This is a genomic window from Acinetobacter sp. NRRL B-65365 (assembly GCF_001605865.1).
GTDB classification, from domain to species: Bacteria; Pseudomonadota; Gammaproteobacteria; order Pseudomonadales; family Moraxellaceae; genus Acinetobacter; species Acinetobacter vivianii.
Genome location: NZ_LRPD01000004.1, coordinates 1 through 57,671, shown reverse-complemented (window position 1 = coordinate 57,671; position 57,671 = coordinate 1). Strand labels below are relative to the sequence as shown.

Genomic DNA, 57,671 nt, shown 5'->3' with positions numbered 1-57,671 from the left:
ACAGATATTTGATACCGAAGAGGAAGCGATTGAGCTGGCAAATGACAATCAATATGGATTAGCTGCATCGGTCTGGAGTCGAGATGTCAATTTGCCATTGCGAGTGGCGGCTGAACTTGAAGCTGGAACCGTTTGGATTAACGACTGGGCTGTTGTTTATGACGAGTTTGAAGAAGGTGGTTTTAAAAATTCGGGCTTAGGACGAATGAATGGAATGGCTGCGATGGATGATTTTATTGAGTACAAACATATCACCATTTCAACAGGCATCACTGGATCTGAATAAAGTTCGAAGTGGCGGGCTAGCGTCTGCCTGATGCGCTTTATTTATGATGAGAACAGCTTAAAACAAACTTGTCTTAGCCATTGGTTACTTGGTGTCTGATGTACACGCGAGTGCCAATGCTGCTTTACACTGAACTGAGGAAATTGATAAGGAGGATCAAAACTTTTGAATCCTCCTTGTGACATTAATACCTGAGCCAGATAATTTGGGATTGTCGCAATCGCATCTGTATCTCTGACGATAAGCCCCACGCCAAGATAGCTGGGTAAACGCACCAGAATATTTCGATTCACACCATGTTTTTGTAGTTCATGCTCAACCACAAAATGGCCTCCAGTTGCCAGAATGTCAACATGTAACTCCTGACAAAAATCCTCGGATGAAAGGTGTGTACCTGTAAGTCTTGGATGTTGTTGACTGGCAATACAAGTGTAATGTTGCTGAAAAAAGGTCTGCTGATAAAAACCCGCTTCGAGCTGTGGTAGGAAACCAATGGCGAGGTCAATATCTCCATTCGACATCATGAGTGCGGTCTGGCTATCAATGGGTAAGATTTCCAGACGAATTGAAGGCGCATGCTGACGTAAGTAATTAATCAGACGAGGTAAAAATACCAGATGACTGATATCAGTCATGCTAATGCGAAATTGATAGGCTGAGGTCTGCGGGTCAAAATCAATATTGTAATTTTCTACCAGTTTTAAGCGGTTCAAGATTTCTACGATCATTGGGTAGAGTTGTTGAGCCAATTCGGTGGGCTGCATTTTATTTCCAATGCGTACAAACAATGGATCATGAAAATGTGCTCTCAGTTTATTCAGGGCAATGCTTAAAGTCGGCTGCCCAATTTCAAGTTGTTCAGCCGCTTTGGAAATACTTTTGTATTGATAGATTTCAAAGAAAATTTTGAGCAGTCGTGTATCCAGATCAAACATATCAATGAATCACCGTATTGATTTTATCAATACAGCCTATTGTTTTTTGTGCATAGATTCAACACATCCTGATTGTTACATTGATCCAATACCAGATTTTGATGAAATTATGGGCATTGGGATTGCGCTTAATGCAACAGGAAAGGAATGACAGATGGAACAGTTAGGCACATTAGAAGAACTACCTGAACGTTATCGTGAACAACTTGAGGCATCTAATCTGGTGCCATTATGGCCTAATTTAAGAAACTTTATCCCCCCTCATGCTCCACAGCCCCATACTCTCGCAACTGCTTGGTATTTCCACCAGATTAAACCTTTGTTGTTACAGGCGGGTGAGCTAACCCCGATTGAAAAGGCCGAGCGCCGAGTTTTGGCTCTCGCAAATCCGGGGCATGGTTTGGACAATATGAAAGTCAGTCCTGCCATGTATTTGGGGATGCAATTGTTACTTCCTAAGGAATGGGCACCAGCACATAGACATACACCGAATGCGGTGAGATTAATTATTGAAGGTGAGGGGGCTTACACCACGGTTGAAGGGCAAAAATGCCTCATGGAGCATGGTGATATGATCCTGACGCCTTCCGGGCTGTGGCATGAACATGGGCATGACGGGGATCAGCCAGTCATCTGGATGGATATTCTGGATCTCCCTCTGATTTATTACATGGAGGCTTCTTTTGTAGAAGAAGGACGCCGTCAAGAAGTTGATCGGATTAATCAGGGAAGCACCCATAATTATGCGGCAGGGATTGCCCCAACCCCTCATTTCATTCGTGAAGACGCTGTTTATCCAATGTTGCGTTATGCATGGAAGGATACCAAAAAAGTGCTGGACGCTTTAGCTACAGGCACAACGCGGCAAGAGGTGATACAGGTCGCATATGTTAATCCTGAAACAGGCCGCGATTGTCAAAATATTTTGGGCTACTCCGCTTTATTGTTACGTGCCAAAGAGACGGTATCTTTACCTTTGCGTTCTACTGCACAGGTCTTTCATGTCATTGAAGGCGAGCTAAAGGTCAATATAGATCAGCAACATTTTAGTTTGACCAAAGCGGATACCGCATGTGCCCCTTGTTTTGCTGCTATTGATTTAATCAATACATCTGAGCAGCCATGTTATGTCTTTATTGCAGATGAAGCCCCTTTGCAACGTAAGTTAGGACTTTATTCAGTACGTGAGCGTCAGTTGAGCCATGAACGCTTTACAAAGATTGCGGTTGAGGAGGCTGGAATATGAAACTTTATAGTTTTTTCCGCAGCGGGACATCGCATCGTACCCGTATCATCCTGAATCTAAAAGGATTGAATTATGAGATGGAATATATCTCTCTGGCCAAAAATGAACATCATCAATCGGAATTTAAAACGCTGAATCCACAAGGTTTTGTGCCAGTACTGGATACAGGATCCGAGAGATTATTACAAAGTCCCGCGATCATTGAATGGCTTGAGGAGCAATACCCTGAGCCGGCCTTGTTGCCTAAAGATGCGCTTGCTAAAGAAAAGGTACGTGCTATTGCGGCCTTGATAGGCTGCGATATTCATCCTCTAAACAATAAGCGTGTACTAGAACATCTACGCCAACTTGGTCTGGATGAGAGTCAGGTAAATGCGTGGTGTACCAGATGGATTCAGGATGGATTTGCTGCTTTAGAGCATATTTTGGAACAAGACCAGAATCGCGGAAAGTTCTGCTATGGCAAGCAACCGACCATTGCAGATGCCTATTTAGTTCCACAAGTTGTATCTGCTCAGCGTTTCAACCTCAACCTTTCAGCCTATCCACTGATTCATGAAGTTTATCAGCATTGTATGACGCTTGAGGCGTTTCAAAAAGCGGCACCTGAACAGCAGGCAGATGCTTTTTAAGTCTCATGTGTGAATCTATTATCAAAAAGGAACAAGCCATGTCATTTATTTTCCAGCCAATGACACCAGCGGGCCTATTTATTCATGGCTCAGAACTGCAATTTCCCGTACGTCGTGTTTACTGTGTGGGCCGTAATTATGCAGCACATGCGCGTGAAATGGGCTTTGATCATCGTGATCCTCCCTTCTTTTTCTGTAAGCCAAATGATCTGGAATCCATTGTACCTGTTCAACAGGAAGCGGTAGATATTCCATATCCAACTGAAACGTCTAACTATCACTATGAAATTGAGCTTGTGGTTGCGATTGGACAAGATGCCAAGAATGTCTCGGTAGAGGATGCAGCACAATATATTTATGGCTACGCAGTAGGCTTGGACATGACGCGCCGTGATTTGCAAATGAATATGCGTGAACAGGGACGACCATGGGAAGTTGGAAAGGCTTTTGATTTTTCTGCACCGATTGGCCCAATTCATCCAATTTCGGAAGTCGGTGAACTCAATCAGGCGGATATTCATTTAACCGTCAACGGTAAAACTGAACAGCGTAGTGATATTAGTCATTTGATTTGGTCTGTTTCTGAAACCATTGCCAACCTGTCAACTTTATTTGAACTTAAAGCAGGTGATTTGATTTTTACAGGGACACCTGAAGGCGTAGGTGCTGTGGTGCGTGGTGATGTGATGCGTGCCGAAATTACAGGACTGACGGGGATCACGGTAAACGTCAAGTAATCGCCCCAGTTTGAGGAGATAACCAGATGTTCAGATTAAAGAATAAATAAAACTGGACATCTTCGCTAAGGATTGCAAGTGCCATGGTATTGGCAAAAGGAGTAAATATGTCTAGGCAAAGCATGGATGTACAACATTTTATTGATGAAATGCCGTTATCAACCCTACAGGAACTCATTACCTGTTTATGCTTTCTCATTGTTGCAATTGATGGTTTTGATACCGCAGCAGTAGGTTTTATTGCGCCGGCATTAAAGGCAGAGTGGGGATTGCAAACCACTGAACTCGCGCCGTTATTTGGCGCAGGTTTATTTGGACTGATGGCGGGGGCACTTATTTTTGGCCCTTTATCTGACAAATTAGGACGTAAACCGATTTTGATTGGTTCGGTGATCATGTTTGGTTGTGCCAGTATTTTTGCAGCCTTTTCATCTGACCTTCAAACGCTGATTATTTGGCGATTTGTGACTGGATTAGGCCTAGGGGGAGCGCTGCCGAATGCGATTACCTTAACCTCAGAATATGCGCCTACTTCTCGCCGTTCTAATTTGGTCACCATGATGTTTTGTGGATTTACGATTGGTTCAGCACTGGGCGGGATTTTTTCTGCTCAACTTTTACCGCAGATGGGTTGGCAGGGCATTTTATTGATCGGGGGCTTTGCGCCGTTATGTATGGTTCCATTTTTGTATTTTCTATTACCTGAATCGCTTCGCTTTTTAGTTTTGAAAAAGAAAAGTATAAAGAAAATTGAAAGTATCATGCACCGTATTGCGCCGCACGCCAGCAACCTTCCAGCTCTAGTAGCCCCTGTAAATGAAGTAGAAAAGTCGAGTTTAAAAGACTTGTTCGGTAAAGGTCTGGCTTTGGGCACTTTTCTGATTTGGTTCACCTTTTTTATGAGCTTGCTGATTATTTATATGATCTCAAGTTGGATGCCAACTTTACTGACCAATGCAGGTTTTAATTTGTCTCATGCATCGTGGCTCACTTCTATCTTTCAGGTGGGTGGAACCATAGGAGCCATCGTATTGGGCTTACTCATGGATAAGTCTGATGCTACCAGAATCCTCAGCAGTGCTTATGTTTTAGGCGGGATGTTCCTCATCTGTTTAGGTTTTGGGATTGAACATGCGAATACCTTGTTATTGATGCTTGCCATGTTTGGGGTGGGCGTAGGGATTAGTGGTTCACAAGTGGGTGCGAATGCTTTTTCATCTGGTTTTTATCCAACCCATTGCCGTGCTACAGGGGTAAGTTGGGCCAATGCGGCTGGACGGGCAGGCTCTGTCGTCGGATCAATCATGGGGGGCTGGTTAATGTCATTGGATCTATCCAGTTTTACGATTTTGAGCCTTCTTGCGATCCCTGCATTTTGTGCCGCTATCTCAATGCTATTGATTAAACGCCTTAAAAAAGACCAGCCTAAGACTGTAGCGGCTTTAGGCTAAGGTCAAATAATCACCCTAAAAATAAATTGCTGTCTCAAAGGATGATACAGCGTCTTTGCTATGGATGACCTATCTTATGTACACGTTAAAAAGACATACGCTAACGTTTGGTTTATGCACATTGATTTCTGGTGTAAGCCCGACATTGTGGGCTTTTGATCCAAATCAGCCTATTCAGGATGAATGGAAATTTACTTTAAAGAATGCGCTGATCAATCGAGATTATCAGAATCCAGAGGTCAAAGATTTTGGAAGCTGGTCACAAGGAGCTTCATTGTTTTATACCTCAAATTTGCGCGATACCCCTTTACATATTTTAGATCAGCCGATTCGGATTGGTGCTGATGCTTCGGTTCAATATGCTGTCCGTTTAAGTGCTGATAAGCATGTCTCTGATACGGTTTTACCTTTTGATAGACAAACCCAGTCGCAGGCAAGTGACTATCTAAAATATGGAGCGACTTTAAAACTTGCTTATGACAAAACGCTGCTGAGTGTGGGTGAATTATGGCTAGATTTGCCCGTAACCACTTCAGATGCTAGCCGTCAGTTAATTACGTCTTACTGGGGAACAAATTTAAAGTCGCAGCTTTCTGATCAGTTGTATGCTGAAATTGGACGGGTAGAAAAAGTTTCTCCACGTAATGAAGAGGACTTTCGCCGCTTCTCCTTTACCTCGAATGGTCAAACTGAATACTCTGATGGCTTGAATTATCTTGATCTGCGTTATCAGTTCACACCTAGCCTAAAAGGGGAGTACTATTTTGGAAATCTGGAAGATTTATATAACAAACACTATGTTGGTCTAGAGCATATATGGAAACAGCCAAGTTTTTCGCTTAATTCCAAGCTTAAATATTTTAATGCCAAAAATGATGGCAATCACTTCAAGATTGATGCCCAAAATCTTGGGTTGCTGGAAATGCTAAAAGTGAATAACCAGAGCTTTGGTGTGGGTTACCAGCAAATTATTGGTGAATCAGCTTATCCTTTGCCTGATGGTTTTTTGCCTGAACTGTATTTTATCAACTGGAATACTACTGGATTCTTTAAAAAGGATGAAAAATCATATCATGTGATGTACGGTTATGATTTTAAAGATTATGTTCCGGGTCTGAATGCTTTAGTGAAGTTTGTGTATGGACATGACTTTAAAACTGCCAATGGTGAAAAAAACCATGAAACTGAATCAAATGTTATTTTAAATTATGCATTTCAACAGCCCTCTTTAAAAGGCTTTGCACTTCAGTACTTACGTATTGATTATGATGTAAAACATGGAAATGACTTTAGTGAAAATCGTTTTTTTGTGAACTATACAAAGCGGTTTTAATCGATATGTATGGTGTTAAAAGAGTGCTTATGCACTCTTTTTTATGACTTAACTTTTCTAAATCTCTATTTTTGAAATAAATAATTTAATATCAAAATCTTATGATATTTATTAATATACAGAAATTAAGCAATATGAGAAAAATAAAGATTAAACATAGATCCGATCTTCACGACAGCGAACGTGATCTCCAAGAGAGAGAACATCACTGTCTTCTATCTATTGATTACAAAAGTTAATATTTTCTATGTCTTTGATTAAAATATCTGTATCTTCGATTTGAAAATTTTGTGCAAAATTAGTGGCTATCCCATTGGAATCTACGAAAAAAATAGCATCTTTAAATATGATTTTTGCTCTAGGATCCCCACGATAAATATGTGTAGTTGGATGAATTAACTTTATAAACTGATTTTTTTTGATCGTCCCTTTGCAAAATGCATAGTCTTCAAAATTTCCTTCTGGCCTATTGGTCGAAAAACGCATATAAAAAGGAATGTAGTAAATAATTCCTGATTCTTGTTCAGATATTTGATTTGAATGTGTTTTTGTTGAAATGAAAATATCTCCCATAGCAAGAGTAGATATATGATATAAGCAAATAAAAATAAAAGTTTTTTTGAGCATAAAATATATTCTAAAGATTGGGTAGAGTATTCATAAAAATATTCTACCCTATTTCAATTAATGTACTAATTCAGGCGTATGGATTGGTGCTTGTCGAATATGCGCGTATTGTTGCCAAGCATAAGCTATTTTAAACAATACTGGCTCATTAAATTCTCTCCCTAAGATTTCCATTCCGACTGGAAGTTTGATATTGGAATCACTTTGATTAACCATTGCAGCAGGTAAATTCATCGCTGGAAATCCAGAAAAAGGGCTGAGGCGGTTATTTGTGCCTGCATTAGGCGTACCACCCACTACGGATGGTAAACCTTGCATGGTTGGATATAGCAAAACATCGTATCCTTGCCCTTTAGCCGTGCCATCGGTGCTTAAATTATTCAATGCATTATTCAAACGAGTTCTTACATAATTAGGTCGCTCGTAAGCATTTAATTGATATGCTGCTTGCATCGCTGATGACGTTAAGTCGATGTTGTAAATACCAAAATTACTACGTGCCTCACCGCTAGCTAAAATTTCATCATAGCTGAGATAATGATGATCTTTAGCATTTGACCAAGACTGTAAGTATGTCGTTAAACTGGACTTGAATTGAAATGCAGACATACTGGTGTATTTGGTTAAAATAGTTGATAAATCATCGATAGTTACATCTTCAACGATGGCACCCGCAGCTTTTAATTGAGAAATGGCACTTTCCATTGCCTGATTTACTATTTTTGCTTCATCTGTATCTGCGGAGCTAAAAAGTGCTCTTACCACCCCAATTCTTGCTCCTCTCAGTCCATTTGTATCCAAGCTAACCTTATAGTCATTTGGAACATTGGTCATGAATTGATAAGCCGTGGCATTTCCAATATTTATCGCATCAATATCGATACTGGTACGTTGATTCGAAGATCCATATGCATCATAACCGACCATACTATTCATCAAGAGTGCACAATCTTCGACATTACGACACATTGGGCCAGCCGTATCCTGAAATGGAGATAATGGAATGATGCCACTTTGGCTAATCAACCTCAGGCTTGGTCTTAAGCCATATAATGCCTCTACAGAGGAAGGGATACGAATAGATCCTCCTGTATCAGTACCAATGCCCACCATGGCTAAGCTTGCTGCAATTGCTGCACCTGTTCCAGAAGATGAGCCACCAGGACCTTTTGCTAAATCATATGCATTTTTAACTTGACCACCATTCGGATGAGTTCCATCTCCTTGATAACTAAATGCAAATTCATCTAAATTAGCCTTACCAATAATAATTGCTCCGGCTTGCTTAATATTGTTGATGATAAATGCATTTTGCTCAGGTTGGCTGTTCATCAATGCCTTAGAGCCTGCACTTGTAGGCATATCCGACGTATCAATATTATCTTTAGGTAAGACGGTTACACAGTGTAATGGCCCTATTAATTTTTTATTTATTTTAAAATATTCATCTAATTTATCAGCTTCAGCTAAAGCCTGCGCATTTATTGTGATGATGCTATTTAAAGTAGGTCCTTGTTTATCATATGCATTTATACGATCTAAATAACCTTGTACAACCTGATGACAAGTTGTTCCACCGTCTAAAATTGCAGTTTGCATTTGAGCAATTGTTCCCTCAACAAAGTTAAATTTCGTTATGGTTGGGGTGGGAGTACTTGTATCTTGATGGTCAGAATCGTCATCGCACCCAGTTAATAAGCTGATACTAACTAAAAGTGTGGCTAGATATTTTGATTTAAAATCATTCATTTGAGTGCCTTTGAAACCTAACTTTACATTGGTTACAATTAGCAATGTTTATGCCAATTGCTTCTAATCAAAAATAGTTGCTCGGTTTCTATGCAAAACAAGTTGATTGTTTTGTTGATAGTTCGTGCCAGTAAAAAGAGTGCTTATGCACTCTTTTTTATGACTTAATTTTTCTAAATCTCTATTTTTAAAATAAATAACTCATTCAATATCAGAATCTTAAAATTTAAAGATATATCTTAACTTGTTTTAAGATAAATTAAGATATATCTTAATATTTATAATTTGAGCAATACGAGAAAAATAAAGATGAAACAGGCATCCGATCATCACGAAGGCGAACGTGATCTCCAGCATAGAGAACATCACCGTTCTGGTCGTCGTGGGCGTCTATTTGAATCTGGCAGAATGAAACTGTTGGTGCTGCATCTCATTCAGCAAAGCCCAAAGCATGGTTATGAAATTATTAAAGAAATTAGTGATCTGGTCGGTGATGGCTATTCACCCAGTGCAGGCACGATTTATCCAACCTTGACTGCATTGGAAGAAATGAATTGCATCTCATTACTCGATGCTGAACGTAAGCAATATCAAGTCACCGAATATGGCGAAACTTATCTAAAAGAACAGCAAGAGATGCTGCTGGCGCTCCTGCAAAAATTACACTTGAGACGTGAAATTCATAATAATGATCAACTGATTGATATCCATCGTGCTATGGAGAACCTTAAAACCGCATTGCGTTTAAAGCTGAATGTTGCGGATTTAAAGCCTGAACAGATTCATCAAATTGCAGAACACATTGATCAGGCCGCGATTGCCATTGGGCGGTTATAAGGCGGGAGCGAAAGCTGTTAGCGCGTCAGCAGAAAATCAAAAGGGCGCAATTGCTGTATTCATTAGAAATTGTATTTAACCAAGATCAAGTTGACCTGATGCAGGTCGGAATTAAAGAGAGTGCTTAAGCATTCTGGAGCATAGCGATGAAACAACATCAATATCATGTGACAGTCCAACACTTAAAAGATAATAAAGGGCAAGCCTCAACCTATACCGAACGTCTGGAATTCTATACAGGCAATCATGATGACATTTTCGAGATTGTTGAGCGTTTAAAGAAGGGCGAGTTCTTTGATGATCAAACCACTAAGTCATTTGCAGTTGGCTTAAAACTGTTTAGTGAAGTCATGCTGGAACATCGGGATCATCCACTATTTGAAGATTTCTGGCCGCACTTTGGTCAATTTATGAAGAACCTAAAACAGCAAGTGAAAAATTCAGCATGAATATTTCCAGCTTTGAATTGAGTCTGATCTATTGAAAACGTCCAAACCATTCATCCGTAAATTACCTGCTCAATATGCGGCATGGATTATCCCGCTCATCTTGTCTTGCCTGATGAGTGGCACTTTATCTTTTGCAAATCTGTTGATGAACCTCGGTTTTTCAACAGCATTGATCAATCAATGGCTGAGCACATGGATGGTTTCATGGGTGATTGCCTATCCGCTGGTTTTGATTTTCTTGCCTTTGGTGAGACGATTGACCAGGCTGATTGTGGAAATGCCCCCTCATTAATACTTGAATGAAAGGGCGGTGGGATTGTCTCATGGATGGCACTCTGCGTATTACCAAAAGACTATATTGAATGAGGTGGGTGTTGTTAAGATCAATAAAACAACTCATTGCAATAGCATAGGTAAAAGAGAGCAAAATCATGAGCAATAATAATGACTACGATATTTCTGACTCAAAAGACTGCGAAACGTATATCAATCAATTTATTCAGGAATTTACCATTCGCTCAGCGGAAATTGGCAAAGGAACTGTCATCAAACGTGCGTTACCCAGCCGTCATAAGCGCCTAGTTGGCGCATGGTGTTTCCTTGATCATGCAGGGCCTGTCAGCTTTCCTGCTGGCGATGGGCTTGATGTTGGGCCACATCCACATATTGGTTTACAGACCTTTACCTGGATGATTGAAGGCACCATGATGCATACTGATAGTCTGGGTTCAAAACAGTTGATCCGTCCAAAACAAGTCAACTTGATGACTGCGGGTCGAGGTATTTCGCATACTGAAGTGGCACCTGATAGTGAAACTAAAATGCATGCGGCACAGCTCTGGATTGCCTTGCCAGATGATAAGCTCAATATTGACCCTAAGTTTGAGCATTATCCAGAATTACCTGTGGTCAGCAAAGATCAGGTTGAATTTACGGTATTGGTCGGCGATTTCTTGGAAACAACATCACCTGTTCAAGTGCATACACCGTTGGTCGGTGTTGATTTAACGGCACAAGCCGATACCAAAACCCGTATTCCATTGAATCCAAAGTTTGAATATGCCTTTATGGCTTTGGAAGGTACAGCGCGTGTAAATGGGCATGAACTTACAGCCGATAACATGGTGGTGCTTGAAACTGGATTGACTGAAATTGAGGTTGAGTTAACTCAAGGTCATCGTTTGCTGTTAATTGGCGGTGAACCATTTGAGTCCCCAATCTTGCTGTGGTGGAATTTTGTGGGACGTACCATGCAAGACTTGCAGCAGGCACGCGAAGACTGGATTAATCATGATGCGCGTTTTGGTGAAATTCCGGATTATCAAGGCAAGCGCTTAGAAGCTCCGGTATTACCAGACCAGATGAGGGCTTCAAAATGAGCATCATTGCCAGCAGCAAAGTCCTGACCTTAGCTGAACCTTGGAAAGGTGAGGTGAGTAGCGGTACACATCAGTTCCTCACTGATAAGCCTGAGCAGTTTGGAGGACATGATACAGGTCCTGCGCCGTATGATTTCCTGACTGCGAGTCTGGCCTCATGTACCATGATCACCTTGCGTATGTATGCGCAGCATAAGGAAATCGATCTGGGTGAATTTACTGTCGAGGTTGATTTTCATAGCAATCGCGAGCAGCAGGAGCGTATAGAACGTAGAGTTGTGTTCAAGCAAACTGTTGCACAAGACTTGCAAGAAAAACTTCTCAATGTCTGTAGCAAAACACCAGTAACTAAAACTTTGTTACGTAGTTTAGACATTCATACCATGATTCTTTAAGACTAAAGTGCTATTGTGCTGGGGCAAAACATAATTCTAAGTGCAATTGTGAGAGGGACCTAAAATCGCAATTGCACAGCAAAAAAAGCAGGCACAAAAATGATTACCTTACATTATCTACAATGCTCACGTTCGTTCCGCATCCTGTGGGCATTAGAAGAACTTGGGATTGATTATCAGGTTGAGTATTATCAAAGGTTGCCGAGTTATGGCGCACCTGAGAGCCTCAAGAATATTCATCCTTTAGGTAAAGCCCCGATTTTGGTAGATGATGAAGAGGTGATTGTTGAGTCTGCTGTGATCTTGGATTATTTGCAGCAAGAATATGATTCACAACAGCAATTCAAACCACAATCAGCCAAAGAACAGCGACAATATGCTTACTGGATGCACTATGCAGAAGGCTCTTTAATGCCTTTATTGGTCATGACTTTGGTGATGAATAGTGTCAGCAAACATGTACCTTGGGTGATTCGTCCGATTGCCGAAAAAATTACAGGTGGTGTAAAAGCAGGTTTTGTTCGTCCACGGGTGAAAGAACATATTCTGTACCTTGAGCAATATTTATCAGAACATGATTATTTTGCGGGAGATTTTTCCTTCGCAGATATTCAAATGGCATTTCCATTAATTGCGATTCAAAACCGTTTGCATGGCAAATATCCGAATATTCAGGCCTTCGTACAACGTGTACAGCAACGTTCCGCATTTCAAAAGGCAGAGCAGAAAAGCTTGCATTCGCAGTGTGCCTAAATCTGAACAATAAAAAAGGGAGCAACTCGCTCCCTTTTTTATTAGATATCCAGTTAGTGTTTGATTACGATTGAATCAATGCCACTATGTTGTAATGTTTGTTGAGCTGCAAGCGCCGACTCTTGGCTATCATAAGGGCCAGAGAAAACGCGATACCATGTCTGACCATTTTCAACACTTTTTACCACATCCGCAGACAAGCCATTCAAGATGATTTCTGCACGACGTGCATCGGCACTATCAGGATCAGGATAGCTGCGTACTTGTAAAATGTAGGTTGCGCGTGCTGGTGCAACAGGTTCACTTGGGGTGAGGCCCGCTGGATCTTCTGCTGTGGTGGTTTCAGGTTTTGGTGACTCAATAATCACAACATTACTTTGTTGCTTGGTCTCTGGCACCGCCTGTTCAGGGATTGGTGTGACTTGCTGCTGAGGGAGCAAATCATAGAAACGGTAGTCTTTATTGGTATTTTCTTCTTGGTAATGCTCGGAAGTAACCTGATTTTTGGTTGGGACAGGTTGCCAAGGCTGCCAAAGCATCAGCATGACAGCTGCACATAGGATCGCAAGAATAGCGACAAGCATTCCTAACCACTTCGGAATGAGCGGTTTTTTAGGCTTGTTTGGTCGTTCAGATACACCACGTTGCGTTTTTCCAAACACCGGAAATTCCTCTTGATCCTATTCGTTTATTTGTAACTTGAATTTACTTAAAAACAAAGCATTATGTTTAAAAATAATGCTTTGTTTACCATATTGTTTAACAATGATGGCTTAAGTTTACATGGCTTTAAGCTTTGCTGATTAAGGTTCACCTCAGGTATAGCCTGGCCATGTTTGAAGCTTCGCTTCACTTTATTACATGGCTTCAGGAGCGGATACACCGAGCAATTCTAAGCCATTGCGTAACACTTGCTGTACGTTGATTGAAAGTAATAAACGCGCTTGTGTCAGTGCAACATCATCGCCCAATACTTTATGTTCATTGTACCAAGCATGGAACAGGGCAGCTAACTCTTTGAGGTAGTTACCAATCTGATGCGGTTCATAGGCATTGGCTGCACGTACCAGAATATCTGGATAAGCGGCAAGTTTAGACAAGATCTCGGTTTCAGCATCGAGTTCTAAACGGTTGGCATGTTCGCGTGCTGCTGTTAGGTCTAAATTAAGACCCGTTGTCGCTGCTTTTTCTAACATACGGCAAATACGTGCATGCGCATATTGGATGTAATACACCGCATTGTCTTTGCTTTGAGAAACTGCAAGATCAAGGTCAAAGTCGATGTGCTGTTCAGACTTACGCATCACATAGTAGAAACGGGCAGCATCGTTACCCACTTCCTTACGCAAGTCACGTAAAGTCACGAACTGACCTGAACGAGATGACATTTGCACCATCTCACCGCCACGCCATAGGCTCACGAACTGAACCAAAAGTACAGTTAGTTTCTTCGAGTCATAACCCATTGCATCAATGGCAGCTTTTACACGTGAAATATAACCGTGGTGGTCTGAGCCCCAGATATCAATCAGGTCAGTATAGCCACGTTGTAACTTATTCAGATGGTAAGCAATGTCAGATGCGAAGTAAGTGGTTTGACCATTACGACGTTTTACAACACGGTCTTTTTCATCACCAAATTCAGTTGATTTAAACCAGATGTTGCCATCTTTTTCGTAGAGGTAACCACGTTGATCTAGCGTTTCAAGTGCTTCATCAATCTTGTCAGTTAATGAATCTTCGCTGAACCATTTGTCGAAGGTTACACCAAAATCAGCAAGGTCATCTTTAATATCATCCAGAATGGCATGTAAAGCTGCCTGATGGAACACGCGATAAGCTGCGCCCAAGTGTTGTTGCGAGTTCGCAATCAAACCATCAATGTGCTTTTCTTTATCGCCTGAAAGCACAACTTTATTGCCTTCAGCATCAAGCTCTTCAGCATATTGCACATCTTCTGGTACATCTTTATAGATGTCAGCAACAGCACGAACGTGCGCATCGCCATCTTTATCAATAATTTCTTGTGCGATTTCTTTAACGTAGTCGCCTTGATAAGCATTTTTAGGGAAAACCAGTGTTTGCCCAGTCAATTCTAAATAACGTAAATAAGTTGAAGTCGCCAAGATATCCATCTGACGGCCAGCATCGTTGACATAGTATTCACGATCAACTTTTGCACCTGTTGCTTCGAGTAAGTTCGCAACGGTCATGCCATACGCTGCACCACGGCCATGACCGACATGCAGGCTAGAAGTTGGGTTTGCAGAAACGAATTCGACCTGAATTTTTTTAGTCGCATTGGCTTGGCTGCGACCATATTCATTTTTTTGTGCCTGAATCTGGTCGAGCACTGCATAACGTTGGTCTGCATTTAAAAAGAAGTTAATAAAACCAGGACCTGCAATTTCTGCTTTGGTAATGTCAGCGACTTCTGGAAGTGCTGCCAGAATTTTTTCAGCAAGATCACGTGGTTTCATGCCTGCGGCTTTAGAACCAATCATGGCAATATTTGAAGCAAAGTCTCCGTGACTTCGGTCTTTGGTACGGGTTAAATGGCTCGTGTTGGTCCAATCTGAAGGGAGTACACCTTGCTGTTGCAGGGTTTGTACCGCATGATCAAGAGCTGCTTGTATTGCCGTATTCATAGTTACCGAAAATAAATGTCGCGGAAAAACGTCAAATATAGCAAACTTTGCAGGCTTAAGGGGAGAGTGATTTAGCTGGAATTCACATATTCCAGTAAATCTTTTGTCAGTTCTTGTTTTTGTAGTTGCAGAGTGGATGCTATGTCATTGAATAACATAGCATCTTTCGATTTTTTAATCTTCTAAAACCTGTTCCAGCAATTCATCGCTTGGCGCAAAATAATAAGCGCCGTCGATTGCAGTGGTAAAATGCAATAAGCGGTCATGGATGCCATCTCCAGCTGTTCCAAACATGCGCTTAAGCATTTCATCAATGATGCTTAAATTGTTGGTATAAGCCACAAAGAAAAGTCCTTGTTCGCCTTTACCATCTCCATAAGGTAGGCTGTGGCGCAAGATTTCCATTTCTTCGCCTTCATCATCTTCAACGACTGTACGCGCGACATGTGAGTTTTCTGGTTTTACATCATCATCGAGTTCAATCGATTCAAGTTTGGTACGACCAAATACATGTTCTTGCGCATCCACTTTGAGCTGGCGCCATTTGACTAGGTCATGCGTATAGCGCTGAGCAAAGATAAAACTGCCATCTGCAAAAGCACCTGTTTCTTCAGGAAGTAAGGCTGCCTCAGCACGATCATCAGGGAATTGTGGGTTCTCTGTTCCATCAATAAAGCCTGTCATGTCGCGACCGTCGAAGAAACGGAAGCAGGCACGCTCATCCAGTACTTCAACTTTATCCTGAATGCCAGTAAAGAAGGCCTGACTCATGGCAAAGCAGATATCTGCACGCGCACTGGCAATATGGATAAAGACATCAGCTGGCACCACTGGCATGTTAAATGCGCCACTTTGAGGGTCAAGTTGCTTAAACCCTTCAGGTGTTTGTGCATAAAGTTTTGCCCAAAGTTCAGGACCGAAGGCGATTGCTGTTTTGATCTGGTCATTGGGATGTTGAGTGATTAAACGATCGCGCGTTGAAAGTAGAGCTTCAATCTGTTGTTTTAATTCGGCAATGCTTAGGTCTTTTAAACGTAACACAATAAAGCGTGCATGATCAGAAGGTAATGGAAGAATGACAGATTGCGCAGTCATTAAAATCTCCTTAGTGTTTAAGGGATAAAAAAAGAATTATTGTGCCTGATGTTAGGAGAGCTGAGTAGCTTATTTATGCAATTTTGTTGCCTAAAAAAGCATCGTAACTTGCCAATAAAACAGTATAATTCACCTTTTCGTTTTTGATGCTGTGGTTATGTCTTTGCAGGTTTGGTTTGCTTTTATGTTGGCGTGTTGGGTGATTAGCATCTCGCCGGGCGCAGGCGCAATTGCATCTATGTCGAGTGGTCTCAATTATGGTTTTCGGCATGGCTACTGGAATGTGATTGGCTTACAGATCGCATTGATGATTCAATTCTTGATCGTGGCCGCAGGGGTAGGGGTACTGTTTGCGACAACACCGTGGGCTTTTCAGGCGGTGAAATGGTTTGGTGTCGCTTATCTGATCTATCTGGCCTATAAGCAGTGGACAGCACCCATTCAAACGATTGAGATTCAGCAGGAACAATATCAATCGGCTTTCGCCTTAATCTTGAAAGGCTTTGTGGTGAATATGAGTAATCCGAAAGCAATTGTCTTTTTGCTCGCTGTTTTGCCTCAGTTCCTAGATCTGAACCGACCACAGTGGCTGCAATACCTGATTATGGCGATCACGATGGTGAGCATCGATCTGATTGTGATGGCGGGATATACAGGACTGGCATCGAAAGTACTCAGGCTGTTGCGCTCACCCTCACAGCAAAAGTATTTAAATCGTGGTTTTGCTGTGATGTTTAGTGGCGCGGCACTGTTATTAAGTGCGATTCAACAGTCAAGCTAATGGCTGATTAGGCAGATTGAGCTTGGCTTTTTAATTTTTGTACCAGGAAAATAGTGGCAAAGCAGAGTGCCATACATAAAACAATGCTTAAGCCCGTCGAAATATTGAGCGCCGCACTCGACCAGAGACCGACCGTCACACCGAATTGAGCCAGTACAAAGGCCCAGATCACCATTTGTTTTGGAGAATGGGCCAGTAGGCGAGCGCTCAGCGCTGGAATCACCAGCAAAGCACCCATCAATAATGAACCCACCGCACGTAATGCCAGTACCGTAAATAATGCCAGTAGCAACATAAAGATTAAACGTTGCCAGTTGGCGCTGACGCCTTCACTCATGGCAATATCTGGATCAATGGCAATTTGAATCTGCGCTGACCATGAACGATAGAGTACGATCAATGCTGCCGCAATGACGACCGCAAACATAGGTAAATCAGTCCATTCAATGCTGAGCAGATCACCAAACAAATAGCTAAGCAACTCTGGACGCAAGCTTGGTACCTGTTGAATCAACAGTAGGCCAGAACAGAGCAGGGTGGCAGAGCTTAAAGCCAGCAATGCATCATTCGGCAAGCGCGAGTCGTGTAATACCCAGAGAATCGCCACCAATAATAATGCCAGACAGGCGACACCTAACCAGAACGGTAAATTGAGAATTCCAGCAATTGCGACGCCGAGCAGGGTGCCATGTGCCATGGTATCGGCAAAGAAAGACATTCTGCGCCAAAGCATTAGGCAACCGAGTGGTGCGGTCAGGAAAACCAGCAGTGAACCCATGATCCAAGCAGGTAAGAGGAGTTGTAACCATTCCATCATGGCTTAGACCTTCGGCTCAGGGTGAATATGTGGGCGTGGATCATGTGTGCAAGGCTCGGCATGATCGCTGTGACCGCAGTGGTTGTGATGATGCTGATAGAACATCCGTTGCGTACCAAAAATGGCCTGATACTCGGGGTGTTGCTGAATACTTTCAGGTAAACCGCTACAGCAAATGTGTTTGTTCAGACAGACGACACGATGAGTTCCTTGCATGACCCATTGCAAATCATGCGAGACCATCAAGACGGCACAGCCATAACGTTCTGGCAGGCTACGTACATATTCGTATAGTTCTGCTTCGGACTGGATGTCCAGACCTTGCATGGGTTCATCCAGCACCAGAATATCTGGTTGACGTAATAAGGCTCTCGCAAGTAAAACCCGTTGCCGTTCGCCACCAGATAGTTGCTGTACTTTAGATGACTGTAACTTCTGGATGCCCGTATCGCGAATGATTTCTGCACGAAGCGATGCTTCGCAAACTTCCAGATCCAGTAAGTCCTGTACACGCAAGGGTAGACTAGCAGAAGGATTAAACTTCTGTGGTACGTAAGCCAGCTTTAATTTTTTTGAGAAATGTATTTTGCCTTTAGTCGGTGACATGATCCCGAGCAGGACTTTAATTAAAGTTGATTTACCTGCACCATTGGGACCGATCAGCGTCACAATCTCTTTTGCTTGTAGCGAAAAATCGACATTTCTCAAAATATCCCGTTCATCAAGTCGAACCGAGATACCCTCCAGTTGAATAAGTGGAGTGCTTATTGAAGTGTGCTGCACTGATGACATTTTCCAGAAATTTCAATAATGCTATGTTGAGCAGAAAACTGGTCTGAGGCAGCAAGTTGATCAAGTTGTTGGATCAGTCCCTGAGCGGAGGCTTCTTTTACAGAATGACATTCAGTGCAAATCAAAAATGCAGCCTGATGTCCTTCGCGTGGGTGGCAACATGGAATATAGGCATTAATAGATGTTAAGCGGTGAATCAGACCTTTTTCTAACAAGAAATCTAAAGTGCGGTACACCGTGGGTGGCGCAGCAGGTCGATCTGCCTGACCTTTTATTTTAGCCAGCAAGTCATAAGCACCCATTGGTGCAGAGGCATTCAAAATGAGTTCAAGGACTTCTTTACGTAAAGGTGTTAGGCGTGCGCCAGTCGCAGTACATAAAATTTCTGCTTCAGCAAGTCGCGCTTTAATATCGTGATGACCGTGAACACCATGTAAAGCATTGTCATGTTCATGTGAACAAGAACTCATAGATTGACCTCATTGTTTTTGTAGAGTCTATTGATTCTTCACTGGCACAGAATGGCTCGCTGATGTCTCAATAGCCCTGCTATCATAACATGCAATTTATGATAACTATCTATATAAGTGAAGCGCACGACGGATAGTGCGGCAAATCTGAAAATAGACATAGGTATTTTGCAACTTTTGTTATATTATAACATGCTTCGCCAAATTGAGTAATATTGTGATGTCCCGCCTAATTGTTCTCGTCTTGTTTTCAATGTTAAGCACATGGGGCTGGACACAAAGCTTGGTGGTTTCAACACATCCAATTTACCTGATTGCGAAAGAAGTCACGGAAGGGGTGGAAGAACCTGTTCTTTTGTTGAAAGACCAAAGTGGTCATGATGTACAACTAACACCTGCACACCGTAAAGCGATTCAGGATGCCTCTCTCGTTATCTGGTTGGGCAAATCGCATGAAGCGCCCCTCGAAAAGATGTTGAGTCAGAACCGTAAAGCGATTGCGCTATTAGATTCAGGTATTTTAACCGTCTTGCCACAGCGTAACCTGCGTGGTGCATCTTTGGCGAACACAGTGGATAGCCATGTCTGGTTAGAACCGAATAATGCCGTACGTATTGCGTTCTTTATCGCAACTTTACGTTCACAACAACATCCAGAAAATAAAGCCAAATATCTTGCCAATGCCAAAGCATTCTCACAACAAATGTTGCAGGCATCGCAACAATATGAAAGCTCAAGCAAGGCGAAAAACTATTGGTCTTATCACGATGCCTATCAATATCTGGAAAGAGCATTAAATCTAAAATTTGCGGGCGCTTTGACTGATGATCCACATATTGCACCGACAGCAGCGCAAATTAAGTACTTAAGAGACAATCGTCCGCAGAATAAAATGTGCTTATTGGCCGAAACGACAGCAAGTTCGAGTCAGTACCAAAAAATGAACCCAGTAGTTTTCCAACCCGTCGATGAAAGCATGCGTGGTGAAGACGATTTTGTAACAGCGTGGAAAAAATTGGCTTCAAAAACCGATAAATGCGTAATAAGTGCACAAAATTGATGAAAAAAATAAAAATCAATTGACTCTAGCGTCAAAAAATATGGTAACGAAAAAACCAGACTTAAGTCGAGAAAAGATTGCATGTTCAGGGGTGTAACTCTATAATGCCTGCGATTCGAAACGATCATGATTAAAACTTGTCAAGCAGTTCTGCTGTAAGTGGGTAAAAAATGAGCCAAACTAGTCGCATGATTGACCGACGATTAGCAAAAGCTTTGGTCTTCTTACAAGCATGTATGATTCCCGTTGCCGCTTTACTGGCATGGGCAATGAAAGACACAACTGCTGCTTTGAGTGCTGCGCTTGGGGCTTTGGTATGTTGGTTGGCACATTGTTATTTTGCTTGGCAGTCGTTTAGAACGGCAGGCGCAAGAGCATCAAAACAAGTCATGCTGAATATGTACCGAGGGATGCTCGGTAAGTTTGCGATTGTGATCGTGGGTTTTATATTAATTTTGAGCAATGTTAAACCGCTGTCACCGGTTGCATTGTTTTGTGGATTTATTCTCGTACAAGCGATGTCGTGGGTCGCGCCATTTTGGGTGGCACGTCTACAAAAACGAGTTTAAGACACATTTTAAGATTTTTGGAAGTAGAAGCGGAATCATTGCCATCCGCACGATTCGTTTCTCTTCTTTTTAATGATTGACATTGACCAGGTGTGATTTATGGCTGCTGAAGAACATGCCCTGACTTCGACCGAGTATATCAAGCATCACTTGACCAATATGACCTATGGCAAAATGCCTGACGGTACATGGAAATTGGCTGAGACTGCTGAAGAAGCTCAATCGATGGGGTTCACTGCAATTCACTTGGATTCAATGGGTTGGTCTATCGGACTTGGTGTGATTTTCTGTTTGATGTTCTGGATCGTTGCGAAAGCTGCTAACGCAGGTGTTCCAACGAAATTCCAGTCAGCAATCGAAATGATTATCGAGTTTGTTGACTCAAGTGTTCGTGATACTTTCCACGGCAAATCACGCTTAATTGCGCCATTGGCATTAACCATTTTCGTGTGGATTTTCCTCATGAACTTAATGGACTTAATCCCTGTTGACTGGGTTCCGTATCTAGCTCAACAAATTGGTGCAAGTGTGTTTGGTATGGACCCTCACCACGTGTATTTCAAGATTGTTCCATCTACTGACCCTAACATTACTTTAGGTATGTCTTTGTCAGTATTTGCCTTGATCTTGTTCTACAGTATTCGTGAGAAAGGGATCGGCGGTTTCGTCGGTGAATTGGCACTTAACCCATTCAACCCAAGTAACAAATTTGCAAAAGCGTTATTGATTCCAGTGAACTTAGTTTTGGAATTAGTAACTTTCCTTGCTCGTCCAGTTTCGTTGGCTCTACGACTGTTCGGTAACATGTATGCGGGTGAGTTGATCTTCATCTTGATCGCATTATTGCCGTTCTGGATCCAGTGGGCTTTATCTGTGCCTTGGGCTATCTTCCACATTCTCGTAATCACGCTGCAAGCATTTATCTTTATGATGCTGACCATCGTTTACTTGAGCATGGCAAGCGAAAAGCATTAATGGTATTGCCTAACTGTCACCTGATGGTTGGGCTTAAATTTTAGTTTAATTTGGTAATAACCTAACCTCTGAGGAATTTTTCATGGAACTCACTTTAGGTCTAGTTGCAATTGCATCTGCTATCTTGATCGCTTTCGGTGCTTTAGGTACTGCGATTGGTTTCGGTCTTTTAGGTGGTCGCTTCTTAGAAGCTGTTGCTCGTCAACCAGAATTGGCTCCACAACTTCAAACTCGTATGTTCTTAATTGCGGGTCTTCTTGATGCTGTGCCTATGATCGGTGTTGGTATTGGCTTGTTCTTCATCTTCGCTAATCCATTTGTAGGTTAATAGCTTAATTCCTAAATCCACATATTGAGGAATAGCGAAATGAATATCAACCTCACATTGATTGGCCAAGCGATTGCATTTGCGTTTTTTGTCGCATTCTGCATGAAGTTTGTTTGGCCACCACTAATCAATGCGATTAGTGAGCGTCAGCGTAAAATCGCTGATGGCTTAAATGCTGCTGAAAAAGCAAAAGCTGACCTTGCTGATGCGCAAGCACAAGTTAAGGCAGAATTAGACGCAGCAAAAGCACAAGCGGCTCAATTGATCGAACAAGCGAACCGTCGTGCAGCACAATTGGTCGAAGAAGCGCGTACCCAGGCATCTGCTGAAGGTGAGCGTATTCGTCAACAGGCGAAAGAAACTGTTGATCAAGACATCAATTCTGCTCGCGAAGAATTACGTCAACAAGTTGCTGCTTTGGCAGTTGCTGGCGCAGAAAAAATTCTGAACCAACAAGTTGACGCAGAAGCTCATAATGCCATGCTGAATCAGCTGGCTGCTAAACTTTAAGCGAGGCGAATATGGCTGAACTCTTGACGTTAGCACGCCCGTACGCCAAAGCAGCATTTGCTTATGCATCTGAGCAGAATGCAACTGACGCTTGGTCAAATGCGTTACAACTGCTCGGTGCTGCGGTGCAAGACGAAGCATTTTCCGCTTATTTAAATCGCCCTGAGCTGACTCCTGCGGAACAAGTAGGTCTTTTTGCAAAGGTTTTAGGTGAAGATCAATCACAATCAGTGTCTAACTTTTTGACATTGCTTGCGGATAACGATCGTTTGGTTTTATTGCCTGAAATCGCTGCAGAATACGAATTACTTAAATCGCAGAACAACAACACGTTGGAAGTAGAGATTGAATCTGCTTTTCCAATGGATGCGACACAAGAGCACATTTTGGCTCATGCGCTTGAAAAACGTTTTAACAGAACCGTTCAGGTTACTGTCAACGTTAATCCAGCGTTAATCGCAGGTGTTGTGATTCGTGCAGGCGACCAAGTGATAGATGACTCTGCGCTTAACAAGCTTGAAAAAATGCGGACTCGTCTTCTTGCCTAACAGCAAAAAGACTGAACTTAAAAAAGATTGAGGAATAGCGCAATGCAACAACTGAATCCATCCGAGATCAGTGCGCTCATTAAACAGCGTATCGGCGATCTGGACACCAGCGCGACCGCTAAGAATGAAGGTACCATCGTCATGGTATCTGACGGTATCGTGCGTATTCACGGTCTTGCGGATGCAATGTACGGTGAAATGATCGAATTCGACGGCGGCTTATTTGGTATGGCACTGAACCTAGAACAGGATTCAGTGGGTGCCGTTGTTTTAGGTAACTACCTAAGCCTTCAAGAAGGTCAAAAAGCTCGTTGTACAGGTCGTGTATTAGAAGTTCCGGTTGGTCCTGAACTTCTTGGCCGTGTCGTAGACGCTTTGGGTAACCCGATTGATGGTAAAGGCCCTATTGATGCAAAACTTACTGATGCTGTTGAAAAAGTAGCACCAGGTGTAATTTGGCGTCAGTCTGTCGACGAACCTGTTCAAACTGGTTATAAATCAGTTGATACTATGATCCCTGTGGGTCGTGGTCAGCGTGAGTTGATTATTGGTGACCGTCAAACTGGTAAAACAGCAATGGCGATCGATGCGATCATCGCTCAGAAAAATTCTGGCATTAAATGTGTATACGTTGCGATTGGTCAAAAACAATCAACAATTGCAAACGTTGTACGCAAGCTAGAAGAAACTGGCGCTATGGCGTATACAACTGTTGTCGCAGCTGCGGCCGCTGATCCTGCAGCAATGCAGTATTTAGCTCCGTACTCTGGCTGTACAATGGGTGAATACTTCCGTGATCGTGGTGAAGACGCGTTAATCATTTATGATGATTTGTCTAAGCAAGCTGTTGCTTACCGTCAAATTTCATTACTTTTACGTCGTCCACCAGGTCGTGAAGCGTATCCAGGTGACGTATTCTATCTTCACTCGCGTCTTCTTGAACGTGCTTCGCGCGTTTCAGCTGATTATGTTGAGAAATTCACGAACGGTGCAGTAACTGGTCAAACTGGTTCTTTAACTGCATTACCGATCATTGAAACTCAAGCTGGTGACGTATCTGCATTCGTACCAACGAACGTAATTTCGATTACTGACGGTCAGATCTTCTTAGAAACATCATTATTCAACGCAGGTATTCGTCCTGCTGTGAACGCGGGTATCTCTGTATCTCGTGTTGGTGGTTCTGCGCAAACTAAGATCATCAAAAAATTGTCTGGTGGTATCCGTACCGCTCTAGCGCAATACCGTGAATTGGCTGCGTTTGCTCAGTTTGCTTCTGACCTTGACGAAGCAACGCGTAAGCAACTTGAGCATGGTCAACGTGTAACTGAGTTAATGAAGCAAAAACAATATGCTCCTTACTCAATCGCTGACCAGGCTGTATCTGTTTATGCATCTAACGAAGGCTATATGGCTGACGTAGAAGTGAAGAAAATCGTAGACTTTGATGCTGCGTTAATCTCTTACTTCCGTTCTGAATATGCTGCGTTAATGCAACAGATCGATGAAACTGGTGATTACAACAAAGACATCGAAGCAGCAATCAAATCAGGTATTGAGAGCTTCAAAGCGACTCAAACTTACTAAGTTTATCTTTAGTTAAGTTTGGTTCACGGATCAACCTTCGGAAGCTCGAAAGAGCTTTCGAATACTAGGTTAAGCGTATGGCAAATTTAAAAGAAATTCGCGCCAAAGTAGCTAGTATCAAGAGCACGCAAAAGATTACTCGCGCGATGCAAATGGTAGCTGCTTCGAAAATGCGTCGTGCGCAAGAGCGCATGGCTCAGGGCCGTCCGTATGCCGATAATATGCGCCGTGTAATTGCTCACTTGGTACAAGCAAACCCTGAATACAAACATCGTTATATGGTTGAACGCCCAGTTAAGCGCGTTGGCTATATCGTTGTATCTTCAGATCGTGGCTTGGCGGGTGGCTTGAACATTAACTTGTTCAAGAAAGTTGTGCAGCATGTCAAAGCACAACAACAGCAGTCAATTGAAGTTGAATTTGCTTTGATTGGTCAAAAAGCGGTTTCGTTTTTTAAGAATTACGGCGGTAAAGTGCTTGGTGCAACGACCCAACTTGGCGATGCGCCGAGTTTGGAACAGTTAACAGGCTCAGTACAAGTAATGCTTGATGCATTTGATAAAGGCGAACTAGATCGTATCTATCTCGTTTCAAATGGCTTCATCAATGCAATGACTCAGCAGCCTAAAGTAGAACAACTTGTTCCTTTAGCACCGGCAGAAGAAGGCGATGACCTCAACCGTACTTATGGTTGGGACTATATCTACGAACCAGAAGCAGAAGAATTGTTAAATGGTTTGTTGGTTCGCTATATCGAGTCTATGGTTTATCAAGGTGTGATTGAAAACGTTGCATGTGAGCAGTCAGCTCGTATGGTCGCGATGAAAGCAGCGACAGACAACGCAGGACAACTGATTAAAGACCTACAACTCATTTACAACAAGCTGCGTCAAGCCGCGATTACTCAGGAAATTTCCGAGATCGTTGGCGGTGCCGCTGCCGTTTAACATTATTAAGTTTGAATTGAGGAGACAGCAATGAGTAGCGGTCGTATCATTCAGATCATCGGCGCGGTTATCGACGTCGAGTTTGAGCGCAATAGCGTTCCTAAGATCTATGACGCTCTCCAAGTTGACGGTACTGAAACTACTTTAGAAGTTCAGCAACAGCTTGGCGATGGTGTTGTTCGTACCATCGCAATGGGTTCTACAGAAGGTCTTAAACGTGGCCTTAATGTAACTAGCACAAATGCACCGATTTCTGTTCCAGTAGGTCCAGCGACACTTGGTCGTATCATGGACGTATTGGGTCGCCCTATCGATGAAGCAGGTCCTGTAGCGACTGAAGAGCGTTTGCCGATTCACCGTCAAGCGCCTTCTTATGCTGAACAAGCAGCTTCGACTGACCTTTTAGAAACTGGTATTAAAGTCATCGACTTACTTTGCCCGTTCGCGAAAGGTGGTAAAGTTGGTCTGTTCGGTGGTGCTGGTGTTGGTAAAACCGTGAACATGATGGAGTTGATCAACAACATCGCGAAAGCTCACTCAGGTTTATCTGTGTTTGCTGGTGTTGGTGAGCGTACTCGTGAAGGTAACGACTTCTATCACGAAATGAAAGATTCTAACGTTCTTGATAAAGTAGCAATGGTCTACGGTCAGATGAACGAGCCACCAGGTAACCGTTTACGCGTAGCGTTAACTGGTTTGACTATGGCTGAATACTTCCGTGATCAAAAAGACGAAAATGGTAAAGGTCGTGACGTATTATTATTCGTCGACAACATCTACCGTTATACACTTGCGGGTACTGAAGTATCAGCATTGTTAGGTCGTATGCCATCTGCAGTAGGTTACCAACCGACACTTGCAGAAGAAATGGGTGTTCTTCAAGAGCGTATTACGTCTACTAAATCTGGTTCGATCACATCGATCCAAGCAGTATACGTACCTGCCGATGACTTAACAGATCCATCGCCTGCAACAACGTTTGCTCACTTGGATGCTACAGTTGTATTGAGCCGTGACATCGCATCTTCTGGTATTTACCCAGCGATCGATCCACTTGACTCAACTTCACGTCAGTTAGACCCATTAGTGGTTGGTGCTGAGCATTATGAAATTGCACGTTCTGTACAGAACGTATTGCAACGTTATAAAGAGCTTAAAGACATCATCGCAATCTTGGGTATGGACGAGTTAGCAGAAGAAGATAAATTGGTTGTTTACCGTGCGCGTAAAATCCAACGTTTCTTCTCTCAACCGTTCCACGTAGCTGAAGTCTTTACTGGTGCACCTGGTAAATTAGTACCACTTAAAGAAACGATTCGTGGCTTTAAAGGTCTATTAGCTGGTGAATACGATCACATCCCAGAACAAGCGTTCTATATGGTTGGTGGTATTGACGAAGTGATTGCTAAAGCCGAGAAACTTTAATTAGCAACTCTAATTTAAGGAGATTCTCATGGCGACTATGCAATGTGATGTTGTAAGTGTTAAAGAGTCGATTTACTCTGGACAAGTTACGATGTTAATCGCAAAAGGTGCGGGCGGTGAGCTTGGTATTTTACCAGGACATGCGCCACTCGTAACTTTGCTCCAACCGGGCCCGATTCGTGTTCAGTTGGAAAATGGTACAGAAGAAATCGTTTATGTATCAGGCGGTGTGTTAGAAGTTCAACCTCACGTTGTGACCGTGCTTGCAGATACTGCAATTCGCGCTGACAACTTGGATGAAGCTGCAATTATGGAAGCTCGTAAACAAGCTGAACAATTGTTAGCTAACCAAAAGAGTGATTTGGATTCTGCTGCTGCACTTGCTTCGCTTGCAGAAACTGCAGCTCAGCTTGAAACGATTCGTAAAATCAAAAACCGCGCACTTTAATTATTGCAGGTTCGAGATTGAAAAAAGCCACCGTCAGGTGGCTTTTTTTATTTTGATGTCTTGAATAATTATAAATTTTCTATAAATTACCAAGCATATTTAGAATTATTAAACCAAAGAGTAAAAATCATCATGAAAATGATAAAAAGTCTTCCATTATTCATCGCTATGGCTTTTGTGGGGTGTGCATCGGTACCACCAGCGAATAATCAACTGAACGAACAAGCCAAGAAACTTGCAGCTCCTTCTGAGGGTAATGCTGCAATTTATGTTTATCGTTCAAATAGTGTTGTGGGTGCGGCACTCAAGAAAGATGTATGGGTAGATGGGGAGTGTTTAGGTGAAACTGCTCGTGGCACATTTTTCTTAAAGGAAGTTTTAGGAAATCAAGAGCATACAATCTCGACTGAATCAGAATTTTCACCTAACCATTTGGTACTTAAAACAGAACCAGGTAAAAATTACTTTGTTCAACAATCGATCAAAATGGGTGCATTTGTTGGTGGTGCAAATGTGAAACAGGTTGATGATGAAACTGGGAAAAAAGCGGTGAGTGAATATAAACTTGCACAATCTGGTAAATGTAGTAAACCAACGATTACACTCGATAAAAAGTAAAAAATAAAGCCACCGTCAGGTGGCTTTATTTATGGGGAATCGAAAATTAAAATAAACGGACTTTAAGCGTTTGAATCATCTTTATTGCCGAGTACCAAGGTTGCCAGTTTCACCATATCCATTTGAATGGAGTTGAACTGTTTTTCAATCTTGGCAAAATCAATTTTTGAAAGATCAGTTTGTCCATGCAATAACGGCATATTTAACAGTTTTTGATTTGCGGTTAATAAGTTTTGGCGGATCTGATCCACTTCATTGCTTCTTAAATTTAACGATAATAAAGCATCATGCAAGCCATGTAGCTCTTGGTTTAAATCGCCTGTTGTATGCTGTAATTTCTGGACATTTTTATCTTGAATCGCTTGTTCAAGATTGCTTTGTGATTGCTTGAGTAGCATTACATAGTCATCAGTTTCAATTTGCAACTTGGCAATATCGCGGGCGATATTCAGCATATTGCCTTTGCTCAGATTTTGAGTGTCCTGAGCAATGCTTGCTTCACGTTCTGTATCTTCAGAGGTTGTTATTGATTGTTCAATCTCAGTGTTTTGCTCAGCTTGCTCATTGTCATGAGGAACCTGATCGCAACCTGCCAGCGTTAAGAGACTAACCAAGGTGGTTACTGAGAGAATGGCTTTGATAGAGAAATGTTCCATCATGGCTGAACTGCACCAGATTATGAGAAGAGCGTCACTATAATGAGAAAATGTGGAGAAAAAAGTGATTTTTGCAATTCAGCAACAGTTTGATGTAGGAAAATGGTAGAAGGAACTGTCTAGTAGCTTAAAAGAAAAGAATAGATAAGCTATTCTTTTCTCTACATTTCTCATGCTTATTTTGCTAACTCGGCTTCAATCGCGCTGACAATGCGCTCATCATCTGCTGTAATATCAGGTGCAAAACGGGCAACCACTTCACCGTTCTTATTGATGAGGAATTTTTCAAAATTCCATAATACTTCAGGTGGGTTGTTTGGTGTTAAGCCGTAATCAACCAGATCTTTCCACCACGGGCCTTCACCTGTACGCTCAGGAATTGCCTGAGTCAATGTCTCATATAAAGCATGTTTATCATCCCCCGCAACCGAGATCTTGGCGAATAGCGGGAAATGTACGTCATAATTCAGTGAACAGAATTGTTGAATTTCATCGTTGCTGCCCGGTTCCTGTTCCAGAAAATTGTTAGCAGGGAAGCCGAGGATTTCCAGACCTTGATCTTTTTTGGCTTGATACAGTTTTTCTAAGCCTTCGTATTGTGGGGTTAAGCCACATTTAGAGGCAACGTTTACGATCAAAAGCACTTTGCCTTGATATTGATCAAGATCGACATCCTGACCTTTGATGTCCTTAACAGGGATATGATAAACCGACTGGCTCATGGGATACGTCCTAATTTGTTGTTGTGACAAGACCTGTTTGTTTTAACTGCTATTGAGGCTGAGTGCAATCCTCTTGTTTGCAATACATACAAATAATAAGTAAAACCAAGGATTTGTTTAGCTTGCCGCATTTTTAAGCTGGATCGGCGTTTGTCCAGTATAGCGTTTAAAGAATTCAATAAAGCTGGAGCTATGATGATAACCGAGCGTAAATGCCAGTTGCTTTATGGTCATGCCTTGCCGAATCTGATTGATGGCAAAAATGATTTTGGCCCGATTACGCCATTCAGATAGAGACAATTGCAGCTCTTGCTGGCTGAGACGCAACACATGACGCTCACTGACCGCAAAGTTTTGTAAGACTTTCTGTAGGCTGAGATGAAATAAATCTGGGTCTGCAAGCTGTTCCAGAATTGGAGAAAGAACGGGATGCGTGCTTTGCGGGAGATAATGCGAATAAGCGGGTGCCTGTTTCAGCTGATCATATAAAACTTGAAACAGGTGTTCGAGATACTCAGGTGCTGCCGCCTGTTTTTGCTGTTCCAGAATATGAATGACCAGCGCGCGGAAAAAAGGTTCAATACTAAAACAACGGCAAACTTCGCCCAAAAATGCGCCGAGCCGTGGATGTAATCGAATACAGATATAGTGGATTTCATGCTCAACAGGAAGTGATTGATGCTCAGTGCGAGGCGGCAGCCACAGTCCATAGCTGGGAGGCGAGAGGTAATATTGCCCTTCAATATCAAACTCTAAAGTTCCGTTCAAACTGAAATTAAAATCCCCCCAGAGCGAAGAATGCGGGCTGACAATATCATCCTTTTGATATAGAAATTCATGAACTTCTATATCGCGTAGCAAGGGAAATTGTTCAGCAAGATTATGCTTCATTCAGGGAGGCTCACTTTTAGTTTTCGCACGTCATTTTAGGATTATTCAAGCCTTTGGCTAAAGTGAAGATACTAATCAATGCCAAAGCCACAAAGCTGATGACGCCATAAATCAGGATGTTTTCATTGAAATGATCAACCACATAACCGCCAAGTAATGAACCAGTTGCAATCATGACCTGAAACATGCCGACGAACAAAGGCATGCCTTTTTCTACCGCATGCGGTGCATGGACAAACATCCAGATATTGGCCGAGGTTGGAAATGCACCGAAGGCAAAACCCCAGAGTGCGGTTAATACAATCGCGCCAAACTCATGAATCGCAAAGATCGGGAAACCAAAGAACACAATCGCAAAACAGATCCCGACAAAGGCGAGGGTATAGCGTACATTCAGATTACCACTATAGCCTGCAAATGCATTGCCGAAAATACCTGCAATCCCATAGAGCAATAACAGGGAACTGATGGTGGTGCCATTGAATCCTGCAATATTTTTAAAGAATGGTGCCAGATAGCTATATGCACAGAAATGGGCGAGACCGATGAGTAGAACGATTAACATACCGCTACGTGCTTTGGGGGTACGTAATAACGCCGGTAAATCGCGAATATGAATGGCTGAATCAGGTTTCAGTTCAGGCAAGAAAATCAGTTGTACCACCAAGACAATCAAGCCAATGCCAGCGGTAATACCAAATGCACTGCGCCATCCGTAAAACTCGCTAAGCCAGGTTCCGATCGGAACACCGAGTACCGTGGCAAAGGTCACACCTGCCATGACGATGGCGGTTGCTTTGGCGATGGGTAAATGAGGCGGTGCCAGTTTGCCACTCAAGGCAATTGCAGTTGCCCAGAAACCACCAATCGAAATGCCTAATACCAAACGGCTCAATAACAGAACATTAAAGCTTTCTGCAAAGGCGGTAATGGTATTGGCAATCACCATAATTGCGGTCAGCAAGATCAATACATAGCGTCGATCAAGCTGTTTCACGGAAACGGGCAAGAGTGGCGCTGCAATTGCAGCCATCATCCCTGGCAGGGTAATGATCAAGCCTGCTGTGCCCACTGAGATATTCAGGTCGGCTGCGACACTGTTGAGCACGCCGACAGGTAAAAATTCACTGGTGACCAGTGCAAAGGCTGCGATGGCAACCGCTAAAATGGCATACCAACTTCCTTGTGTGGTTTGCGTGGGTCGTACGTCTGAAGATGTAGATTGTTGCATGGGATTTTCCTGAGGTGTCAGCACAAGGACAAAAGCTAAAGTTTTATTTTATAACGATCACTATGAAATAAAATAAAGAATAAAAAGAGAGACGTCAATTGATTTTATAATGGTCATTATAAAAATATATGTGGCATTTATAAGAATTATGCATGAGCTGTCATCATGGGTACGCAGGCGATTGTTCAAGAAAAATACAGTCGCCCTGAATCATGGGAGTGGGCGAACTGTATAAGAGGAAAAGCAAATTTCTGGATTTTTCTCTCAAATCAAACAGAAGTCGTTTAATCTCCTGTTTGATCTGTAGGCTAAAGACTAATTTTTATAAGTGACTTTAGGATTATTTAAGCCGCGTGCCAGTGTAAAGATCAGGATAAGAGAGCAAAGCACCAGCGGAAGCATCGCGAAGAATAAGATTGAACCATCAAAATGGTCAACGATAATGCCACCGAACATGCTGCCCAGCGCAATCAGGATTAAAAAGGTCAATGTCACCATTGGCATACCTTTTTCAACCGCTTCAGGTGCATGCGTAAACATCCAGATATTCACAGCAGTTGGAATAATCCCGTAGGCGAAGCCCCATAAAGCCGTCAATACAATAGCAAGCATGACATTTGCCCCGACTAGTGGAAGAGCTAAAAATGCAAGCAAGAAAGCAACACCACTCACTGCAAAGGTATAACGGATATTGATCTGGCCGAGGTAGCCTGCAAAAACATTACCAAAAATCCCTGCAACTCCATAGACCAGCAGTAAACGGCTGATCAGGCCATCCGAAAAATCGACCTGATGTTTAAAGAAGGCAGAAAAGTAACTATAAGCTGCAAAGTGGGCGAAGCCCATAAACAGAAAAATGATCAGACCTTTGCGGGCGGCAGGATGTTGTACCAAGATTGGCAGCTCTTTCCAGCGCAAAGATGAAGAGGGCTTTAATTGAGGCAGATACAGGTACTGGAAGATCAAAAGCAAGACACCCATGAGCGAAATCGCCGTGAAAGAGGTTTGCCAGCCATTATATTGAGCAAGCCATGTGCCCATTGGGACACCTAACACGCTGGCTAAGGTCACCCCGAAAGCCACCCATGCAGTCGCTTTGGCAATGGGTAAATGAGGGGGTGCCAGTCGTCCGCTTAATGCAACAGCAGTTGCCCAGAATCCTCCGACTGCAACGCCTAAAATGATTCGTCCGAACAATAAAATCATGAAATTAGGCGCAAATGCAGTGAGCAAATTGGCAATGATCATCAACAGGGTGAGCATTAATAAGAGCGAACGCCGATCCATCGTTTTGGCTGAGATCGGAATCAGGACCGCAGCAAACATGCCCACGATTGCAGTTAAAGAAACGGTGAGACCTGCTGTTCCGACTGAGATTTGAAAGTCACGTGCGATGTCATTGAGTACACCAATGGCAAGGAATTCGCCAGTGACTAAGGCAAAAGCACTAAAGGTGACAGACAGCAAGGCAAACCAGTTACCTTGAGATGGATTAGATTCAAGTGCAGTTAGCTCAGCGGGCGTGGAGTTTTCCATAATAATTCCCTTTATTGTTATAGAGATAACAATAAAATTGAAAAAACATTCGTTTTTATAACGATCGATATAAAATAAAATAGTTGATTAAAGTGCGTGCGTCAATTAATTTAATAGTGATCGTTATGAAATATTTGTGACAGTTATGACAAATGCACATGAGCCAACAGTAGCACCCTGTGATGACAGCTTAAAAAAGAAGCGTGGTCGTCCGAAGTGTTTTGACGAGCAGCAGGCGCTTGAAAAAGCCATGTTGCTGTTCTGGGCGAATGGCTATGAAGCGACGTCGATCAGTGATTTGACTCAGGCTTTGGAACTGACTGCACCGAGTCTATACAGTAGTTTTGGTGATAAAGCCGGACTGTTTTATAAATGCATCGATTATTATCTGGCACATGAAGCATGTCCAATTGTCCCTATTTTCTTAGAAGCCAAAACTGCCAAAGTTGCATTTGAGCTGTATCTATATGACAACGTCAAACGTTTGGCGCAGCCCAATAAACCAGCAGGCTGTATGCTGGTGGTGGCAACCATGAACTGCTCGGATAATGCGCAGGCGGTGCAACATAATATTCTGGAAAAACGTTTGCAAACCAAGCAGAAACTGTTTGAACGCTTAGAGCAGGGTGTAGCGAACGGTGATCTGGCAGCAACCGCACCTTTGCAGGAAATGACAGACTTCTATGCCACCGTGGTACAAGGTTTAACTATTCAGGCTCGAGATGGCGCAACGGTTGAGCAACTGCATAAAGTTGTAGAACATGCCATGCGCGCTTGGGAGCTGTTCTAGGCAGGGATGTCGTAAGCGCGATATAAATGTCTGAAATACGATATTTCAATTATTTTGGACATCTTCCACAATACATCCATTGCTGAGATATTGTGAGAAAATGATGGGTCAGTTAACGAAATACCAAAAATGGGCATTTGTATTGCCTTTGATTGCCGTGTTGATTTGGTCACTCAATATTGCGGTAACTCGCTATGTGGCAGACTATATTTCCCCAGTCAGTATCAGCTTTTATCGCTGGTTTGTTGCCTTCCTGATCTTGACTCCTTTTATGTTGCCAAAAGTCTGGAAGCAACGTGCTCTAATTCGTCCGTTCATTCCTAAACTGGCGGTACTCAGTGCATTTGGGATGGTGTTGTATCAAGGGCTGTCTTATACCGCAGCGCACTATACCACCGCGACGAATATGGGAATCGTGAATGCCTTTGTGCCTATTTTTACCATTTTCATCTCTTATATTATTTTAAAAGATGCACCGAATCGCTATGCCATTTTCGGGAGTTTGTTGTCTTTTGCTGGCTTGATTTATGTGATGAGCCAGGGGCGTATTTCTAGCCTGTTTGAACAGGGCGGTCATTGGGGCGATGCGGTCATGGTATTGGCCGTGGGATTCTATGCCTTCTATGGTGTGTTCCTGAAAAAATGGCAAGTTCAGTTGCCATTGATGACCAGTTTATATGTGCAGATTGCATTTGCCCTGATTTATCACTTGCCATTCTTATTGTGGTTGGGGCTGGATGGGATCAATGCTGAAAATGCGGCCAGTGTGCTTTATGCAGGGATGTTCCCGTCATTGATTGCACCATTGTTATGGATGGTCGCCGTGCAAGCGATTGGGCCAAACCGTACCAGTATTTTCATGAACTTGATGCCAGTATTCACCGCGATTATTGCCAGTCTGTGGTTATCGGAACACTGGACTATTTACCATACCATTGGTGGTGTTATGATTCTGGTGGGGATCATCATGGCACAAAAGAAAACCCTTAAAGCACCAGTCAAATTGGCAGAGTCTGCCTCATAAAGATGAAAGTCATAGGTGCGTTTGTTTAAAAAATAGACAAACGCACCAATTTATTTTTTGAATGATTCTCCTTTCTATCTGATTTGCAACTATATTTTTAAAGATAGTGAGGGTTTAGGCTCAAAAAAAGCTGAATAAAAATAAAAATATAATTTTATTAAAAAGGTTGAAGTGACAAAAAAGGTACGCTTTTCACATTTTTTGTTAGATAAATAATATATTTGTATAAATGAAATGATTGGCTCATAATACCAGCCACAGCAAAATGATTCATTTTAGAATGAATAAGTTGCTTACCGAATTGATGAACCCTCTGGATGTGATTATACACATCCTTTTTATGCTCAGTTATCCCTATATAACTGAGCTTTTTTTTGTCCGCTATTCACCTAAATCATCAAGCCCGAACAATTTCACCCGTTAGTGCATTGAGGATACGACTCGGTTCCCGACTCAATCCTAGATCGCCTTCTAGATAATGTAATGCGTCAGCAAAATACGCTTGAGCATCTGCCAAACTATGAGCTGGTGTCTGGCCTGCGGGATTGGCGCTGGTCGAGACAATGAATCCATTAAAATACTGGCACAGTTGCACGCATAAAGGATGGGTGGTGACACGCACCGCCACCAGAGGATGCTGACCTTTGATCCATGTTGGAATATGTTGATCAGCAGGTAATAGCCATGTTGTGGCTCGTTCAGTTGGCTGGCGATTTGACCAGCTGTGAATCACTTGCTGACGAATGTCGTTACTTAAACCTTGCAGTAAATGTGCTACCTGATCTAAATGACCTGCTAATAAAATGACGCCTTTTTCAACGGGACGATGTTTGAGTTCCAGAATCTCCTGAAAAGCCTGTTCATTGTAGGGATCACAGCCCAAACCCCAGACCGCCTCGGTTGGGTAAGCCAGAACCTGTCCTTGTTTTAAAAGTTGTGCTGCTTCAGAAATAGAAGAGGTGATCATGCGAGGTCAATACAATAGCAGAGGGAGAGGTGACTAGTTTAATGCATTGGGCGGCAACGTAAATAGCGTCCTGCCTGTTGCATGCTTAAACCGAGTAATTCCAGTTCCATTAATTGGGCTGTTAATTCAGCAATAGGCGCAGAATAGCGTTGCGCCAGTTGATCCAGATCTTGTCCAACCCAGTCTAAAACCTGATAGAGCTCAATTAAATGGGCGGGTAGCGTTGGCGGTGCAGAGGCAATATCTGTTGCTGGTTGTTGTTGGGCTTGCCATTGTGTGGGTAAAGCCAGATCTTCAATCACCTGTTCGGGATGATCCACCAGAATCGCACCTTCGCGGATCAACTGATGACAGCCCTGATGATGTTCACTATAAATATGTCCAGGAATGGCAAACACCATTTTTCCCTGACTGGCAGCTTCATTAGCAGTAATTAATGAGCCGCTTTTAAGTGCAGCTTCGACCACCACTACCCCTAGACTCAAGCCACTGACAATACGATTCCGTCGTGGAAAATGTTGTTGTAAAGGCATGGTCGTGGGTAGAAATTCAGTCACCACTGCGCCTGACTGGGTAATTTGTTGTGCCAGTTGTTTATGCTGGGCAGGGTAGACGGTGTCTAGTCCTGTACCTGTCACTGCGATAGTGCGCTGATGAACTAGACCACCTTGATGGGCTGCTTGATCAATGCCATGAGCCAAACCGCTACTAATATAGAAACCTTTTTCACTTAAATAGTAAGCAAAATCATAGGCAACTTGTCGCCCGTGAGGGCTCGGTTTTCGACTGCCGACCATGGCAATTTGAGGTTGTAACAGCGCTTGCGCCTGACCTTGCCCAAATAGAATAGGTGGACGATCTGTATAAGGCAGCAGTTGCGTTGGATAGCCAATATCTTCGGGCGTTAAAATAAAGTCACTATGGTGGCAAATCAGTTGAACCAGTTGTTCAAACTGTTGCTGGCCTTGTGCTGTCTGGAATTCCGCTAAACGTTTTAAATGATTGGTATGCAGGCCAAGTTGAGACCATTCTGCAAAACGATGACTTTGTGTGGCCTGTTCACAGCTACCGAAACGCTGTTGGATCTTTTGGAAGCTGGAAAGCGAATGTTGAACCAAGTACCACACCAGCACAGTATGGTAGTGATGAGGCGATAATTGATTCAACATCTTAGGCCTTAATCGTCAAGACGTGGTGGTTTGATGTCTGAGCCAAGCTTAATTGGTAACTCGCTTTCGAGTACATAGGCATAGCTGATACGGTCAAAACTCTTGAAGATCATGACACTACCCAAATATTGTCCAGGTAGTTTCACTTGTTCTTTGGTTTTTGGGTCACGAACAGTTTCACCATCTTGATAGATACTAAATACCTGACCGACCTCAACACCATCAACCGTTCCACGATCCACGGTTACGACACCATTTTTTGCGGCTGTACCGATAGAACCCATCACACGGATAATTTTACCGCCATCTTTGACCTGATTGGCGTCGGTTGGATAGAACAGAGTTGGAAGCATGGCATCTTGTTCAGCCATAACACGGTCGCCACGACGCACTTCACCATTATAGCTATCGGTCAGTTCAACCGTAGTAATGTCATTTTCACTACGAATCGCCACACCTGAGGCAACTTGAGTCAGTTCAACGCCAAGATTTTGTTTTTTACCATTCTGATCCAGTACTACATAAGGTTCACCTTCACGGAATACGCCGTAGCGCTGGCCATTTTCAAGGCCTTGGCCACGCACATAAACACTCTGGCCTTTACCTGCCATAACACGGTTATCGGCAGTGCCTAGAATATAAGGTGTATTGGCAATCGCGTCTGCTGGCAACACAGAAGTGCGCTCTAACCATTGCTGAATATGTGTCAATGGAATAACAGGCACGCTATTGTTCAGTGCTTCAACACGAACTTGTGGGCGCAGGGTAGACGTATTGCCTGTATAGCGGCGAATAATACCGTCACAGCCATCACCTTCATCTTTACCAATCAACGGCTTACCGTTCAGACTACAGAGTAATAGGCGATCCCCTGGATAAATCCAGTGTGGATTTTTGACATGCTTGTTGCTTGCCCAGATTTCAGGCCAGCGCCATGGCTTCTTTAAAAATTTACCCGAGATATCCCAGAGTGTATCGCCTTTTTTCACCACATAGACATGCGGAGCACCTACTTTCACCGCAGGTGGGCTAACATTCGGGCTGGCTGCATGCGCAAAATTGACACTCATCCCCACTCCTGCACAAATTGCAGCTGCAATCAGTTGTTTTTTTAACCCCAAGGCATGAAATGATGGTATGCCGTTTAAAACCTTTTTCATTATCATAATTCCTAAAAATTATGTGTGTAGTTGCGCTATAATAACGACTTTACACACAATTTTTTTGATCAAGCATTCCCTTCAGTTGGTTTTTTGATCAATGGCATAAGTGAGGACGACAGTATGGCCTTATTACCTATTTTAAGTTTTCCTGATCCCCGCCTTCGTACCATTGCCAAGCCAGTCGAAGAAGTCACTGATGAAATTCGTCAGCTTGCAGCAGATATGTTTGAAACCATGTATGAAGCACCAGGTATCGGTTTGGCGGCAACTCAGGTTGATCATCATATTCAGCTTATTGTTATGGACATCTCGGAAGAGAAAAACCAACCGATGGTGTTCATTAACCCCAAAGTCATTCCACTGACCGAAGATACTCAGCCTTATGAAGAAGGCTGTCTCTCTGTGCCTCAAATATACGACAAAGTTGAGCGTCCGTCACGCGTAAAAATCGAGGCAATTAACCTTGAAGGTCAAGCATTTGAGTTAGAAGCTGACGAACTTCTCGCTGTTTGTATCCAACATGAAATGGATCACTTAAATGGCAAACTTTTTGTCGATTATTTATCGCCTTTAAAACGTCAGCGTGCACGTGAAAAAGTGGAAAAAGTGGTGCGCCAACGCGATAAAGAGAAAGTTGCAGTTAAACGTTAAACTGTAACGACGATGAATTAACAGATGTTGTCCTTGTTTCGTTGTGGGTTGTTGCTGGCTTTAACCGCGGTCTGTTTACAGATTGCGGTTTTCTTGCAGCCGCTCCTTCCGAAGCAATATCAGATTGCGCCTGTGTGTGAAACCATCACCCAAGCGCTTCTGTTACCTAAACTACAAAGTACCCAGAGCCATTCGGCACAACATCCTCATGAACATCAGCTTGAGCATGCTCAGGTTTCGATGCCGCATCATGACCATCATGATCCTAATCACCAATGTCAGTACTGTACGGTTTATGCCAATCTGGTCCTGCCGCCTGAATTTGGTGTGAAAGAAGTGCTGGTTCGGATTCAAATCCGTTTAGTTGCTTATCAGCAAGCGTTTAAGCATGTTTATTTTGCACTACAACGGTTATTTCTGTTGCCCCAAGGGCGAGCCCCGCCACTCTTTGCATAAATTAAAACGTCATTTTCATTAGGGTTTTCAAAACTCTAGCCTAGTTTTACTTATGTTTTAAGAGAGACCTATCATGGCTCAACCTAAATTTTTATTACAACCGCTCACGGTTGCGATCCTTGCTGCCTCAAATACGGTAACGGTTTGGGCAAATCCAGCCGACTCATCCGCATCTGAACATGCTCCTGTTTCGCTTGCGCCGATTGTGGTAACCGCCCAACAACCAAATGAGAGCAATGGTTTGGTAGTACAAGCCGATCCAAAACAGCCGATTCAGCCAGTCCCAGCAACGGATGGAGCCGATTATTTACAAAGCATTATGGGCTTTAATGCGATTAAAAATGGCGGAACTAATGGTGATGTGACTTTCCGAGGCATGTTTGGGTCACGTATTAAAATGCTCGTGGACGGCAGTGAAAATCTGGGTGCTTGCCCGTCGAGAATGGATGCACCAACTTCGTATATTCAGCCTGAAAGCTTTGACAAAATTACGGTAATCAAAGGGCCGCAAACGGTGCAATATGCAACCCCTGGTTCTGCAGCAACCGTGATTTTTGAACGTCAACCTGAGCAACTTAGCAAAGATCAGCCTTATCGTGGTCAGGCCAGTGTTGTGGTTGGTTCATATGGTCGTCTTGATCATAATGTTGAAGCTGCCATAGGCGATGAGTCTAAATATGCCCGTTTAAATGCCAATCGTTCAGAAGCGAATGACTATAAAGATGGTGATGATCAGACCGTTCATTCAAATTGGAAACGCTGGAATGCTGATCTGGCTTTGGGCTGGAAACCGACAGAGGACTCATGGCTAGAACTACGTGCGGGTAAAGGTGATGGTGAAGCGGCTTATGCAGGTCGTGGAATGGATGGTTCTCAATTTAAGCGTGAAAGCTTGGGTTTACATGCGGAACATAAAAATGTAACGGACGTAATTAAAAAGATCGAAGCACAGGTTGATTATAGCTATAACAACCACATTATGGATAATTTCCGTTTACGTACCCCCCCATCTGGGATGCCAGGCAAGATGGAAATGGAGGTGGCTCGTCGTACCCTAAACACTCGTTTAGCGGTGACGACTGATTGGGACAAGTTCAGCGTCGTATCTGGGGTTGATACCCAGCACAACAAGCATGGCGGCAATATGATCATGTATGCGATGCCAGACCATAATTTGCCCTTTAGTAACGATCTTAAATTCCAGTCTTATGGCGCATTTAGTGAATGGACTTATAACATAGATGCGAATCAGAAATGGGTAGCAGGTGCCCGTGTTGATCAAGTTAAAATTGATAGTCTGAAAAATGGAAAGAATCGCAGTGATACTAATCCGAGTGGTTTTATTCGTATCGAAAAAACTTTGCCTGAACATGGTGTGAAAACCTATGCAGGACTTGGTTATGTTGAACGTACTCCAGATTTTTGGGAACTCTATAACACCTCAACAGATCATGGTGTAGAGACAAAAGATATGATGGGTAACATCAGTTATCGTATGATTAATAATTTAGATAATCTGAAAAAAGAACGTACAGCTCAGTTGGATATGGGTTTTCAGGCTGAACATGGCGCATGGAGTACATGGGCATCTGCATATGCAGGTTTAATTAAAGACTATATCTTGTTGCAATATAATGGTGCCAATGACCGCTCTCCATTGGCAAGGAATGTCGATGCTACCATTGCAGGCGCTGAAGCTGGAGTCGGTTATCAATTTACCGATCATATTCAGGCAGATGTTTCAGCGATGTATGCATGGGGTAAAAATACCTCGGATGGTCGTGCCTTACCGCAGATAGCCCCTTTGGAAGGACGTATTAATCTTCGTTATATTGAGGAGAAATATAGCTTGGGCTTATTATGGCGTGCTGTTGCTAAACAAAATCGTATAAGCCTGAATGAAGGAAATATAGTTGGTTATGACATGACTGAAACCAAAGCATTTAATACTTTGGCTTTGAATGGTACATATAAGTTAACAAATGCTGTTGATGTATCAGTTGGTATTGATAACGTGCTAGATAAAACTTATACCGAACACCTCAATAAAGCAGGAGCTTCCATGTTTGGTTATGGAGCGAGTGAGCAGTTCAACAATATTGGACGCAACTACTGGATGCGTATGAGCATGAAGTTCTAAGCCATACAAAAACAAGGTGGATCAGTCCACCTTGTTTTATTTTAGCGCTAAGCCAGACAATCCTGTTTTGGCATTAGGCTATCGCAGTACAATGGATTCAATGCACATTGCAAATCATCAATTTGTTCTTGAGTGACGTAACCCTTACTCTTGAGATATTCCGCCACGCGGTCATCACGCAGGCTTAAAAATGCCGCATCGTAAACGCCTAAATCAACAAATAAAGCGGCTGTTTCCAGACTATTAAAATGATCGAGGAAGACATCATTATCATGCATCAGGAAAATATGTGTGAACGGTGCATTGCTATCGACTTTTAAAAGCTGCGCCAATTGTTCAGGACGCGTTTTGATAAACAATAAGTCGGAAAGTTCATCAAACTGGCTTTTGTCCAGTTGGTTTTCATCGCCTTTGACATGACTTAACCACGCTTTAAAGACCAGAACTGCACCGCCGCGTAACAGCATACTCCAGATTTGATGGCGTGTTTCGTGGCCGAGATGAGCAGATTCTGCTTCAAGTGCATCTAAAAATTTCTGCTCTTGCTGTGCCAGCTTTTCAAATAATCCCAAACCTTGTGGATGGTAGGCTGCGGGAGCAAATACATCAAAATTCAGTTCATGGAATACATTCAACGCCAGTGGAACTGCCGCCTGATAGAGGGTATCCAGTGCATGTAAATGTGTCTCTTCGAGTTTGCTATGCGCAAAAATCTGTTGCCAGTCTAATTGCGGTAATAAGGCATTCGCGCTGTATTGGCGATAAAACTGTTGTGACGTATGGTCTGTTGTGGGGTGACTATTATTCATGATCAATGTCCTTTTCGACAGTCTGTTTCTAGAAACCCAACACGATGAGACATAGGTTTCCATTAATTTGATCAATTTATGCGGTATCAAGAAAGCAAGTAGAATACGACTAAAGTTGTAGGATGGTTTTTTAGGGTAAAATTATAAAATAAAAACAATAACTTAATTAATTGTAAGTAAGTGTACAAACGTTCACTAATGTAAGTGAACGTTTTTGCCATAGCCAATTATCATTTGAGCACTTTGGTCAATTTATCATCGCTCAAAATGCTGCTTTTTGATGATTTTTGCCTATATTGCAAAATATTTTGTCATTTATTGCATAGGCATGATTTTTAAACCAGATAACCACGCACGTAAGCCAGCAGGTTTAAGCGGCTTTTTCAGCAATACAATATTCTGCTGTTTTAAATATTGAGGCAGTTCTGGATCAGAATCTGCTGTGATCAATGCGACTGGAATATGTGCAGGACGATATTGTTCAATAAAGTCCAAACCACGTTGATCATGGTTCAAATGCTGATCAATCAGCCAGACCTGAATCTCTTCCTGCTCAATAAGTCGTAATGCCTCTTCAGGTTCTGTTGCCGTGAAGATCTGATAGCCCCATTTGCTCAACAGTGTTCGCATGCCTTCCAGAATGGTTTCATCATTATCCAGACACAGGACTTTATAGGCCGTATGCTGTAATGCCGTCACATGCGGTGTCGCCGTTTGAATTTTAGGTGCTTCCACTAAAGGGACTTCGATCATGAAGCAGGAGCCTTTGCCCAGTTCAGAATAAACATATACGGGAAAATCCAGCAGGCTGGTCATCCGCTGCACAATCGCAAGTCCTAGCCCTAGACCTTGTTCGCCCCAAGGTGAAGTATGCCCACAACGCTCAAACTCCTGAAACAGTTTAAGGCGCTGTTGTTCATTAATCCCTGGCCCTGTATCCCACACACCAATACGAATATGATTTGGTCGTTGGGCTGAACGCAACACACCAACCACCACACGTCCTTGCGCTGTATAACGTAAAGCATTGCTGACAAAGTTCTGGATAATTCGTCGCATCCATTGAGGGTCGGTATCTACCCAGAACTTGGTATCGTGGACGGAGAGTTGAATATCGCGCTGGGCCGCAATGGATTTGAACTGTAATTCCAGATCGTTCAATAAATCATGCAATGAATAGGCTTGGCGTTTGGGTTGAATAGTACCGCCTTCTAAACGGGCAATATCCAGTAGGGCAGAGAGCATACTTTCTGCACCGTAAAGTGCCCGATCCAGCTGTTGTAAGGTCTGCTGATCTTCTGCGGAATGGACACTTTGTTCTAAAGCGGTACTAAATAGACGTGCTGCATGCATCGGTTGAAGTAAATCATGACTGGCTGCGGCCAAGAAACGGCTTTTCGATTGATTGGCTTTATCGGCTTGTTCCAGTGCCAATTGCTGTTCGGTCAACGCATTCGCAAGCTGTTGGGTTCGGTCACTGACACGTTCTTCCAGTACGGCTTCATTTTCACGGAATGCTGTAATATCGGCAAAAGTGGTGACGAAACCACCACCTTCAATGGGGTTGCCGCGCATTTGAATAACCAAACCATCTTTACGAATCCGCTCGAACTCATGGGCACTGCCAACTTTCATCCAGTGCAGTCGTTTACGCACATGTTCTTCAACTGGGCCTGGCCCACATTCACCACGCTCTGCGTTATAGCGAATCAAGTCTGCAATTGGGCAGCCGACGTAGACCAGATCTTTTGGATAATCAAATAGCTTCAGGTATTGATTGTTCCATGCCACCAGACACATATTTTTATCTACCACACTGACCCCTTGTGTCATGTGATCGATCATGGTCATCAATAAATTTTGATTAAAACGCTGCCATTGCGAGGCTTGGTCAAGAATATTGGCGACTTGACCCAGCGCCAGACCATTATTAATCATGGCAGTGGTTAATAGCGTACGGGCAGAGGCAGCTCCAATAATCCCCGCCAGATACTGCTCGGTAAAGCGCCACCACATGCCATTTGCCACATGATTTTCATTTAAAACCACATGATTTTGCTCACAAAATTGCTGAAAAGCTTGTAGCGTTGGTTTATCACCTGTGACACGTTTGGCTAATGCTAGTAAATCACCGACTTTAAGTCGTGCAGCATTCAGATGTAGATCTGTCAGGTCAGTATTAGACTGGGCTGAAGGCAATGGTTTGCTTTCATAATAGAAAAAACTTTCCGCCTGAATTTGTTCGGCTACACTTGGACGGTAGAGACGCGATACCCAAATATAAAGCACCACGTTGAGGCCGAGTGACCACAACACACCATGCGTCAGAGGTGCAAACGATTCAAATCCGAGTAAGGCTTCTGGACGTAGACCATTAATATTAAAAGGCCCAAACAATAAAATATGTTGTGCAAAATCTTGATAGTGATCAGGCAGGCTACGCAGTACAGTCGGGAACAGTAAGGTGTAGCTCCACATAGCAAAGCCCATTAACAGGCCGACGTAGACACCCTGACGACTTGCACCACGCCAGTATAAGCCGCCAATCAAGGCAGGAGAAAATTGTGCGACCGCACTAAAAGCCAGTAAGCCAAAAACAGAGAGTTGGTTGATATCATTAAAGAAATGGAAAAATAAAAAGCCCAGTAACATTACGCTGATGATACTAATGCGGCGGGTGAGTTTGAGCACCCGAGGCAAATGCTGATCATGACGGGAAATAATTTTAAAACGCCACAGGGCAGGCATGATCAGGTCATTACTGAGCATAATTGACAATGCCACAGAGGCAACCAAAAGCATGCCAGTCGAAGCTGAAAAGCCTCCCAGAAAAGCCAAAAGTGCTAACCAATCCTGCTGATAGCTCATCGGTAAAGCCAGTACGGCAATGTCTGGTGTCCCCAGCGATTCGGGTAAAGAATGCAGCGCCCAGCTGGCAATTGGAATGATCGCAATCACAGTCAGAATCAGATAGGCCGCGAACCAGCGACGTGCCCCACGAATATGTTTTTCATCCCGTAATTCCACCACCGCCACATGAAACTGACGTGGTAGGCAGATCATGGCTAGACCAGCCAGTAACGTTTGCACCCAGAATGTTTCAGGGACACCGAGTTGTTGCAGGTCATGAAAATGCTGATGAACATCGGTACTGACCTGTTTAATATTGTCAGGTGATTGTAATAAGAAAAATGCCGCCACACAGAGCAGGGCAAAGAGCTTAACAAAGGATTCAAAGGCAACAGCTAGCATTAAACCGCCGTGCTGTTCGGTATGCGCAATATGCCTTGTCCCAAAAATCATGGCCAAAATCGCCAGTACAGCCGTCAGCACCAGAACACTATTGGTTGTGGTATGGATATGTGCGTTCTGCTCCAGAATCACCGAGGCGCTAAGTGCAATAGCGCGAAGTTGCAAAGCCAGATAAGGCACAATCGCAATGACGGCAAGAATCGTGACCAGTGCTGCCAGACTTCCGCTTTTGCCGTAACGGGCCGCCACAAAATCGGCAATTGACGAAATAGCATGGTGCTGACGGATGCGGCCTAAGCGCTTCCAGATGTCATAACCAAACCAGATAAATAGCAATGGCCCCAGATAAATCGGCAGAAAGATCACGCCTTGGCGAACCGCGGCGCCTGTTGCGCCATAAAAGGTCCATGAAGAGCAATATACGCCCAAAGTTAAGCTGAACAGCAGCATCCGACCACGCGTACTTAACCGGCTGGCGTGCTTTTCACCAAAAAAAGCACAGCCGAATAACAGCACGATGTACAGGGCCAATACCCCAAGAATAAGCCAACTGTTCATATTGCTCACGTGATCAAATTCCATTTTTTATCATACCCGAAGCGTGGGTATAGCAAGGAGTAGAGATTTGCATTTAGAGACCAAAGTCTAAGTTACGAGTCAATCATAATCTTGTTAAGTTGGATAATGAAAAATCCCACGTAAAAAGGGGTCCACGGTTGGACACAAAAATAAGGAGTTGATTATGGATGATTCTCAGGTAGATCGAATTCTACATAATCCAAAGTTTCAAGAAATGGTCAGCAAAAAGCGTACATTAAGTTGGACATTAACAGCAATCATGCTGTTTATCTACGTTGGATTTATGCTTTTAGTTGGCTATAACAAAGAATTTTTAGCAAGTTCATTTAGCGGTGGTGTAACCACTTGGGGTATTCCCCTCGGTTTAGGCATTATTGTGTTGTCATTTATTTTATGTGGGGTGTATTCCTACATTGCCAATAATAAGCTTGACCAGTTGAATGAAGAAGCCCTCAAGGAAGTTGAGGCCATTGCACATGAAAAAGGGATGCACTGAGATGAAAGGGACATCATTCAAAGCGATACTGTTCACACTGCTCAGCTTTTGCTGCACAAGTATTGCATTCGCCAGTCCAGATTTAGGTACAGCTGAACAGCAAGCGACCAACTGGCATGCGATCATTATGTTTACGATCTTTGTCGGTTTTACATTGTTCATTACCAAATGGGCAGCGAAGCAAACCCAGTCTGCACAAGATTTCTATACCGCTGGTGGCGGGATTAGTGGTTTCCAAAATGGTTTGGCAATTGCTGGTGACTATATGTCAGCCGCATCGTTCTTGGGTATTTCTGCATTGGTGTTCAGTTCGGGCTTTGATGGCTTGCTCTATTCACTCGGTTTCATGGTCGGTTGGCCAATCGTTTTGTTCCTTGTGGCAGAGCGTTTACGTAACTTGGGTAAATATAACTTATCCGATGTGGTGTCGTTCCGTCTGGAAGAAAAGCCAGTACGTACCTTGGCAGCATTTAGTTCACTGGTTGTCGTGGCGTTCTACCTGATTGCACAGATGGTGGGTGCAGGTCAGTTGATTAAACTGCTATTCGGTTTGAACTACAACATCGCAGTTGTGATCGTGGGCCTCTTGATGATGGCGTATGTGATCTTCGGTGGCATGTTGGCAACCACGTGGGTGCAAATCATTAAAGCAGTGATGTTGCTCAGTGGTGCGACTTTCATGGCATTTATGGTAATGAAAGCAGTTGGTTTTAGCTTCACCAATATGTTCAATCAAGCCATTGATGTGTATAGCCAGGCGCACAGCATGAGCTGGGATGAAGCCGCTAAAATCATGGGGCCAGGTTCGTTAACGGCAAACCCGATTGATGCGCTTTCACTTGGTCTTGCCTTGATGTTTGGTACAGCTGGTTTACCGCATATCTTGATGCGTTTCTTCACGGTGAAAGATGCCAAAGAAGCACGTAAATCAGTTGTGGTGGCAACGGGCTTTATTGGTTACTTCTATCTTTTAACCTTCATTATCGGTTTCGGTGCAATCCTGTTTGTTGCAAATAACCCGCAATTCCTTGATCTTGCGAAAGCAGCAGTGACAGGCAAATTAGAGTTGGTGGGCGGTAACAACATGGCGGCAGTTCACTTGAGTGATGCTGTGGGCGGTGACTTGTTCATGGGCTTCATTTCAGCGGTCGCATTCGCAACAATCCTTGCGGTGGTTGCAGGTTTAACGCTGTCAGGTGCATCTGCAATTTCACATGACCTTTATGCCAACGTATTCAAGAAAGGCAAAACAACACCTGAATCTGAATTGAAAATGTCAAAAATCGCAACTTTAGGTTTAGCGATCTTCGCCATGATTTTGGGTATCTTGTTCGAGAAACAAAACGTTGCCTTTATGGTTGGCTTGGCATTCTCGGTGGCATGTTGTGCAAACTTCCCAGTACTCGTGTTATCAATGTTCTGGAAAGGCTTAACAACACGTGGTGCAGTGATTGGTGGTGTCGTAGGTTTAGTTGGTGCGGTGAGCCTGATCATTCTATCTAAAGCGGTTTGGGTAGATACCTTGGCTATTTCTGAAACTGCGCCAAACCCATTCAATGGCCCAGCATTATTTGCAATGCCACTTTCATTCTTCTGCTGCTGGTTCTTCTCTGTCACTGACAAGTCAGCACGTGCAGAGAAAGAGCGTAAAGCCTTTGATGCTCAGTTTGTTCGCTCAATGACAGGTATCGGTGCTTCAGGCGCGTCAGATCACTAATTCGCTTGAGCTAAAAAAGCCCTCATTGATTGAGGGCTTTTTTTATGGCTTATTGATGCATGCTCGCCAGTTGCTGTGACTGATTGCGATAGAGCGACAAGCCAATACGTTGTAAATGACGCCCATTTTGTTCAAGAAAACGGTTTAATTTTGGAATATGTTTGGCACTGGTATACAGCGCTAAATTTCGACCAATCAGATAATAAGCAAACCAAGCTGCTGATTGTGGAGCTAAACCTAACTTCTGCATTTTCTTGCGACCAATAAAAAACTGGGTAATTTCTAAATGCTGTTTATATGCCAGTTTTTGTTGGAAAGTCCTTAGAAAGCGATATTTGCGTTCGAATGGCTCTTTGGAAAGACTTGAGCCGAGTGAGATGCTACTGGCATCGGACTGTGGATGGGCAAATTGCATCCAGTAAATCAGTTTCCAGCCTTCTGCCTCATGATCGACCAGCCATTTTTCCTCAACACCCATTAACCAGCCTGCATATTTCCAGAAATGTAAAAAGCTATCGACTTCCTGCTTGCTCGGAAAAATCCCCAAAGCACGAATACCGATCAGTACTACACCACTAAAGGCAATATTGGTCATGGCCTGATCGTATTGGTTGATCGGTAGGCCCCAAGTCTCAGTATCCCATTTCTCTGATTTTTGCAGTTGATGACGAACCAGTGAATGAATAAAACGTACAAAAATGGTGGAGGTAAAACCTTTACTAAAACGTGAAAAACCATCTGCTTCGGTGATATCGACCCACCATTTGGTGGTTTCAGCGAGACGAGTTCCCGCCTGTTTCTTTAATGCACCGGTCAGGATCAGAGGTTGGTTAAATCCCGGATACATATAGCCAGTCATTAAGGATAAATCCCGTAGGATCAGTCCATTATTAATGCCTAAACGATAAGTAAACTTAAGTGCTTCATCGACTTTGGCTTGCTCATACCAATCAGGTTTTCGTTCCACCAGTTGGAAGAATGTGGTGAGTTCAGGAATTTCATGCGGTAATTTGTCTAAGCCCTCATAAAGTGCCGTTTCAAAGTATTTACGATGCAGTTTAGGATTTTGTAGTACCCAAAGCAGCACCTGATCCATCGGTTCATCACCACTTTGCAGGGCTGTATTCAAGTCAAGATATTCCTGATAACTCGGCTGAACTTCCTGTCGGGTCATATAATTGAGGATTTTCGTTTTGATATTGCGCTGAATCATGTCTTCAAACGCCGCCAAGCGTTTAGGTTTAACGATGCTTTGCATTGCATAAAGTCCCTGATTGTTATTTAATCAAAGCTTAATATGAATAATTATTCGCATTCAATTCGCATTTCAATTGAGGCTGAGCATGAGAAAACGACCGCAGCAGCAACGCGCCAAAATGATCGTTGAAAGCATTTTGGAAGGGGCACAGAAATGTATTTCTGAATATGGGGTTTTGCAGGTGACCACGCCTAAAATCTCTGAAAAATCAGGGGTGAGTGTCGGATCGATTTATCAGTATTTTGAAAATAAAGAACAAATCATCGCGGAACTGTTACTGCGTAAAAGTGAAAATTTGGGACAGGCAGTCAAGCAACTGGTGATGCTACAACAGCAAACTTCTATTCAGGACATCATCACATTAAGTATTGCCTTTGGCTTTGAATCGCTAAAGTCTGATCAAGGCTTTTTTATCGAAATCTTAAAAAACTGGCATGCTTATAGTGATTCGGAAGCGGCACAAGTTTTAGAGCAGCACTTTTTAGAAGTCGGCATGTATTTATTCGGGCGTTATTATCCGCACTGGGATTTTGAGACCTTAAAACATAAGTCTTTTGTGATTATTAACAGTACCTTATTTACCATGATGCGTTATGCCAGTAAAAATACTTTTCTTATTGAAGAACAACGCCTGCAACAAGAACTCTCTAAAATGATCGTTTCTTTTTTAGATGCAGTATGATGCACTCAACAAAAATGAAAACCATAACAAGATTCAGGAATACCACATGCAAAGCTTAAAACAATTCTGGAGTACGTTTCGTTTATTGCCATCTGCATGGTTGTTGCTGGTTCAACTGGCTTTATTGGTTCTCTATATGCTGACCTATGGTGATAGTGAATATCGTGCCTTAACTTGGTCAATGGGCGTTTTGGCCTTATTGATTATTGCCAAGGTGATTCGACAAACACCTGTATTTACCTTTTGGGGCTTGGTTTTTGTCAGTGGTGCCTTCCTATTTTCGATTATGCTCTTTATTGGTTACGCCACACCGACCATTCAAATTATGGCCTATAGTTTTGAGGCTTTGGCCTATTTCTATGCGGCTTATGGCTTGTTGCGCTATATGTTTGCCGACCGTTATCTGACCAAAGATGAGCTATTTGCAGCAGGTGCCGTATTTACCCTGATCGCTTGGGCCTTTGCTTTTTTATACAGTATTTGTCAGCTACTTTTGCCGAATAGTTTCCTGAATCCCAATCAGCCCCAAGCCTTACAAAGTTGGCTGGATCTGCTGTTCTTAAGTTTTAGTCTGCAATCGGCAACAGGTTTATCTGACTTGATGCCGATGAGCCCAGCCGCCAGAGTCCTGGCAATGTTACAAATGTTTGGTGGGGTGATGTACCTCGCCGTGGTGGTATCCCGTTTGATTGCATTGCAATATATTGCGCATTTACCCAAAAATCAGTAATCCGATGTTGAGATGAAGCGGGTTGCAGTTTCCTGTTCCAGCCATTCGATGAATTTCAACATAATCGGGTTATGCGGCTGTTCAGCATAAACAAAATAATAGCAACGCGAACCGCTGAGTTTGTGCGATGACACGATGATCAATTCTCCTCGATTCAGTTCTTTTTCAATCAGCATTTGTGGAATCAAGGCCACGCCAAGATGGTGAGTAGCGGCAACGGCCAGCATGGAAAATAGTTCATGACGTTGACCTTCCATCGCATAGGGTGCGTTATAGCCCAGACTGTCGAACCATTCTTTCCAAATCGCGGGGCGAGTGGTCTGTTGTAATAAGGGCAGTTGAGAGAGTTGTGCCGCAGTCAGATCCAGTGTCGATGGCGATGCATCTTGAATCAGATCAGGGAAGAACTTTTTGATCAGCATCGGCGAGCAAACAGCAACCACTTCTTCTTGCATCAAAAAATGTGCAGTCGTTCCGGGCCAATTTTCAACTTGAGCGGGCGTACCTGCATAGATGGCGGCATCAAAAATCTGTTCACTGAATAAAAACGGCTTGGTGCTGGTTTCAAGATGAATGGTGATTTCGGGATAGTTTTCATTAAAACGATGTAGGCGTGGTAGCAGCCAGCGCGTTGCGAAGGTTGGCACCACCCCCAATTTAAGCGTGCCACCTAAACCTTGATGTGACATCAGGTCGAGCGTGCTGTGTTCCAGCCCCAGCAAATGCGTCTTGATATTTTTGAGATATTGTTCCCCCGCAATGGTCAGTTCTACCCCATGTCGGACCCGATGAAACAAGGGCAGATTAAGAAACTCTTCCAGTTGCTGAATCTGTCGGGAAACCGCACTTTGGGTCATGCTGAGTTCCTGTGCCGCATGGGTATAGGTCTTATGTTTGGCAGCGGCTTCAAAACAAATCAATGACTGGAGTGAAGGAATCATACGTCGCATAACAGCGTCCTTGTGTTACCTGCAAAAAGAACCATGAGGTTGGGATAATTCAAGTGTTATACATTATTCTCTGCTGTATTTTTAACAGAATAATGGAGTCCGTTTCAATTGAGCTATGCATAAAACGCATAGCTGTATGAAAAAACATCGTTTGCCTGAAGCTATAATCTGGCCTAGCATCAACTGCATCACTGATATTCAGATTGCTCAAAAGGAAGATAAAAGTCATGGCAAATCAAGGAAAGCGTGTCTCTTTTAACTGGCAAGATCCATTTTTACTCGAACAGCAACTCAGCTCAGAAGAACGCATGATTCGGGATAGCGCTCAGGCCTATTGTCAAGACAAACTCATGCCACGCGTACTGGAACAATTCCGCCATGAAAAAACAGATCCAAGTATTTTTCGGGAAATGGGTGAGCTAGGTCTATTAGGCCCAACTATTTCAGAGCAGTACGGTGGAGCAGGATTGAACTACGTCAGTTATGGTTTGATTGCACGCGAGATTGAACGCGTAGATTCTGGCTATCGCTCTATGGCCAGTGTGCAAAGTTCGTTAGTGATGGTGCCAATTGATGAATTTGGCACCGAAGCTCAGAAACAGAAATACCTGCCTAAGCTGGCGTCAGGCGAGTACATTGGCTGTTTTGGATTGACTGAGCCTGACCACGGTTCTGATCCAGGAAGCATGCTATGCCGTGCCAAAAAAGTTGCAGGCGGTTATCGTCTCAGTGGCAGTAAAATGTGGATTACCAACAGTCCAATCGCAGATGTATTTGTGGTTTGGGCCAAAGAAGTTTCTGAAGCGGGCAATGTCGGAGAGATTCGCGGATTTATTTTGGAAAAAGGATGGGAAGGACTCTCTGCACCAGCCATTCATGGCAAGGTCGGACTACGTGCATCGATTACCGGTGAAATCGTGATGGATCAGGTGTTTGTACCAGAAGAAAATGCGTTTCCTGAGGTGCGCGGTCTGAAAGGGCCATTTACCTGCCTGAATAGTGCCCGTTACGGTATTGCATGGGGTGCAATGGGTGCTGCTGAATTCTGTTGGCATACTGCACATCAATACACCATGGATCGTAAACAGTTCGGGCGACCTCTGGCAGCCAATCAACTCATCCAGAAAAAATTGGCAGATATGCAAACTGAAATTGCCTTGGGGCTACAAGCCGCTTTGCGTTTTGGGCAAATGAAAGATGCAGGCATTGCTTCAGTCGAAGGCACATCGCTGATCAAACGCAATAACTGTGGTAAAGCGCTGGAAATTGCCCGACTGGCACGTGACATGATGGGCGGCAATGGCATCAGTGATGAATTTGGTGTGGCACGTCATCTGGTCAACTTAGAAGTGGTGAATACCTATGAAGGAACTCATGATGTGCATGCCTTGATTCTTGGGCGTGCACAAACAGGCATCGCTGCATTTTCTAACTAAAAATTCATCACTTGTTGAACGCAAAGATACGCTTTCGGGTGTGTCTTAAGGCAAATTCATGCCTAAAAATATCGACCAAGGCTGTGTAAGCGGGTTCGTTAATACGATTCACAACAATGATAAGGAAGGAACAGGATGGGTGCGTTAACCGGTTTACGTGTACTGGATCTCAGCCGAGTATTAGCAGGGCCGTGGTGTAGTCAGATTCTGGCCGATTTAGGCGCTGAAGTGATCAAGATTGAACGTCCTCACACAGGTGATGATACCCGTATGTGGGGACCACCGTGGATGAAAGATGATGCAGGACAACCTACACGCGAAGCGGGGTATTATCAGTCTGCCAATCGGAATAAATACTCGGTCGCCATTGATATTGCTTCAAAAGAAGGCCAAGCCTTGCTCAGAGAAATGGTCAAGGACAGTGATGTGCTGATTGAAAATTATAAAGTCGGTTCATTACGCAAATACGGGCTGGACTATGCCAGTCTGAGTGAAATCAATCCGAGATTGGTCTATTGCTCCATTACGGGCTTTGGGCAAACAGGGCCGCGTGCATCTGAACCTGGTTATGATTTTGTGATTCAGGGCATGGCGGGATTGATGAGCATTACTGGTGAAAAGGATGATCTGGCAGGGGGAGGCCCACAAAAAGTTGGCGTTGCAGTCACAGATTTACAAACAGGGTTGTATGCCACCATTGCGATTCAGGCAGCGCTTTGGGCGCGTCAAACAACAGGCAAAGGACAGCATATTGATTTGTCCTTACTCGATGTGCAGGTCGCAGGCTTAGCCAATCATGGCATGAACTATTTGATCACAGGTCAGGCACCGAAACGTTGGGGGAATGCCCATGCCAATATTGTGCCTTATCAAACCTTTAAGGCAAAAGATAAGGACTTTATTATTGCGTGCGGAAATGATGCCCAGTTTAAATCCTTGTGTCAGGCCATCGGTCAAGCTGAATGGGCAGCGCATCCCAAGTTTCGATTCAATCAGGATCGGATTGCGCATCGTGGGGAATTGACCACTTTAATGGATCAGCATTTTCTCACGCAATCTGCACAATACTGGGTAGAGCGGATTCATGCCGTTAAAGTACCTGTAGGTATGATCAATAATGTGGATGAGGCCTTGCAAGAACCGCAAGTACAAGCACGGGAAATGGTAGTGTCGATTCCACATCCACAATATCGGCAATTTAAAATGATTGCGTCGCCATTGAAGTTGTCTGAGACACCTGTGGAATATCGTCTTGCACCGCCCCGTTTGGGAGAGCATACCCAACAGGTTTTAGCAAAATCTTGTTCAGCAGAGGTCTTGGTAGCGTTGACTGAGCAAGGGGTGATTGGGCATTTGTAGAGAATGCCCTGTGTCGTTTAGATTGCTGAAATTTTAGCTTTATCTATATAAAATCAAAATCTTACTGTTTTATTTTATATCCTGTTACAGCATTACAACTGCGTTATTCTTGATATTTTTTATACTAGAGCACGAGTTTTACATTACATGAACTCGCTTTTATTCACGTTGTGAATGTCTTATTTTGGCTGTTATGGCCTGTCCATTATCATTAGAATAACGTGGGGGAATTATGCCTTCCAAGCCATCTTCGCTGTTTGCGAATGTGAATCCAAACGTGTTTTTAAGCACGGTGATCATTATTGCGATTTTTCTCGCAATCGTCATTGTTGCACCAAGTTCCTTTGAACTTCTTACACAGCAGCTTAAACAATGGATCACCGATTCATTTAGCTGGTTTTATGTTTTATCAGTCGCCGTCTTTTTGATTCTACTGATTTATATTGCCTGTTCCGCCAGCGGAAAAATCAAATTAGGACCTGATCACAGTCAGCCTGAATATAGCAATGGCTCATGGTTTGCCATGCTATTTACTGCTGGGATGGGGATCGGTCTGATGTTCTTTGGCGTGGCGGAGCCCGTCATGCACTATATCAGTCCACCGAGCGGTGATCCTGAAAGTGTAGAGTCGGCGCAGCAAGCCTTACGCATCACCTTTTTCCATTGGGGCTTACATGCCTGGGCAATTTATGCAGTTGTCGGGTTGGCGCTTGCTTACTTTGCCTATCGTCATAATCTCCCGTTAAAAACCCGTTCCGCTTTATATCCAATTATTGGTAAAAAGATTTATGGTCCTTTGGGCGATAGCATCGATATTTTTGCCACTATTGGTACGGTATTTGGTGTTGCGACCTCTTTAGGTTTCGGTGTTACCCAGATTAACTCGGGTTTACATTATCTCTTTGGTATCGAGCAAAGTAGCAATGTTCAGGTTGTTCTGATTATCTTTGTCAGTGCCTTGGCATCTTTATCTGTGTTCTTAGGACTGGATAAAGGCGTGAAGCGTCTTTCTGAACTGAATCTGATCTTGGCTTTAGTGCTGTTGGCCTTTGTCTTTATTGCAGGGCCAAGTATCTACTTATTGCAAACAACCATTCAAAACACAGGTTCTTATATTTCCAACCTGTTTAGCATGACGTTTAACTTATATGCCTACCAACCGAATGGCTGGATTGGCGGCTGGACGATCATGTATTGGGCATGGTGGATTTCTTGGTCGCCATTTGTCGGGATGTTTATTGCACGGGTTTCACGTGGTCGAACCATCCGTGAGTTTATCGTCGGTGTATTACTGATTCCAACGGGCTTTACTATCATCTGGATGGGCTTCTTGGGGAATGCCGCACTGTTCAGTATTTTGCAAGAACACAATGTCACCCTGATTCAAGCTGTACAAAATGATTCTTCAGTTGCCTTATTTGAATTCCTGAATCATTTACCGTTTTCGGGTGTGATGAGTTTACTGGCAACAGTACTGGTGATGCTGTTCTTTGTGACCTCTGCCGACTCTGGTGCATTAGTGACGGACTATCTGACCGCTAAAACAGAAAACTCGCCGGCTTGGCAAAGACTGTTCTGGACGGTATTGATGGCGGCTTTGGCAATTATTCTACTTCTGGTGGGTGGTCTCGCTGCGTTGCAAGCATCCATCATTATGAGTGCCTTGCCGTTTACTTTAGTGATGTTATTGATGAGTTGGGGTTTATTGAAGGCCTTAAAAATCGATGTGACCAAAATGCAAGCTATTCAGGAAGCGCGTATTACACCACGGGCAATTCATAATCCTCGTAGTTGGCAGCAACGTTTAGGTCTGATTATGCATTACCCGCATACTGAAGCTGAGGTAAGAAACTATATTGATACTCAGGTGAGAAAAGCGTTTGAAAGTATTCAGAAAGAATTTAAACGCCGTCATCTTGAAGTGAATATTGAAAATACTGAACAAGGCTTGCAATTGCGTGTTGATCATCATCATGAGATTAACTTCATCTATACGGTATATGCTCATGAGACCGTGCCGCCAAGTTTTATGCTTGGGCAAGGTGACGCTGACGAAGCTCAATATTACCAAGCTGAAGTATTCTTGAGAGAAGGTGGTCAAAACTACGATGTCATGGATTGGACCCAAGAAGATTTAATTCAGGACATTATTGATCAGTATGAACGTCATCTTTACTTCTTGAATGTTGTACGAGGTACAAACTCTTAATCAAAGATTCGTACTGAAACAATAGAAACAACGGTTTTGAGCATTTCAAAACCGTTGTTTTCTTTTTGGAGCATCTTTTTTAAAGCTAATTTTTAGCTGAAAGCGCTTTTATAAATAAAAAATAAAATGAATCTGCTAAAGAAATGATCAACTTTAAGAAATTTTTGATGTTAATTAAAACGATTTTAATTAAAAGTCATTAAATAATAACGGGTTATACGTTTTTTTGTGCCTTTAAATTATTTTTTAAGATAATGAATAAATTTTAAATTATATAAATCAGTGAATTAGATAAGTTAAAGTTTAAAAAGAAAACAACCGAATAATTTAATTTTTAAAAGTGCTTGCGTGTGACCTGAAATGCTGTAGAA

The 57,671-nt window shown here is 43.1% G+C and carries 57 protein-coding genes (1 of these 57 running past the window's edge); 36 read left to right on the top strand and 21 right to left on the bottom strand.

Features of this window, described 5'->3' with window-relative positions:
• On the top strand, window positions 1-286 hold the final stretch of the coding sequence (locus tag AWW72_RS02595) for an aldehyde dehydrogenase family protein (protein ID WP_062846346.1). It extends 1,172 nt beyond the left edge of the window; the window shows 286 of its 1,458 coding nt (coding positions 1,173-1,458); its start codon lies off the left edge, out of view; its stop codon occupies window positions 284-286.
• 41 nt (window positions 287-327) lie between these two features.
• Here AWW72_RS02595 and AWW72_RS02590 read toward each other — a convergent pair whose 3' ends face one another.
• Window positions 328-1,221: a LysR family transcriptional regulator gene (locus AWW72_RS02590; protein WP_004773269.1), complete on the bottom strand. Its 894-nt coding sequence runs from the start codon at window positions 1,219-1,221 to the stop codon at window positions 328-330.
• A gap of 154 nt (window positions 1,222-1,375) precedes the next feature.
• On the opposite strand from AWW72_RS02590, the gene AWW72_RS02585 reads away from it, so the two are divergent.
• The 5 genes from AWW72_RS02585 to AWW72_RS02565 all read left to right on the top strand — a co-directional run bounded on the left by AWW72_RS02585 (window position 1,376) and on the right by AWW72_RS02565 (window position 6,620).
• Window positions 1,376-2,467 carry a cupin domain-containing protein gene (locus tag AWW72_RS02585; RefSeq protein ID WP_062846345.1) on the top strand — a complete coding sequence of 364 codons (1,092 nt, stop codon included), beginning with the start codon at window positions 1,376-1,378 and terminating at the stop codon, window positions 2,465-2,467.
• Entirely contained in the window at window positions 2,464-3,099 is a 636-nt protein-coding gene (gene maiA, locus AWW72_RS02580) for a maleylacetoacetate isomerase (RefSeq protein ID WP_062846344.1), read from the top strand. Before AWW72_RS02585 ends, maiA begins: the two co-directional genes overlap by 4 nt.
• A gap of 38 nt (window positions 3,100-3,137) precedes the next feature.
• Entirely contained in the window at window positions 3,138-3,836 is a 699-nt protein-coding gene (locus tag AWW72_RS02575) for a fumarylacetoacetate hydrolase family protein (protein ID WP_004773265.1), read from the top strand.
• A gap of 107 nt (window positions 3,837-3,943) precedes the next feature.
• Window positions 3,944-5,287, top strand: coding sequence for an MFS transporter (locus AWW72_RS02570; protein ID WP_062846414.1), 1,344 nt, complete (start codon window positions 3,944-3,946; stop codon window positions 5,285-5,287).
• Between the two features lie 64 nt (window positions 5,288-5,351).
• Window positions 5,352-6,620 (top strand): OprD family outer membrane porin, encoded by a 1,269-nt coding sequence (locus tag AWW72_RS02565; RefSeq protein ID WP_502686072.1) that lies wholly within the window; start codon window positions 5,352-5,354, stop codon window positions 6,618-6,620.
• Window positions 6,621-6,839: 219 nt separating this feature from the next.
• Here the strand turns inward: AWW72_RS02565 and AWW72_RS02560 are convergent, their stop codons facing one another.
• Both AWW72_RS02560 and AWW72_RS02555 read right to left on the bottom strand, forming a co-directional pair.
• Window positions 6,840-7,247, bottom strand: coding sequence for a hypothetical protein (locus AWW72_RS02560; RefSeq protein WP_062846342.1), 408 nt, complete (start codon window positions 7,245-7,247; stop codon window positions 6,840-6,842).
• Window positions 7,248-7,304: 57 nt separating this feature from the next.
• Window positions 7,305-8,996, bottom strand: a complete 1,692-nt coding sequence (locus AWW72_RS02555) for an amidase (protein WP_062846341.1) — start codon at window positions 8,994-8,996, stop codon at window positions 7,305-7,307.
• 309 nt (window positions 8,997-9,305) lie between these two features.
• On the opposite strand from AWW72_RS02555, the gene AWW72_RS02550 reads away from it, so the two are divergent.
• The 6 genes from AWW72_RS02550 (at window position 9,306) to AWW72_RS02525 (ending at window position 12,809) form a co-directional block, all read left to right on the top strand.
• Entirely contained in the window at window positions 9,306-9,833 is a 528-nt protein-coding gene (locus AWW72_RS02550; RefSeq protein ID WP_062846340.1) for a PadR family transcriptional regulator, read from the top strand.
• Between the two features lie 146 nt (window positions 9,834-9,979).
• Window positions 9,980-10,282, top strand: coding sequence for a DUF3861 domain-containing protein (locus AWW72_RS02545; RefSeq protein ID WP_004773258.1), 303 nt, complete (start codon window positions 9,980-9,982; stop codon window positions 10,280-10,282).
• A gap of 31 nt (window positions 10,283-10,313) precedes the next feature.
• Window positions 10,314-10,574 (top strand): DUF2798 domain-containing protein, encoded by a 261-nt coding sequence (locus AWW72_RS02540; RefSeq protein WP_249409140.1) that lies wholly within the window; start codon window positions 10,314-10,316, stop codon window positions 10,572-10,574.
• A 139-nt stretch (window positions 10,575-10,713) separates the two neighbouring features.
• The gene (locus AWW72_RS02535) at window positions 10,714-11,661 is read left to right on the top strand and encodes a pirin family protein (RefSeq protein WP_062846339.1); all 948 of its coding nucleotides are present in this window, start codon (window positions 10,714-10,716) and stop codon (window positions 11,659-11,661) included.
• Entirely contained in the window at window positions 11,658-12,056 is a 399-nt protein-coding gene (locus tag AWW72_RS02530; protein WP_062846338.1) for an OsmC family protein, read from the top strand. The genes AWW72_RS02535 and AWW72_RS02530 overlap by 4 nt, the downstream gene beginning before the upstream one ends.
• A 99-nt stretch (window positions 12,057-12,155) precedes the next feature.
• Entirely contained in the window at window positions 12,156-12,809 is a 654-nt protein-coding gene (locus AWW72_RS02525) for a glutathione S-transferase family protein (RefSeq protein ID WP_062846337.1), read from the top strand.
• Between the two features lie 53 nt (window positions 12,810-12,862).
• Here AWW72_RS02525 and AWW72_RS02520 read toward each other — a convergent pair whose 3' ends face one another.
• From AWW72_RS02520 to AWW72_RS02510, 3 genes are all read right to left on the bottom strand, one after another.
• Entirely contained in the window at window positions 12,863-13,471 is a 609-nt protein-coding gene (locus AWW72_RS02520; RefSeq protein ID WP_062846336.1) for an SPOR domain-containing protein, read from the bottom strand.
• Window positions 13,472-13,666: 195 nt separating this feature from the next.
• Entirely contained in the window at window positions 13,667-15,457 is a 1,791-nt protein-coding gene (gene argS / locus AWW72_RS02515; protein WP_062846335.1) for an arginine--tRNA ligase, read from the bottom strand.
• Between the two features lie 174 nt (window positions 15,458-15,631).
• Complete coding sequence (locus AWW72_RS02510) at window positions 15,632-16,552, bottom strand: Dyp-type peroxidase (RefSeq protein WP_062846334.1); 921 nt, start codon at window positions 16,550-16,552, stop codon at window positions 15,632-15,634.
• A gap of 157 nt (window positions 16,553-16,709) precedes the next feature.
• Here AWW72_RS02510 and AWW72_RS02505 point away from each other — a divergent pair, with 157 nt between their 5' ends.
• Window positions 16,710-17,333, top strand: a complete 624-nt coding sequence (locus AWW72_RS02505) for a LysE family transporter (RefSeq protein ID WP_047433118.1) — start codon at window positions 16,710-16,712, stop codon at window positions 17,331-17,333.
• A 7-nt stretch (window positions 17,334-17,340) separates the two neighbouring features.
• On the opposite strand, the gene znuB is transcribed toward AWW72_RS02505, so the two are convergent.
• The 3 genes from znuB to AWW72_RS02490 are packed head-to-tail and all read right to left on the bottom strand — an operon-like array spanning window position 17,341 to window position 19,412.
• On the bottom strand, window positions 17,341-18,150 hold the full coding sequence (znuB, locus tag AWW72_RS02500) for a zinc ABC transporter permease subunit ZnuB (protein ID WP_004773244.1): 810 nt from the start codon (window positions 18,148-18,150) through the stop codon (window positions 17,341-17,343).
• Window positions 18,151-18,153: 3 nt separating this feature from the next.
• Entirely contained in the window at window positions 18,154-18,942 is a 789-nt protein-coding gene (gene znuC, locus AWW72_RS02495; protein WP_004773242.1) for a zinc ABC transporter ATP-binding protein ZnuC, read from the bottom strand.
• Complete coding sequence (locus AWW72_RS02490; protein WP_004773240.1) at window positions 18,915-19,412, bottom strand: transcriptional repressor; 498 nt, start codon at window positions 19,410-19,412, stop codon at window positions 18,915-18,917. The genes znuC and AWW72_RS02490 overlap by 28 nt, the downstream gene beginning before the upstream one ends.
• A gap of 220 nt (window positions 19,413-19,632) precedes the next feature.
• On the opposite strand from AWW72_RS02490, the gene AWW72_RS02485 reads away from it, so the two are divergent.
• From AWW72_RS02485 to AWW72_RS02435, 11 genes are all read left to right on the top strand, one after another.
• The gene (locus AWW72_RS02485; protein WP_062846333.1) at window positions 19,633-20,472 is read left to right on the top strand and encodes a metal ABC transporter substrate-binding protein; all 840 of its coding nucleotides are present in this window, start codon (window positions 19,633-19,635) and stop codon (window positions 20,470-20,472) included.
• Between the two features lie 170 nt (window positions 20,473-20,642).
• Window positions 20,643-21,041 carry an ATP synthase subunit I gene (locus AWW72_RS02480; RefSeq protein WP_004773236.1) on the top strand — a complete coding sequence of 133 codons (399 nt, stop codon included), beginning with the start codon at window positions 20,643-20,645 and terminating at the stop codon, window positions 21,039-21,041.
• Window positions 21,042-21,140: 99 nt separating this feature from the next.
• The gene (gene atpB, locus AWW72_RS02475; protein ID WP_004773235.1) at window positions 21,141-22,016 is read left to right on the top strand and encodes a F0F1 ATP synthase subunit A; all 876 of its coding nucleotides are present in this window, start codon (window positions 21,141-21,143) and stop codon (window positions 22,014-22,016) included.
• Window positions 22,017-22,098: 82 nt separating this feature from the next.
• Window positions 22,099-22,344: a F0F1 ATP synthase subunit C gene (gene atpE, locus AWW72_RS02470; RefSeq protein WP_000424060.1), complete on the top strand. Its 246-nt coding sequence runs from the start codon at window positions 22,099-22,101 to the stop codon at window positions 22,342-22,344.
• Between the two features lie 39 nt (window positions 22,345-22,383).
• The gene (locus tag AWW72_RS02465; protein ID WP_004773233.1) at window positions 22,384-22,854 is read left to right on the top strand and encodes a F0F1 ATP synthase subunit B; all 471 of its coding nucleotides are present in this window, start codon (window positions 22,384-22,386) and stop codon (window positions 22,852-22,854) included.
• Window positions 22,855-22,865: 11 nt separating this feature from the next.
• Window positions 22,866-23,402: a F0F1 ATP synthase subunit delta gene (locus tag AWW72_RS02460; RefSeq protein ID WP_004773231.1), complete on the top strand. Its 537-nt coding sequence runs from the start codon at window positions 22,866-22,868 to the stop codon at window positions 23,400-23,402.
• A gap of 42 nt (window positions 23,403-23,444) precedes the next feature.
• The gene (gene atpA / locus AWW72_RS02455) at window positions 23,445-24,989 is read left to right on the top strand and encodes a F0F1 ATP synthase subunit alpha (protein WP_004773229.1); all 1,545 of its coding nucleotides are present in this window, start codon (window positions 23,445-23,447) and stop codon (window positions 24,987-24,989) included.
• A 77-nt stretch (window positions 24,990-25,066) separates the two neighbouring features.
• Window positions 25,067-25,936 (top strand): F0F1 ATP synthase subunit gamma, encoded by an 870-nt coding sequence (atpG, locus tag AWW72_RS02450; protein WP_004773227.1) that lies wholly within the window; start codon window positions 25,067-25,069, stop codon window positions 25,934-25,936.
• A gap of 30 nt (window positions 25,937-25,966) precedes the next feature.
• On the top strand, window positions 25,967-27,361 hold the full coding sequence (gene atpD / locus AWW72_RS02445) for a F0F1 ATP synthase subunit beta (protein WP_004656517.1): 1,395 nt from the start codon (window positions 25,967-25,969) through the stop codon (window positions 27,359-27,361).
• A 28-nt stretch (window positions 27,362-27,389) separates the two neighbouring features.
• Window positions 27,390-27,809 (top strand): F0F1 ATP synthase subunit epsilon, encoded by a 420-nt coding sequence (locus AWW72_RS02440; RefSeq protein ID WP_005228378.1) that lies wholly within the window; start codon window positions 27,390-27,392, stop codon window positions 27,807-27,809.
• A gap of 132 nt (window positions 27,810-27,941) precedes the next feature.
• Window positions 27,942-28,427 (top strand): DUF2846 domain-containing protein, encoded by a 486-nt coding sequence (locus AWW72_RS02435; RefSeq protein ID WP_047433122.1) that lies wholly within the window; start codon window positions 27,942-27,944, stop codon window positions 28,425-28,427.
• A 62-nt stretch (window positions 28,428-28,489) separates the two neighbouring features.
• Here AWW72_RS02435 and AWW72_RS02430 read toward each other — a convergent pair whose 3' ends face one another.
• From AWW72_RS02430 to AWW72_RS02410, 5 genes are all read right to left on the bottom strand, one after another.
• Complete coding sequence (locus AWW72_RS02430) at window positions 28,490-29,086, bottom strand: PM1805 family lipoprotein (protein ID WP_062846332.1); 597 nt, start codon at window positions 29,084-29,086, stop codon at window positions 28,490-28,492.
• Between the two features lie 173 nt (window positions 29,087-29,259).
• The gene (locus AWW72_RS02425) at window positions 29,260-29,805 is read right to left on the bottom strand and encodes a glutathione peroxidase (protein ID WP_005255677.1); all 546 of its coding nucleotides are present in this window, start codon (window positions 29,803-29,805) and stop codon (window positions 29,260-29,262) included.
• A 117-nt stretch (window positions 29,806-29,922) separates the two neighbouring features.
• A complete protein-coding gene (locus AWW72_RS02420; RefSeq protein WP_004773223.1) occupies window positions 29,923-30,696 on the bottom strand; it encodes an AraC family transcriptional regulator in 774 nt (257 codons plus the stop codon).
• Window positions 30,697-30,712: 16 nt separating this feature from the next.
• Window positions 30,713-31,927, bottom strand: a complete 1,215-nt coding sequence (locus tag AWW72_RS02415; RefSeq protein ID WP_062846331.1) for an MFS transporter — start codon at window positions 31,925-31,927, stop codon at window positions 30,713-30,715.
• Between the two features lie 315 nt (window positions 31,928-32,242).
• On the bottom strand, window positions 32,243-33,463 hold the full coding sequence (locus AWW72_RS02410; RefSeq protein WP_062846330.1) for an MFS transporter: 1,221 nt from the start codon (window positions 33,461-33,463) through the stop codon (window positions 32,243-32,245).
• A 136-nt stretch (window positions 33,464-33,599) separates the two neighbouring features.
• On the opposite strand from AWW72_RS02410, the gene AWW72_RS02405 reads away from it, so the two are divergent.
• Together AWW72_RS02405 and AWW72_RS02400 are read left to right on the top strand one after the other, a co-directional pair.
• Window positions 33,600-34,253: a TetR/AcrR family transcriptional regulator gene (locus tag AWW72_RS02405; RefSeq protein WP_171254662.1), complete on the top strand. Its 654-nt coding sequence runs from the start codon at window positions 33,600-33,602 to the stop codon at window positions 34,251-34,253.
• 103 nt (window positions 34,254-34,356) lie between these two features.
• A complete protein-coding gene (locus AWW72_RS02400; protein WP_005255670.1) occupies window positions 34,357-35,277 on the top strand; it encodes a DMT family transporter in 921 nt (306 codons plus the stop codon).
• 397 nt (window positions 35,278-35,674) lie between these two features.
• On the opposite strand, the gene tsaC is transcribed toward AWW72_RS02400, so the two are convergent.
• From tsaC to AWW72_RS02385, 3 genes are read right to left on the bottom strand one after another with little or no spacing between them, the layout of a single operon-like run.
• Window positions 35,675-36,244, bottom strand: coding sequence for an L-threonylcarbamoyladenylate synthase type 1 TsaC (tsaC, locus tag AWW72_RS02395; RefSeq protein ID WP_062846328.1), 570 nt, complete (start codon window positions 36,242-36,244; stop codon window positions 35,675-35,677).
• Window positions 36,245-36,282: 38 nt separating this feature from the next.
• Complete coding sequence (gene dprA, locus AWW72_RS02390; protein ID WP_062846327.1) at window positions 36,283-37,413, bottom strand: DNA-processing protein DprA; 1,131 nt, start codon at window positions 37,411-37,413, stop codon at window positions 36,283-36,285.
• Between the two features lie 8 nt (window positions 37,414-37,421).
• Window positions 37,422-38,573 carry a LysM peptidoglycan-binding domain-containing protein gene (locus AWW72_RS02385; RefSeq protein WP_062846326.1) on the bottom strand — a complete coding sequence of 384 codons (1,152 nt, stop codon included), beginning with the start codon at window positions 38,571-38,573 and terminating at the stop codon, window positions 37,422-37,424.
• Window positions 38,574-38,696: 123 nt separating this feature from the next.
• Between AWW72_RS02385 and def the strand changes: the two genes are divergently transcribed.
• The 3 genes from def to AWW72_RS02370 all read left to right on the top strand — a co-directional run bounded on the left by def (window position 38,697) and on the right by AWW72_RS02370 (window position 41,823).
• Window positions 38,697-39,227 (top strand): peptide deformylase, encoded by a 531-nt coding sequence (def, locus tag AWW72_RS02380; RefSeq protein ID WP_004773212.1) that lies wholly within the window; start codon window positions 38,697-38,699, stop codon window positions 39,225-39,227.
• A 24-nt stretch (window positions 39,228-39,251) separates the two neighbouring features.
• Window positions 39,252-39,683: a DUF2946 family protein gene (locus AWW72_RS02375; RefSeq protein WP_004773211.1), complete on the top strand. Its 432-nt coding sequence runs from the start codon at window positions 39,252-39,254 to the stop codon at window positions 39,681-39,683.
• Window positions 39,684-39,756: 73 nt separating this feature from the next.
• Window positions 39,757-41,823 (top strand): TonB-dependent copper receptor, encoded by a 2,067-nt coding sequence (locus AWW72_RS02370; protein ID WP_062846325.1) that lies wholly within the window; start codon window positions 39,757-39,759, stop codon window positions 41,821-41,823.
• 47 nt (window positions 41,824-41,870) lie between these two features.
• Here AWW72_RS02370 and AWW72_RS02365 read toward each other — a convergent pair whose 3' ends face one another.
• The gene (locus AWW72_RS02365) at window positions 41,871-42,632 is read right to left on the bottom strand and encodes a hypothetical protein (protein WP_004773208.1); all 762 of its coding nucleotides are present in this window, start codon (window positions 42,630-42,632) and stop codon (window positions 41,871-41,873) included.
• Window positions 42,633-42,947: 315 nt separating this feature from the next.
• Window positions 42,948-46,442: a hybrid sensor histidine kinase/response regulator gene (locus tag AWW72_RS02360; protein ID WP_171254661.1), complete on the bottom strand. Its 3,495-nt coding sequence runs from the start codon at window positions 46,440-46,442 to the stop codon at window positions 42,948-42,950.
• Window positions 46,443-46,626: 184 nt separating this feature from the next.
• On the opposite strand from AWW72_RS02360, the gene AWW72_RS02355 reads away from it, so the two are divergent.
• Window positions 46,627-46,959, top strand: coding sequence for a DUF485 domain-containing protein (locus tag AWW72_RS02355; RefSeq protein ID WP_004773206.1), 333 nt, complete (start codon window positions 46,627-46,629; stop codon window positions 46,957-46,959).
• 1 nt (window position 46,960) lies between these two features.
• Complete coding sequence (locus AWW72_RS02350; protein ID WP_062846323.1) at window positions 46,961-48,676, top strand: cation acetate symporter; 1,716 nt, start codon at window positions 46,961-46,963, stop codon at window positions 48,674-48,676.
• A 49-nt stretch (window positions 48,677-48,725) separates the two neighbouring features.
• Here AWW72_RS02350 and AWW72_RS02345 read toward each other — a convergent pair whose 3' ends face one another.
• A complete protein-coding gene (locus AWW72_RS02345; RefSeq protein WP_062846322.1) occupies window positions 48,726-49,934 on the bottom strand; it encodes an oxygenase MpaB family protein in 1,209 nt (402 codons plus the stop codon).
• A gap of 85 nt (window positions 49,935-50,019) precedes the next feature.
• Between AWW72_RS02345 and AWW72_RS02340 the strand changes: the two genes are divergently transcribed.
• Window positions 50,020-50,616 (top strand): TetR/AcrR family transcriptional regulator, encoded by a 597-nt coding sequence (locus AWW72_RS02340; protein WP_004773202.1) that lies wholly within the window; start codon window positions 50,020-50,022, stop codon window positions 50,614-50,616.
• A gap of 46 nt (window positions 50,617-50,662) precedes the next feature.
• Entirely contained in the window at window positions 50,663-51,346 is a 684-nt protein-coding gene (locus tag AWW72_RS02335; RefSeq protein ID WP_004773200.1) for an ion channel, read from the top strand.
• Here AWW72_RS02335 and AWW72_RS02330 read toward each other — a convergent pair.
• A complete protein-coding gene (locus AWW72_RS02330; protein ID WP_062846321.1) occupies window positions 51,340-52,296 on the bottom strand; it encodes a LysR family transcriptional regulator in 957 nt (318 codons plus the stop codon). The genes AWW72_RS02335 and AWW72_RS02330 overlap by 7 nt on opposite strands.
• Window positions 52,297-52,523: 227 nt before the next feature.
• On the opposite strand from AWW72_RS02330, the gene AWW72_RS02325 reads away from it, so the two are divergent.
• The 3 genes from AWW72_RS02325 (at window position 52,524) to AWW72_RS02315 (ending at window position 57,300) form a co-directional block, all read left to right on the top strand.
• Entirely contained in the window at window positions 52,524-53,732 is a 1,209-nt protein-coding gene (locus AWW72_RS02325; protein ID WP_062846320.1) for an acyl-CoA dehydrogenase, read from the top strand.
• Between the two features lie 135 nt (window positions 53,733-53,867).
• A complete protein-coding gene (locus AWW72_RS02320; protein WP_005255645.1) occupies window positions 53,868-55,091 on the top strand; it encodes a CaiB/BaiF CoA transferase family protein in 1,224 nt (407 codons plus the stop codon).
• 232 nt (window positions 55,092-55,323) lie between these two features.
• Window positions 55,324-57,300, top strand: a complete 1,977-nt coding sequence (locus AWW72_RS02315) for a glycine betaine transporter (RefSeq protein ID WP_062846319.1) — start codon at window positions 55,324-55,326, stop codon at window positions 57,298-57,300.
• The last annotated feature ends 371 nt before the right edge of the window (window positions 57,301-57,671 follow it).

Bases quoted from the DNA above. Each gene is read 5' to 3' on its own strand.
- AWW72_RS02525 (WP_062846337.1), top strand. From the start codon at position 12,156: ATGATTACCTTACATTATCTACAATGCTCACGTTCGTTCCGCATCCTG.
- atpA (WP_004773229.1), top strand. From the start codon at position 23,445: ATGCAACAACTGAATCCATCCGAGATCAGTGCGCTCATTAAACAGCGT.
- AWW72_RS02590 (WP_004773269.1), bottom strand. From the start codon at position 1,221: ATGTTTGATCTGGATACACGACTGCTCAAAATTTTCTTTGAAATCTAT.
- AWW72_RS02510 (WP_062846334.1), bottom strand. From the start codon at position 16,552: ATGACTGCGCAATCTGTCATTCTTCCATTACCTTCTGATCATGCACGC.
- atpE (WP_000424060.1), top strand. From the start codon at position 22,099: ATGGAACTCACTTTAGGTCTAGTTGCAATTGCATCTGCTATCTTGATC.
- AWW72_RS02370 (WP_062846325.1), top strand. From the start codon at position 39,757: ATGGCTCAACCTAAATTTTTATTACAACCGCTCACGGTTGCGATCCTT.
- AWW72_RS02325 (WP_062846320.1), top strand. From the start codon at position 52,524: ATGGCAAATCAAGGAAAGCGTGTCTCTTTTAACTGGCAAGATCCATTT.
- tsaC (WP_062846328.1), bottom strand. From the start codon at position 36,244: ATGATCACCTCTTCTATTTCTGAAGCAGCACAACTTTTAAAACAAGGA.
- AWW72_RS02315 (WP_062846319.1), top strand. From the start codon at position 55,324: ATGCCTTCCAAGCCATCTTCGCTGTTTGCGAATGTGAATCCAAACGTG.
- AWW72_RS02375 (WP_004773211.1), top strand. From the start codon at position 39,252: ATGTTGTCCTTGTTTCGTTGTGGGTTGTTGCTGGCTTTAACCGCGGTC.
- maiA (WP_062846344.1), top strand. From the start codon at position 2,464: ATGAAACTTTATAGTTTTTTCCGCAGCGGGACATCGCATCGTACCCGT.
- atpD (WP_004656517.1), top strand. From the start codon at position 25,967: ATGAGTAGCGGTCGTATCATTCAGATCATCGGCGCGGTTATCGACGTC.
- def (WP_004773212.1), top strand. From the start codon at position 38,697: ATGGCCTTATTACCTATTTTAAGTTTTCCTGATCCCCGCCTTCGTACC.
- AWW72_RS02385 (WP_062846326.1), bottom strand. From the start codon at position 38,573: ATGAAAAAGGTTTTAAACGGCATACCATCATTTCATGCCTTGGGGTTA.
- atpB (WP_004773235.1), top strand. From the start codon at position 21,141: ATGGCTGCTGAAGAACATGCCCTGACTTCGACCGAGTATATCAAGCAT.
- AWW72_RS02575 (WP_004773265.1), top strand. From the start codon at position 3,138: ATGTCATTTATTTTCCAGCCAATGACACCAGCGGGCCTATTTATTCAT.
- AWW72_RS02465 (WP_004773233.1), top strand. From the start codon at position 22,384: ATGAATATCAACCTCACATTGATTGGCCAAGCGATTGCATTTGCGTTT.
- AWW72_RS02430 (WP_062846332.1), bottom strand. From the start codon at position 29,086: ATGATGGAACATTTCTCTATCAAAGCCATTCTCTCAGTAACCACCTTG.
- AWW72_RS02460 (WP_004773231.1), top strand. From the start codon at position 22,866: ATGGCTGAACTCTTGACGTTAGCACGCCCGTACGCCAAAGCAGCATTT.
- AWW72_RS02505 (WP_047433118.1), top strand. From the start codon at position 16,710: ATGTCTTTGCAGGTTTGGTTTGCTTTTATGTTGGCGTGTTGGGTGATT.
- AWW72_RS02585 (WP_062846345.1), top strand. From the start codon at position 1,376: ATGGAACAGTTAGGCACATTAGAAGAACTACCTGAACGTTATCGTGAA.
- AWW72_RS02435 (WP_047433122.1), top strand. From the start codon at position 27,942: ATGAAAATGATAAAAAGTCTTCCATTATTCATCGCTATGGCTTTTGTG.
- AWW72_RS02345 (WP_062846322.1), bottom strand. From the start codon at position 49,934: ATGCAAAGCATCGTTAAACCTAAACGCTTGGCGGCGTTTGAAGACATG.
- znuC (WP_004773242.1), bottom strand. From the start codon at position 18,942: ATGTCATCAGTGCAGCACACTTCAATAAGCACTCCACTTATTCAACTG.
- AWW72_RS02360 (WP_171254661.1), bottom strand. From the start codon at position 46,442: ATGAACAGTTGGCTTATTCTTGGGGTATTGGCCCTGTACATCGTGCTG.
- AWW72_RS02320 (WP_005255645.1), top strand. From the start codon at position 53,868: ATGGGTGCGTTAACCGGTTTACGTGTACTGGATCTCAGCCGAGTATTA.
- AWW72_RS02420 (WP_004773223.1), bottom strand. From the start codon at position 30,696: ATGAAGCATAATCTTGCTGAACAATTTCCCTTGCTACGCGATATAGAA.
- AWW72_RS02480 (WP_004773236.1), top strand. From the start codon at position 20,643: ATGAGCCAAACTAGTCGCATGATTGACCGACGATTAGCAAAAGCTTTG.
- AWW72_RS02340 (WP_004773202.1), top strand. From the start codon at position 50,020: ATGAGAAAACGACCGCAGCAGCAACGCGCCAAAATGATCGTTGAAAGC.
- AWW72_RS02560 (WP_062846342.1), bottom strand. From the start codon at position 7,247: ATGCTCAAAAAAACTTTTATTTTTATTTGCTTATATCATATATCTACT.
- AWW72_RS02350 (WP_062846323.1), top strand. From the start codon at position 46,961: ATGAAAGGGACATCATTCAAAGCGATACTGTTCACACTGCTCAGCTTT.
- atpG (WP_004773227.1), top strand. From the start codon at position 25,067: ATGGCAAATTTAAAAGAAATTCGCGCCAAAGTAGCTAGTATCAAGAGC.
- AWW72_RS02365 (WP_004773208.1), bottom strand. From the start codon at position 42,632: ATGAATAATAGTCACCCCACAACAGACCATACGTCACAACAGTTTTAT.
- AWW72_RS02490 (WP_004773240.1), bottom strand. From the start codon at position 19,412: ATGAGTTCTTGTTCACATGAACATGACAATGCTTTACATGGTGTTCAC.
- AWW72_RS02440 (WP_005228378.1), top strand. From the start codon at position 27,390: ATGGCGACTATGCAATGTGATGTTGTAAGTGTTAAAGAGTCGATTTAC.
- AWW72_RS02535 (WP_062846339.1), top strand. From the start codon at position 10,714: ATGAGCAATAATAATGACTACGATATTTCTGACTCAAAAGACTGCGAA.
- AWW72_RS02570 (WP_062846414.1), top strand. From the start codon at position 3,944: ATGTCTAGGCAAAGCATGGATGTACAACATTTTATTGATGAAATGCCG.
- AWW72_RS02550 (WP_062846340.1), top strand. From the start codon at position 9,306: ATGAAACAGGCATCCGATCATCACGAAGGCGAACGTGATCTCCAGCAT.
- znuB (WP_004773244.1), bottom strand. From the start codon at position 18,150: ATGATGGAATGGTTACAACTCCTCTTACCTGCTTGGATCATGGGTTCA.
- AWW72_RS02565 (WP_502686072.1), top strand. From the start codon at position 5,352: ATGACCTATCTTATGTACACGTTAAAAAGACATACGCTAACGTTTGGT.
- AWW72_RS02545 (WP_004773258.1), top strand. From the start codon at position 9,980: ATGAAACAACATCAATATCATGTGACAGTCCAACACTTAAAAGATAAT.
- AWW72_RS02400 (WP_005255670.1), top strand. From the start codon at position 34,357: ATGGGTCAGTTAACGAAATACCAAAAATGGGCATTTGTATTGCCTTTG.
- AWW72_RS02530 (WP_062846338.1), top strand. From the start codon at position 11,658: ATGAGCATCATTGCCAGCAGCAAAGTCCTGACCTTAGCTGAACCTTGG.
- AWW72_RS02415 (WP_062846331.1), bottom strand. From the start codon at position 31,927: ATGCAACAATCTACATCTTCAGACGTACGACCCACGCAAACCACACAA.
- AWW72_RS02335 (WP_004773200.1), top strand. From the start codon at position 50,663: ATGCAAAGCTTAAAACAATTCTGGAGTACGTTTCGTTTATTGCCATCT.
- AWW72_RS02485 (WP_062846333.1), top strand. From the start codon at position 19,633: ATGTCCCGCCTAATTGTTCTCGTCTTGTTTTCAATGTTAAGCACATGG.
- AWW72_RS02555 (WP_062846341.1), bottom strand. From the start codon at position 8,996: ATGAATGATTTTAAATCAAAATATCTAGCCACACTTTTAGTTAGTATC.
- AWW72_RS02330 (WP_062846321.1), bottom strand. From the start codon at position 52,296: ATGCGACGTATGATTCCTTCACTCCAGTCATTGATTTGTTTTGAAGCC.
- AWW72_RS02410 (WP_062846330.1), bottom strand. From the start codon at position 33,463: ATGGAAAACTCCACGCCCGCTGAGCTAACTGCACTTGAATCTAATCCA.
- AWW72_RS02355 (WP_004773206.1), top strand. From the start codon at position 46,627: ATGGATGATTCTCAGGTAGATCGAATTCTACATAATCCAAAGTTTCAA.
- dprA (WP_062846327.1), bottom strand. From the start codon at position 37,413: ATGTTGAATCAATTATCGCCTCATCACTACCATACTGTGCTGGTGTGG.
- AWW72_RS02425 (WP_005255677.1), bottom strand. From the start codon at position 29,805: ATGAGCCAGTCGGTTTATCATATCCCTGTTAAGGACATCAAAGGTCAG.
- argS (WP_062846335.1), bottom strand. From the start codon at position 15,457: ATGAATACGGCAATACAAGCAGCTCTTGATCATGCGGTACAAACCCTG.